Here is a 54,398-nt window from a genome sequence, read left to right on the forward strand (position 1 = left end):
CCTTACGCCAATGGTCGCGGATCCGGCTGCAACGGTAACCGTCAATGGTGCGACGGTTGTCTCCGGTTCTGCCTCAGGCGCCATCGCGCTTGCTGTCGGTACCAATACGATCACGACGGTGGCGACGGCTCAGGACGGCACCACGGCCAAGACCTATACGGTCACGGTTACCCGTGCTCTTCCTACCGTTGTCATTACCCTATCTCCTGCAGCTGGCGCCATACCAGACGGCTCGGTGGATGCGGGCTACAGCCAAACTGTCAGCGCTTCCGGCGGGACAGGCCCCTACGCGTACAGCGTGACGGCCGGTGCACTTCCGGCCGGTCTGGCTATCGCCGGTTCCACAGGTGCAATCGCCGGCAGACCGACTGCGAGCGGTGACTTCAACTTTATCGTCACGGCGGTTGACGCGAACGGCGCAACGGGTTCTGCCGCCTATACCTTGAAGGTAAAGTCATCCAGCGTGAGATTTGTGTTTACGCCTCCGGGCGGCACGTTGACCAAGGCTATGGCCGGAGAAGATTATAGCCAGTTGATTACGGCAAAAGGCGGCGTCGCACCTCTGTTGTACAGAATTGTCTCCGGCACGCTGCCGAAAGGGATGGTGCTGAACATTTCGACGGGTGAACTCCGTGGTCCACTCGGCGCAGACGCTGGTTCCGGCGACTATGATTTCACCATTCAGGTATCCGACCGCAACGGCGCGACCGGAACGGCGACCTTCCTGTTGCAAGTCACACCTCGGGTGGTAACGGTTCCAAACCTGACCATCGAAGTGCCGGCTGGATCTGCGCCGGGCAATGTCTATCTCAATCGCGGCGCGACCGGCGGGCCGTTCACCGGTGCGGAAGCAGTGTCCGTTGACCCCCCCAGTGCGGGCAGCGCAACTATTATCCGCGGAGAGCTGGCACAGGCTGGAGCTTCCGGTGCGCCAGCCGGCTGGTATCTGAAGTTCGTGCCCGATCCGGCCTATTCTGGAGACGTGCGCGTTGGATACCGTCTCATCGGAGCGCTTGGGCCCTCAAACATCGGCATTGTCACCTACAGGCTGGCATATGACGCCGACAAGGTCGTCGACGAGATCAACACGCTTGTGCACGATTTTGTAAGGACCCGGCAGAACATGATTTCGTCGTCGATCAGTGTTCCGGGCCTCTTGGAGCGCCGGCAGATGATGGAGGCAACCGATCCCGTCACTGCGCGCATGATGCCGTCGCAAGAAGGAATGACTGCGAGCTTCTCGACCAGCCTCAATCAAATCGAGGCCGCTCGGGACGCGGCCGACGGCGTTAGCGGGGCAATGGCGCCGCCATTCAATATCTGGATCGATGGGGTTTTCCTCGCGCACAATCGGGATGAAAATGACCGCCGCTGGGGCAGCTTCGCCATGATCAATGCGGGGGCGGACTATCTGATAACAGAAAAGGCACTCGTCGGTCTGTCGTTCCACTACGACAGGATGACCGATCCGACGGATGCGGATGCAGAACTAACGGGCAATGGCTGGCTGGCCGGTCCCTACGCCTCGTTCGAAGTTGCCCGGAATATCTTCTGGAACGCCAGCCTACGATACGGCGGTTCGTCCAACGATATCGACACGCGGTACTGGGATGGAACATTCGATACCACTCGCTGGATGGCCGATACTTCGATCGAGGGCCAGTGGAACATCGACGAGAATACGACCTTCACGCCCAATCTGCGCATTGTCTATTTCTCGGAAAGCGTGGATGACTACGCCGTCAAGAACGACGCCGGCGCGGCAATCGATATCGACGGGTTTGATGAGGAGCAGTTCCGTGTCAGCCTCGGTGCCGAGGTCGCCCGGTCCTTTACGCTGGAAAACGGCGCGGCGCTCACCCCGAAGTTAGGCGTGACGGCTGGCTTCTCCGGTCTCGACGGAACCGGAGCCTTCGGATCGGTGACCGCCGGTCTGTCCTTGCAGACAACAAACCTCTGGATGCTGGACCTAAGCCTGCTCCTCAATATCGCCGACGGCGGCGAAACATCAGCGGGTGCGGGCGTCAAAGCGGCCAAACAGTTTTGATAAAACCTTTGTGAGATCGGGCAGCAGCGCGGTTGCGCCGCTGTCCGATCTTCAGTGTGTCGAGTCCTAAAACCGTTGTCGACTTTCTGGCCGTGATCAAGGTTTGATGCGATTGGATGTCAGTTTCACCTCGCCAATATCGAGGCTGCGGTGTTGTTGTCCCCGCAGCGCCGAGAATGCGGATAGCTCGATCTTTGGCCATGTCTTTTGGGCGGCCGTGGCGGTTTCGGCCGACGCTGCATGCCGCTCCCTGAAAGTGGCGACAAGGGTCTGCAAGGCCTTTCTCGAGCGTGCATCGGTCAAGCTCGAATGCAAGACGATCTCCGAGGACGGAAGGTCCGGAAGACCGAACCGCTTGCTGACCTCGACCGTATCGGAGGGCGCCAGGCGGCAGGAGAAGGGGGCAACGGCGAGCCCCGCCGAAACGGCCGCGTTGACCGCAGTCGACACGCCGACGAAGACCTCCACCCAAGGGATGCCAACCGCATCAAGCGCACGGGTTGCGATATCCCGTACGCCGCACAATGGCGCAAGCGCTGCCAACCGTAACGGTTCGCCCGGCACACGTTGAAAGCCGGGCGCTGCAAACCAGCCGAAATGCTCCGGTCCGAGGGTTTCACCGTCGCGCCGGTCTTCGTCGCGCCTTATGATCACGGCGTCGAGTTCACCGCGGTCGAAGGCCTCGAGCAGGTTTCGCGATGTTTCCAGCCGCACCTCAATGCACAGTCCCGGATCGTGGGCGTAGAGGCGCGCCAGCAATGTGGGAACTTCCGGCCCGGCGACATGAGCAGCGATGCCAAGGCCGAACCGGCGCCGCGTTGACGAAAGCCCTGCAATGGCCCGATCATGGGCGGCGAGGAATTCGCGAGCGCCCTCGATGAAGACGGCGCCCTGTGCCGAAAGGCGGACCTGCCGTGGCGTACGCTCGAGCAGCCTGACGCCGAGCCGCTCTTCGAGCCGCTTCAACTTGACGCTGATTGCGCCCTGCGTGCTGCCGAGGAATTCCGCCGCCCGGGTAAAACTCTGAAAATCGGCAATCGCCACAAAGGCCTGAACAGCGTCCACATCCAGCGTCGTCATTTGGAACCATCCGATTTTGTTATCTCTGAAATATATAAGCATCCAATTCAGTTATGATCAAGGTCCGGTTATGGTGCCGCGAACCCACGCGAGATCAACTTCGACGGGTACCGTGGAAGACCGGCAACGGAAATCCGCGATGTCCGCCATGGCATCGAAAGTCTACGAAAATGAACCAACCGATAACCCGCCGCAGCGCGCTGGCATTGGCAGCCGTCTGCCTTTCCTCGCTGATGTTCGGTCTTGAGATTTCAAGCATCCCGGCAATCCTGCCGACGCTGGAGAAGGTGCTCGGCGCAGATTTCAAACAGCTGCAATGGATCATGAACGCCTACACCATTGCGGTAACGGCTGTCCTGATGGCGGCCGGCACGTTGGCTGATCGCTACGGCCGCAAGCGCATATTCGTCGCCGGTATCGTCGCATTCGGCATCGCATCGCTAATCTGCGGACTGACAGAGGACGTATCGGTATTGATCGCCGCCCGCTTCATTCAAGGCATGGCCGGCGGGGTAATGCTCATCTGCCAGATCGCCGTCCTTTCGCACCAATTCCAGTCCGGCCGTCAGCGCGGGATCGCGTTCAGCTGGTGGGGTATCATCTTTGGCATCGGCCTTGGTTTTGGCCCGATCGTCGGTGGCGCGATCGTGTCGCTGATGAGCTGGGAGTGGGTATTTCTTGTCCATGTCGTGCTTGCCGGCGTGACGATGGCGCTGGCGCTCGCCGGCGTCGAGGAATCGCGCGATCCGGATGCCGAAAGCCTCGATATCACCGGCATGGTGACCTTGTCTGCCGCCGTCTTCTGCATCTCCTACTTCATCACCCAAGGGCCTGAACTGGGCTTTTCCAGCCCGGCCGCTTTGTCGATCCTCGGAATTGCCGTCATAAGCTTGCTCGCCTTCGTCATCGCTGAAAAAATCAGTACTCGGCCGATGTTCGATTTTTCGGTGTTCCGCGTCCGCGATTTTTCGGGAGCGCTGTTCGGGTCGGTGGGCATGAACATCAGCTTCTGGCCGTTCATGATCTATCTGCCTATCTTGTTTCAGGCCGGCCTTGGTTATGACGGCGTAACCGCAAGCATTGCTCTGCTCGCCTACACGCTTCCCCCCCTCATCGTCCCGCCCCTTGCCGAGCGCCTGATGCTTCACTTTCGCCCAGGCATCGTCATCCCGGCCGGATTGTTCACGATCGGTCTCGGCTTCCTGTTGATGAAAGCCGGCAGTAGTGTTGAAAACGTCAGTTGGCTGACGATGCTGCCGGGATGCCTGTTGGCCGGCATCGGCCTCGGTTTCACCAATACCACCGTCACCAATGTCGCGACCGGCGCCGTTGCCGCCGAGCGCGCCGGCATGGCCTCGGGCATCGACACTAGTGCACGGATGATTTCGCTGGCGATCAACATCGCGCTGATGGGCCTGATTCTGGTCGAAGGCGTGCGGTCATCGCTGGGCACCGTGCTTTCCGGCCAAATGGCCGGCATGGAGCAGCGCATGCTCGCCGAGAAAATCTCGGCCGGCAGCATGCTGTCATCCAACTATGGTTTGTCTCACACCGCTGTCCAGACGGCGCTGCGGAATGGGTTTGGCTGGGTCATGATCTACGGCGCAGCAGGCGTCTGGCTGTCTGCCACCGCAAGCCTGCTCATCTTCGGAGTCCGGCCCAGGACGAAAGCCGCGCTTGCATGCTCGACGGCGAAGCCGTCATGACGCGCGGCTCTGCCCTTGAAGTCATGGCGTTGCATCGGGCCGAGACAGGCTGTCGGTTACGCCCCATCGTCGTATTGTTGTCGTAAGAATCGACAGTGCCGCGCTCCAACAGCATTTCTTCCAACATCCGCAGGCTTAAAGGAACCCGAAATACAGCCACACCGCGCGGGCGATGATCTGCGGTGGAAACCGGTGGTTCTTGGAACTGATCGGCGGCGGGGTCATCTCAGACGCATTATCCAACAACCTTTAAGCCCAGGACAACATGACATCGCCGCCGAAGTGGCTATTGCTCAGAACAGCGCCACGACCTTGTCCGCAATGGCGTGTCCGAGCTTGATGTTGGTGTCAGCGGAAAAATGGATGCCGTCTACACCGTCGGTCGTGACATGATCACCGGCAGCCAAGAACTCGACTTTGGTGAAGTCGGCGAGCGCTTTGTAGAGGCCGGAGAGCTGTTTCGACTTCTCGTACCCGCCGCCGAACATGCCTTCGAACCAGGGATCGGGCATCGGCGCGAGCGGCGGCGGGGCGACGACCAGCACCCTCGGCGCCGGATAGGGTGTGCCGACGCCGCCGGCCGAGGTCAGCACCTGTCCGACCAGCTTTCCCATGCCGTTGGCGATCTCATAGGGCGTGCGGTGGAAATAGGATTTCGTATCGTTCGTGCCGAGCATGATGATGACGAGATCAAGCGGCAGGTGGCTGGCGAGCGCGGAAGGCAGGTAAGCGCTGCCGTTCAGCCGCGGATCGTTCGGATCGTCGAGGCTGGTGGTGCGGGCGCTGAGGCCCTCTTCGATGATGTGGTAGCCGTCTCCCAGCTGTGCAGCCATGGCGCCGGTCCAGCGCTGTTCGTAGGGATAGCGCAGGGTGGGGGCGGATTCCTTCACGGGAATCCAGCCCCAAGTCAAAGAATCTCCAAAGCACAGGATTGAGCGCTTTTCGGCCATTTGGTCCTCCTTGAATGGCTGTTGATGTCACTTGCCGGCGCGAAGGCCGTAAAAGATGGCCGCAAACAGGATGATCAGGCCCTGGGCGACGAGTTTTCCCGCATCGCCCACGCCGAACATCGTCATCACGACGAAGAGGAAGGCGAAGCAGAGCACGCCGAAGAACGGCCCCCAGACTCCACCCTCGCCCCGCCCGAAAACCACGCCGCCGAGAATGGTCGCGGCGACCGACAGGATCGGCAGGTCGAGCCCGACGCGCACGCTGCCGACCGCGATGGAGGCCGTCTGGACGAGGGCTGCGATGGCCGCCATCAGCCCGGCCAACGTGTGGGCGAGGATGACCGTGCGCTCCACCGGCACGCCGGAAAAATGCGCGGCCGGTATGCTTTCCCCGACGGCGGCGACGCAGCGGCCGAAGACAGTCTGCGACAGGAGCAGCGCCATCAGCGCGGTGAGTGCAATCCAGAACAGAACCGGGCTCGGCAGGCCGATGAAGCGGGTGTTGAACAGTTCGGCAAAAATCTTCGGCACGTCGCCCGGCGGCTTGCCGCTCGACAAATATTGCACGAAGCCGACGAGCACGATGGAGAGCGCCAGCGTGACGATGACGGCGGAAACCCGGCGCTTGGCGACCATCATGCCGTTGAACAGGCCGATGGCAAGGCCGATCGCGAGCGCCAGCACGACATAGAAGCCGAGCGAGGCGCCGGGAAAAATGCCGGACGAGATGCAGTAATTGATGAGCAGGATGACGCCGCCGCCCGAAAGGTCGATCGACTTCACCCGCATGACCAGGAGCTGCCCGAGCACGAGAATACCGAGCGGCACGACCTGGCGGACGAAGACGCCGAGCACATTGGCGTTCAGCATCTGCGGGCGGGCGATGAAGAGGATCACCAGCAGCACGACGAGCAGATAATAGGACGGCGGAACCTTGGAAACGCGCCGGAACAGGGTCGAGTTGACGAGAGCCGACATGATCAGAGTCCGATCTTCTTGCGCGACTGGAGGGCAACGACCGCCATGAGCAGAACGCCCTTGATCGCCGTCTGCACGAAAGGCGTGACATTGAGCAGGTTCATGCCGTTCGACAGCAAGGCGAGAACCGCGACCCCAATGACCGTGCCATGCAGGCTGCCGACCCCGCCGGACAGCTGCGTGCCGCCGATGGCAACCGCAGTGATCGCATCGAGCTCCATCAGCAGGCCGACATTCGGATCGCCGGAGACGATGCGTCCGGCAAGGAACAGGCCGGCAAGGGCGGCAAACAGCGAGCAGATCACATAGGCGAGCAAGATGTTGCGGTTGGCGGGAATGCCGAAGTTGCGTGCCGCATCATTCGAGCCCGAGGCGACACCGCCGCCAATGGCAAAGAGATGCAGGCCGTAACGCGAGCCGTAGAGCAGCTTCCAGGCGACGAGGAGCGTGACGACACCCCAGAAGAGCGGTAGCGGCAGGCCGAAAATCGAGCCCTCCACCAGCCAACGCACGCTGTCCGGCACGGTGCCGCCGGAAACCGGGCGCAACACGCGGGTAATGCCGAGCACGACATATTGCATGGAGAGCGTCGCGACGATCGGATGCACGTTGAGCCGGGTGATGCAGTAGCCGTTGGTGGCGCCGATCAGGCCGGCGAACAGGAAGACACCGGGAATGGTGAGATAGCCCGGCAAATCCAGCGCGAGGATGGCCGTCGTGAAGCTGACGACCGAGCCGATCGAGAGATCGAGCCCGCCGACGAGTACGACGAACATTTGCCCGACCGCCGTGATCAGCAACGGCATGCCCTGCGCGACGAGATTGGTAAGGTTGCTCCATTGGCCGAACTGGCTCGTCGTGATGGCAAGCCACAGCGCCATGGCAATCGCAATGATGAAGGGCAAAAGCCACAGGCCCTGCCGGCTGCCGCGGCCGGTGATCAGTTTCCCAAGGGTGGAAGAAGGGGATGTCATCAGGTTTTTCCGTTCGTCATGCGCTCAGCGCCGCATCGAGAATGCCGTGCTCAGTTGCCTCAGCAGCGCGCATTTCCGATACGATCGTGTTGCCGTGGATCACGTAGAGGCGGTCGCAGAGGCCGATCAGCTCGACCGTCTCGCGCGACAGGACGAGCACCGCACCGCCCGCTTTCGCGAAGTCCCGCAGGATCCGGTAGATTTCCGCCTTGGCGCCGACATCGACGCCGCGCGTCGGCTCCTCGATGAGGAGCAGGTCGGCATCGGTGGCGAGATAGCGCCCCAGCAGCACCTTCTGCTGGTTGCCACCGGAGAGCGCGCCGACCGTGTCGGACGGCCCCGACGCCTTGACGTTCAGCCGCCGCATCGTTTCCGCAATCACGGAACTGTAACGCTTTGCCGCCTTCAAAGCCGGGCGGCCACCATGCAAGGCCGCAACAATGTTCTGGCCGACGGAGTGATCGAGAAACAGGCCCTCATCCTTGCGGTCTTCCGGCACGAAGGCCCCGCCGAGCGCCTGCCAGCGCCGCACGCCGCTCTCCTTGGGCACGGGAAGCCGGATGGTGTTTCCACGGCGTGACACCGTTCCTTCGACCGGCGCAAACTGCCCGACCAGCGCCCGCAACGCTTTCTGCTGCCCCTGCCCTTCAAGCCCGGCAAAGCCGACGATCTCGCCCTTCTTCACCATGAAGGAGAAAGGCTTTGCATCCGCCTGAAGCCTGAGGTCGGAGACAGCGAGCGCAGCGGCGCCCTTTCCTTCGCCGCGCTCGGGGAAAAGATCCTCCAGTTCGCGGCCAACCATCATCGCAATCAGTGAGGCCGGCGTCATCTCGGAGAGCGGTCGTGTGCCGACCAGCTGGCCGTCCTTCAGCACCGTCACCACGTCGCAGATGGCAAAAATCTCATCCATGCGGTGAGAGATGTAGACGATGGCCTTACCGGCTTCGCGCAGCGTCCGGATATGCCGGTTGAGCACATCAACGTCGGCCGCATTGAGCGCTGCGGTCGGCTCGTCGAGAATGAAGATGTCGGCATCCGCGTCGATACCATGGGCGATCTCGACGAACTGCCGCTCGGCGATGGACAGTTCGGAGACCAGCGTGTCTGGGTCGAGCGCAAGGCCAAGACGCGCCAGCGCGCCCTTCGTCTCCTCGCGCATGCGTCGCCGGTCGATGCCGCCAAGCCGCCCCAGGGGCTCGCGGCCGAGAAACATGTTTTCCGCAATCGTCATGTTGGGAAGCAGCGACAGTTCCTGGAAGACCGTGGATATGCCGGCCTCCAGCGCCGCGCGCGGATTGGCGAAGCTGACGGTGCGACCCGCACGGCGGATCTCGCCGCTATCCGGCTGATGCACGCCGGCCAGGATCTTCATCAGCGTCGATTTGCCGGCGCCGTTTTCGCCCATCAGGGCGTGCACGGTTCCGGGTGCCAGCGCCAGCGAGACGTCTCGAAGCGCGGCGCTACCGCCGAACGCCTTCGATATTCCGGCCATTTCAATAGGATGCGACATGGATTTCCTCTGTCCGGGTGACGGAAGGCCGGCGCATGCCCGCCTCCCGGCGTGGTCCGCCTTACTGCTTGGCGTAGAACTCTTTGAGCTGCTCTTCGGAGAGTTCCGATGGCCACCAGACATTCGCCGACAGGTCGTCGCGGTAGTATTTCTTGACCTTTTCGAGGTCCCAGCCCGGCGGGTTGTAGTCGTAGTGCTTGTGCAGCGCCTTGCCCTCCAGAAGGGCGACCGCAGCGCGGATGCCGGCAGCGCCCTGGGCGGGGCTGTATTCCGACGAGATCGACTTGAAGCCATCGGCGATCCATTGGCCGAAGAAGCCGTTATTGCCTTCGCCCGAGATCGGCGGGATCGGCGCGCCGAACTGTTTGAAGACGTCGACGCAGGCGCGCGTCATATCCGCACCTGACGACCAGATGCCGGCGACATTGGGATCGTTGAGATAAAGCGTCTCGCAAACCTTCTTGGCCTTGTCGTACTGCCAGTCGCCATGTTCCTCGGCGGCGATCTTGATCTCAGTGCCTTCGAGCGACTGCTTCAGGCCGTTGTAGCGGTTAGTATCTTCCGGATGACCGGCGAGGCCGCGCAGCACCCAGATATTACCCTTGCCGCCAAGCTCCTTGACGAGGAAGTCACCCATCACCTTGCCGAAATGCTCGGCGCCGCCCTGGATTTCCGTCGTATAGGCCTCGGATTCAATGCGGCCGGTGTGCAGCACGACCGGGATGCCCGCTGCAATAGCCTTCTCGATGCTGGCATTGGCCGAAGTCGAGGTGACCGGCTGGACGATGATCGCATCGACCTTCTGGGCGATCAGGTCCTCGATATCGGCGACCTGTTTCTTCTGGTCGAAGCCGGCATCGAGCAACACGAACTTCGTGATGCGCTTGTCGCGGTCGGCGGCGGCCTGCGCCTCATGTGCCACCTGCACTGTCCAGGTGTTGGCATTGACGCCGAAACTGCTCATGCCGATGATCCAGGGCGCGTCCTTCTTGTATTTGCCCTCTTCCACCGTCGGATTGTTGTCCGCACGGGTCGTGACACCGTCGAGCAGGGGCACCTCCTGCGCAAAGCTGTTCGTTGCGAAGACCACGCCGGCCAAAAGAACCGACAGGCCGATTTTCCTGATGATGCTGCTCATACTTCTCCTCCAAAGCAGGCGTCTAACGAGGGGGAAGGCCCGCCGAAAGGCATGCGGCATCGCCAGCCCGCGACACATGTCCGGTGCTCGTGCACAGCCTTTGAAACGACCCGAAACTTTCCTCCGAGCGTCACAAAAGCACTGGCGCTTTCGCCTGTCAATAGTTATTCAGACTGAATGAATAATAGGCCATCCTTGCAAATCGCCCTTGCGGATGCGAAGTCTGAACCCGAAAAGCGGGCACGCAGCCCGGTGGAGGAGACAGTGACGCGGACCGTTCTATGCTTTGGGGATTCCAACACGCACGGCCAAATTCCGGGCGGGGGACCGCTTGAGCGCTACGCCCGCGGGCAGCGCTGGGGCGGCGTGCTGGAAAGCCTGCTCGGCCCCGGCTGGCAGGTGATCGAAGAAGGTCTGAGCGGCCGCACGACCGTGCATGACGACCCGATTGAGGGCGTGCTGAAAAACGGCCGCACCTATCTGCGTCCCTGCCTGCAAAGCCACACGCCGCTTGACCTGATCATCATCATGCTCGGCACCAATGACCTGAAGCGGCGCTTCAACATGCCGCCCTCGGAGGTCGCCATGGGCATCGGCTGCCTCGTGCACGATATCCGTGAACTTTCGCCGGGACCGGCCGGCCACGACCCGGAAATCATGATCGTCGCCCCGCCGCCGATGCTCGACGACCTGCGCGAATGGGAATCGATCTTCTCCGGCGCGCAGGAGAAATCCCGCAAGCTGGGGCTGGAATTCGAGATCATGGCGGATTCGCTGGAGGCGCATTTCTTCGACGCCGGCACGGTCTGCCAATGCTCGCCGGCCGATGGTTTCCATATCGACGAGAAAGCGCATCGCCAGCTCGGAGAAGCGCTGGCACAGGAAGTTCTGGCGATCGGGTGGGCCGATGCATAAGCCCTGCCCCCTGATCATCGCCCTTTCCGGGAAGGAGCGCGCCCTTGCCTGATATGCGTTTCGCGCCGCCCAACCCGCTTCGCATCGCCGATCGTGCCAGCGGTCTCAATTCGCTGAGCGTGCGCAGCCACAATGAGCGCCTGGTCCTCTCGCTGCTCCTGCAGAGCGAGGCGACGACACGCCTCGAAATCGGCGAGAAGACCGGCCTTTCGGCACAGACGATTTCCGTCATCGTGCGCTCGCTTGAACAGGAAGGCCTCGTCGTGCGCGGCGAGGCGCAAAAGGGCCGCGTCGGCCCACCCACCACACCGCTGATGCTGAATTCCGAAGGCGCCTATTCCGTCGGCGTCAGTGTTGGCTACCGCAATACCCATATCGTCGTCGTCGACTTCGTCGGCAATGTTCAGCACCAGCGCGTGATGCCGCACAAGACGGCCGATACCTTCGATGCCCCGGAGGCGCTGGCGCTTGAAATCCACCAGGCCATCGCCGGCCTTTCCGAAAGCCGGCAGGGCCGCATCGCCGGTGTTGGCCTTGCCCTGCCGACCCCGCCGATACGCTCCGGCCCGGACCATGACGTGCTGCACCGCTATCTGGAGACCGAGCTTCGCCTTCCCGTCTTCGTACAGAACGACATCACGGCGGCGGCGGGTGGCGAGAGCCTGTTTGGCACGGCGCGGCAATTGCAGGACTTCCTGTTCTTCTATCTCGGCGCCCGCCTGCATGGCCGCCTCGTGCTCAACCACCAAATCTACAATGGAAATTCACCGCTGAGCTACGACGTCGGCGTATTGGCGCTGGAGCGTGCCTTGCCAGCCGGCGACCCGAGTGCAGCGAGGCTCTGGGAACAACATCCGGCGTGGCCGCCGATGGGATCGGCACTGGCCGATTGGCAGCAGGCCTGCGCAGAAAGCCTCATCAAATCGACGCAGGCGCTGTTGCAATTTATCGAGCTCAAAACCGTCCTGCTGTCGTCCTTCGTTCCGCCCGAGATCTGTACCGCGTTGTGCAAGCTCGTCCAGCAGGAGATTCCGTTCGTCAATGCGGTTGTCGGCCGAACGTCCGTCGCACCAAAGGCCGTCGGTGCGGCCAGCCTGCCGTTCAGTTCCCGATTCATGGTGAATTGATTGTAAATTTAGCTCTCGAGTGGAATTGAACGATGCGCACATGCCTCGTGGCGGCAAGGTTGGAATGTCCGTATGTGCAAAGCTGGAATGTCACACTCCCCGGGCCTGAAAGATGCGTGGGAGTTTGCAGATGGGATTGATAGCGATAAGCGAGCGCGATCTGCAGCGGATCGAGTTTTTATCGAAAGTGATTGCCGACCGCATGAAGCTGGTGCCGGCGGCGCGTGCGCAGCAATCGCATCCTGATCTGGATGTCACGAAGGGAAATTGCTACGATAACTGCATTTCCCGCAATCGGTGGCTTATACAATCCCACCCGCACGCGACGCTTCACTACACAAGCCCCACACAGTTCGAGAGACGGACCGTCTAATCTAATTTGCCTTTCCACTTTTCCAAAGCAAGTCCAGCCGGCACACCAAAGCCCGGGAGATCTTGATTGCTTTGGTTCGCTGGTGCGATCTGACTTTTGAGGATGCCACCTTAGTAGTGATAGTGCGTTTTATTGGGATATCTCCTGGGAAACCGCACCGCCTGTCGACGTGTAAATAGGATCGATAATGGGTTGCGAATCCCCATCCTTTTCCCAATACGAGGGACAGAATGCGGTTAGCCCCTAAACTCCGGCTTCCCGTTCTTGTTTGGCAGCCTCATTTGCCTGGTCAGTGGAGTGATGCCGGTCCGATCATCCGGATCTACCAACGGCTACCGGGTGTTTTATCTTCTCCTGATCGGCTTGAACAGCAATGCGGCCCCCTCCCCTTCTAACGCAGTCGGCCGCGCTGAATTTCCGCCATAAGAGCCCTCTGACGCGTTTTCTTTTGCGGATGCGGTTCCTCATCGTCGGCAGTTGTGTATCGAGTCTGATGGCCTTCCTTTTGCACCATAAAACATGCTTGCAAAGGATAGTTTTCTCACGCATTTATATGTGTACAAAAACCTCTGGAACACTTGAAAGAAACCGATGGCGGCAACCGCAAATCTTGGCCCCCCTCCCCCGCCGCAAAGGTTAATTGGATATGCCCGGCTTTCGCCGGACAATCAGTTCAATGACACGCAGATCGACGAGTTGCGAGCGGCCGGCTGCGACCGCATCTATCAAGAACAAGGATCCGGCGCTCCAGGCGCAAGGCCCGTGCTTGCGAAGCTTCTCAAAGATCTCGCTGACGGCGATGTCCTTCTCGTCGTTAGCTTGGACCGTCTCGCCCACTCGGTCAGCCATTTGCTTGGCGTGCTCGAAGATCTGGAGAATCGCAGAGTGTATTTCCGCTCGCTGCACGATCCCATCGACACGACGACCCCACACGGGGGGCTTTCCTTGCGGGTGCTCGCTGCTGTGGTCCGGCTCGAACGGACACTGATTGTGGAACGAACCCAGTCCGGCATGAAAATTGCCAAGGCCCAAGGCAGGCTCGCGGGCAACCCCGGACTTCGCGAACGCCGCCCGGAGGCAATCCAGGCCGTTTCGGTCGCGCGCCGGCGGGCCTACCTCGATGAACTGATTTCGTCGGCACAGACATGGTTGCCGACCGTGCGGCAACTGCGTCCACGGCACAGTTGGGACGATGTCGTCGGCATTCTCAATCGTCGGGGCCAAGACTGGACAGTCGAGCGCTTGCGGCGCGCGGTCCACCGCATGGTAGACGAAAACCTTGCAGAGGCTGAGTTGCTGAGCCGGTCGCCGCGTCGGCCCCCTGAACATGATCTGATGCGGTTGGTTGCCGGCATCGCGATTGCCGATCCCAGTCGGTCGCTGCGTGATATTGGGGCTGAATTGGATCGGATGCAGGAGAGGCCGCCGCGTGGCGGCCGCAAATGGCAAGCATCTACCGTCAGGGCATTGCTGGACGAAGCCCGCCGCTTCGGTCTCATTCGCGATCGGGGGCCCGGCCCATAAGACGATCACCCCCGGTCTCGCGAACGTCTCCTTGTGACGAAAATCCTCCTTCACGTCGGCCTTGTCATGATCAGCTCGATCAACGGACGGCTTGCCATGCACGGAAAAAAATGCGCTTCACAACAGCCGGTCCGCTCCTGCGAAGTTCGGCGAGCGGCCAAACGGTAAGCCAAAGTGCGGTTCGCACAATGAACAGTTTTCCGTCCGGCGCCAGTTTCGTCCCGTGGCGAGGGCGGCAAACGCCCCTTCTCTGCTCTCCGGCATTAACGTCCGCACCGCAATTGCGGTGCTGAAAATCAGGTCCAATTGATCTGGGTCCCGATCGTCTTGATCGCGTCGAATCCCCTTTCCGAGGAGCGCGTCACTTCCGAAATGGAAGATCGTTACGACGACCGCCGGCTGTTTCTGTTCGTCATTCATGAAGAATCAATATCTGGTGAACGAGCACAACCGAGGCCTCGATACTGCAATACCTAACACTGTCCCTGAAGTCCGGCAGACAGGACAGCTACCGTCTCCTTGCCCGTAATGTTCAGGCACAACCAGTCGAATAGCATGCGTACCAATCGGATCGCGTCCAACGCCTATCCTGTGCGATCATCCGGCTGATCGCAGCCGACCGGCACTCGCTGATGACGGCGCTCAGGCCATTTTACTGAAGAACCATGACCCGGCTCGCACCTGTAAAGATAACCTGCATTTCGACTAAATGAGCGAAGCCGCCAATCGCAGTACTCTGCTTTAAGTCGCCATGCAGCAGGCGCCTGCCTGTCACCCAGCTCGGCAGGCCACAACATGTGGCGAAGACAAAAATGGCTGATCAACGCAGTTGACGATACGAGTTCAACTGGCTCGAGCGAGGGTAGTGAAGCGGCCGGAACCTCCCCTTCCGCGCTTTCCGGGCTGCGATACAGCGCAATCTTCATCAAGCTCTGTCCTCCACCAGCTCTCGACGCGTTGCTGCATCTCGCAACACGATCTCGCTTTCCAACAGGCCCGAGCAATGCATTCTGGCGGTATGGTTTTCGATGCTTCCCAGATTATCATGCCGTCGATCGCCTGTCCTGCAGACTGCCGTACCACAACCAGATTCTGGTCGCTGAGCCAATATTTGTGCTCCTTCAGGAGCTAGTCAGTCAAACTAGCGAACGAACGCAGCGGCAACATCGCAAAGTGTATCGTAGCTGACCGCGGTCACTTGGTTGCCCAAAGATGATGACCGAGTGGAAGGAATTGTCAGTTTGGTTCGAACAGCCACCGCTAAATCTTACTGAATTATCGCCCCTTCATTCTCTTGTGCTCACTCGCCCTTATGGATCGGAGTTACCACGATTTCTGTTCATCTGTTGACCAGCGACGGACGTTAGCGAACCTCATGCTAGGAACAACGTTGCTGCAGCACTTTCGCGCCAACCCAACCGTTTGGGTCTCTCGACCTGACCGCCTTGAGGATGTCTCTCTGAGTTCTACCCCGATAGAAATCCAGCCCCCGACCTCAGGATCTCGTTGAGGGCTCTACGGAGATTGCGCCCCACTGGCTTCCGCCGTCTCCTTCGCGAACACCTTGTCGATCAGCATGCCACGGCATTTATTGGCTGTCAGCTGGCTCGTGGAACTCCCTAGCTCATCCACATGCTGAAGATGAGCAAACACCATGCCGTGCGTTGCGATACAGGTGCCAAAGCGGGTGGAATTTCTGGCAGATGTATCCAGTCCACTGTCATGGTGGTCGTTCGAGAGAATTTTGCGACGATACGATGAAAGTGCGCACAAGCCGATCTTACCTAGGTCTCGATACAAGCGCCACGTCGGTTCTGGCGTAGGCGTTGTCTGTCTGAATTGGATCAGTACCTTTTTTATGACCAAGCTTCTCACAGCGTTTTGGTACCTCTTGGTCAAGACGGTGCGAGACTAAGAACAAAGCAACCGCTGAAACTGCTAAACAACTCTGTCACGCTCGTAACCACGACTGCCAATATGGAGCGATGTTTGTGCCTGTTCGTCATGTTAAAGGGTTAGATAGCCTGCGCGAAGGCAAGCGTGATTACCCCCGGAACAAAACCCTGACAGCTGTCAGGGTTTTGGCACCTGACAGAAACTCATTGGACCAACTATCCCACCCTGCAATTGCTCTCTCCATTAACCCGTAACCGCGCCATAAGCGCTGGACCGAGTGAAAATTCTCGACGTCTTGCCCGCGAGGTGAGATCGCGAAGGTATCCGCCAGCCGAATTTATATGGGCGGCTCGCTCAAGAATGCAGGCCAAAGCTACCGCGGCGTTTTCCGGCCCCATCACCTCGCAGGCATCTTGATAGGCGGACGGATCAACTCTGAGCATGGAGCGGACAACAACCGCCGCCGCCATCAAGTCACGCCAGCTGTCGATGCCGCCCCCGGGACCGTAAAGGGCTATCTCAGGGCAAGCTCTCAAAACAAACCCCAACGAGAATGCAGGAATGTTCCGATTCTGCGACCGGATGGGCTCATTCGGTTTTTCTTCAGATCTTTTTCCTAAGCGAGGTTCAGATTCATTATGAGATTCTGTATTTGAATTCTGTATGTGGCGCTCATTCTGAGCATCACAGGTGCTTATAATGTGGTCTTTTCGTTGCATTTCCAGCAAGTTAAGTACTTCGTGCTGGAGCAGGCTCATCTCGGCCAAAATTGACGTCACGTCGCTGAGTGTTGGAGAACGCGGAATTATGGCAACCAAGTCGATGTAGGCGCCTTCAATTGTCTGCCAGTTGCCGGGTGCACCTTCCTCGATTGCGGCTGTGATAAGCTTCCGGACATCCCGTCGACAAATTGTCAGGCTCTCCTTGGCTCGGCGAAAGGCAGCGCGATTGGCTGCCACTTGCTGCGCAAGGCCTGCCAATTCTTCAGCGCGGAGAAGGAGAGGTGAAATATCGAAGCCAAATGCGGCTTCGATATCGCCCGCTCGATCCTTTCTGGCGAAGCGCTTGCCATTGGCACTATCCTTCCGCACGATCAGACCCGCCTCCACGAGAGCGGCGAGATGCCTTCGAAGAGTTGCGCCGGCAATGCCATGGGCCCTGACGGTCAGTTGAACGTTCGACGGGAAGACAACGAGTTTGGCATCCTGGCGGAGTTCCTTGTCCGGATAGAAGCTTAACAGCGCGTCAAGCACTGCCAGGCTGCGATCCTGTAGACCAAGCAATTCCCTGGCTTCGGAGATGTCCCGAAAGATTTTCCATTTATCAGCCGACTTACCCGGCTTGATCTCGGTCAGGGCGACTTGACTCCTAACCAAGGCAAGCGACATCGGCCGCCGCCCAAAGGGCGTCGTCACACGACTAATCTGCATTTCCTTCACCTTTTATTCGGCAAAAGAAGTCCGCTCACCAAAAAACGGTGCCAAAACTCTTGACTGCGATTCGAGGAAATGCGATTCTCTAGTTGTCACACAGAGAGAGAGGCTTCCAAGACGGCAACGTTTAGGGGGCCTTTTTCTTTTGCAGCGTTTCCTTTCTTTAACTCCGAAATCCTGACAGCTGTCAGAGTTATCCTTGCTCTCGCAGACGGGCAAAGCGCTCGCTGAGCGCTGGGAGTTCCGCCTCAATAAACTTCAAAAATTCGATCCCGACTGAACCTTCGGCGGAAATTCGAACCTCTTTCGAGGAGACCAATAGTGCACCGAGCCGTGTGCCTGCCTTATCCGTGATCGGGCTGGGTTCGCGGCGAGCGCCGGACGCTGGCTTGATGACGTTCAGCACGCGCTGGAACCTCTGATCGGAAGTCTCGGCCTCGCCATCCTTCTTTGCCAACACCGCCCGCATGGCCTCAAGCGTTCCCGAGCCGCCGGCAACCGTCTTGGCAAGTTCAAGCCAGCGCGGCCGTCCTATTTTCGGTGCGCGACCGATGGCCTCGATAATATCTGCCGGAACAATTCTGTAGACATTCCGCATACGAGCGAGTTCGGCATCTTCGATGGAGAGCGCAGCGTAGATGTGACGTGCCTTAATTCCGGCATCATCCATTCGCGACGCAAATAGGGCGCGCTCAATCCAGGTCAGGTCTTGGCGGCCTGCGTTTTCGATACCCTGGGCGAGGACGAGATCGAGGTCGGAAATTTCGACCTCGATAGCTTGAACTGGCTTGTTGAGCTGTTTGGCTGCGAGCCAACGCCGATGCCCGTAGACAATCTGGTAGCGGCCGGGCGATGATGGGTGTTTTCGGACCTGAACTGGAACCTTCTGCCCCTCGGTCTCTATCGACCGCTTGAACACTTCAAAGCTCGCTCCATCATCATCCGGCAGTCTGTCCGGATAAGGGGAGGGGTCGATAAGCGATGGATCCAACTCGCGAACCGTACCGCCACCTGCCTCAACGAGAGCCTTCAAACGATCCCGCTCTGATCTGATATCGTCGATCGCACGGTGAGCTGCACCGATGACACCGGCTCCGACACGATTGCTGGGCGAGGGGGCAGGGGCCGCTGGCTGCTGGTCGTCTGTCAGCTCGTTCTCCAGTGCGGCAGACAGCAGCCCGAAATTGGCGACGATCGACTTGCGAGGAGATTTGCTCATGTCCGCCCCCAGCTGTCGTTGATGAGCCGAACAATTGAGTCATTCACGGCATCCACCGCTTCGCGAGCACGCTTGTGCGTATCGCGCCCGATATGTCCCATCTCAAGCTCGTATATCGACCTTTTTGCCAAGCCAGCGGCCTCAACGGCTGTACTTTCGATGGCCGTCGGCAACAACACGTCTGCACCGAATAAATGCCGGAGCATCGCGACCACTTGCGATTGGGGTGCGTCATTTGGGTTGTGACGTGTGACGAGGTAACGGATGAAGTCCTGGTCTAACTGGGCACCGTTCTCATTCAGAACGCTAATCAGGTCGCCCATCATGAGAAGGAACTGGCTCATCGACGCCACGTCCAGCATGGCTGGATGGACGGTGATGATCATGCTGGTGGCGGCGTAAATCGCGCTCAAGGTCAGAAAGCCGAGCGACGGCGGAGTGTCAAGAATTACAACGTCGTAGTCAGCCTCGACTTCCGACAGGGCAAGTTTCAGCCTCTCGAAGAAAATTGCGCCAGGGTTGGATTTGTTCGCCAGCATCCGCGGCGTTTCGTGCTCATACTCCATGACTTCTAGATTGCCAGGGATGAGGTCGATGCCATCGAAATATGTCTTGCGAATAATATCGCGGATTGGACGGCGCTCGGCTTCGTCGTAGCGCAGAGCGGCATAGATCGTTTCATTCGATCCAACATCGATCTCCGGCTGGGCGCCGAACAATGCCGACAGGGATGCCTGCGGGTCCAGGTCCAATGCGAGGACGCGGTAGCCATGAAGAGCGAGATAGTGCGCAAGGTGAACACATGTCGTCGTTTTCGCGCTCCCGCCCTTGAAGTTGGCTATCGCAAGCACTTGAAGGTGCTCGCCGGCCTGACGGCGAGGGAGGAATCGCAACGCATCCAAGGGCTTCTGCTTGGCAAATAGCTCGCGCAATTCATTGATCTGAGGTAGCGTGTAGACGCGATGGTTATTCTCTAGCCGGCTGGGAACCGGCCCGCGCCCTTCAGTGGACATGAGCTTCAGGGTTGAATCAGGTATTGACGTCAATTTCGACACTTCGTTGGTCAAAAATGGACGGAGCGCCTTTTCCGATTTTGGCGGATACATGCGAGTTCTGAGTTGCTGCAGTTGCCCGGACAGAAGCCCTGCATGGCGCGTGATTTTGCTGCCAGCATCTTCCTTCGAACCGACACTTGATTCCACTCGATTTGCTATCGCCATCTGTTCCTCTTGTCGGTCTTTCGTCGGTTTGCCGGTTGGTTCCCGCCAAGATAGAACACGATTCTGCAAATCCGTCCAGACGTTTAAGGTTAACAGACGGTTAACGGGAGTAGGGCGCTTTGCACAAGCAAACCGATTTTCTTGTTACCTGCGCAGGAGTTAACCGGACCCACCAGCACCCGGATCTCGGTTGGTTTGCCGTAATTGCTGGTATCTGTCGGCGCGCGAATGCCGGTTGAGTCTCGATAGGCTCGACCTGGCGCACTTGGGACAGGTGGTATGTTCATGTCAGGCCACGCCGCCGTACGTTATCCCGTATTTTGATAACATTTCAGCGAGTTGGCTTCAGTGTCTCTGCTGCATCACGAAGGTGCATCGTCATCATTCCGCACCGTTTTAAATGTGGTTAGGGGAGGGGTGAACGAAGCACCGCCCATTGGTTCACAAGGAGGAAGTCAGGCCCGACCAGGCGGCTTTGGAGCAGTCCTGAGAGATTTTCGATGCGCCACGGTTCTTCTGTTTCAGAACAGCCGCCGGAATCAGAATGGATGACCTTCAGTTCGCGTATTCGACAGATAGCGGCATGCGTAGCCCCGGCACCGGCCATTGTGATTACCACGGCCAAAACTGCTTTTGCGACCACGGAACCTGATCCGACGGCCGGAAAAGGCCGAATTTTCTGGGGTAACGGTGGCTATCTCGCTTGCGGGGTGGATGGAAATTCACTGGAATAAGGACCGCTGGAAAGAGGTGATTAACCTTTATTTTCTATTGAAAAGGGTGTGCCCATTGCGCGTGAATTTTGAGTGAGCAGGTCCCTATGCGTCTTTCCCGAACCAATTTTTCGAACGGCTTCGATAACACAGGAGATCAGCCCGCAGACCCGGAAAATCGTCTGGGAAAAGCGGAGCCCCAGCGCCGGATCTACGGCGCTCCCGTCGATGTGAAAAGCGACGAAGGTCCATTTGAGCCCGATACGGACGCGATGGCTGAGATCGAAGGGCGGGGGGATGCACCCGTTTGGCAGAGTGCCTTTGTGCTTGGACCGAATGTGCGTTTTACCCGAACACCGGAGAGTGTCTATTCGAAACGGCCCGCGAGTGATGCAAGCAAGGAACCGGAAGGCATTCGCCCGGTTGAACAGGCGGTTTCCGAAGCGGTGGAGACTGTCACTGTAATCGCAGAACAATTGCCGGTCATCGAGCCCGTCGCTGAGGAAGCGACGGTTGTATCCGGCGTTCAATTGCTTTCACTTCGTCTGAGGCAGGAGCTTGAGACATCGCTGACCGAACCAGCGGCGGCCGAATATACAGGCCTTGCCGATATCGACTTGGCATGCTTTCCGGCGGAACAGGAGCCGGTGGCTCTAGATGTTCCGGAAACGGCGATCAGACATGCCAGTTCCTTCCAGCACGTCTCCGACGAAGTGTTTTGGAACACCCTGGATATGGAAGCTGATATTACGGCTCTGGCGCCACTCGTGCATTGGCAGCCCCCGGAGGTTCATTCTCCGGCCGGTTCGGTAACTGCGCTCTACCGCGAGATCGGGATCAGGGCGTCCGAGCGCCGCGTGGTTGCGCCAGTCACTAACCGTCCTGCACCCCTTGTGACCCCCGCGCCAATCATCGAAGAAATCCGACCGGTTGTGGCCGAGGCCGCAAGTCCTGCCGAAGCTGTACGTGTCGCAAAGCCGCCGGTGGCGGTTTCCAGGCCGATCCGGGCCGTCCGTCCCGATACGTTCGTAACTATCCCGGAAATGACGGCAGAACCCGGTGCAGCTGAATATGTCTTCCCCCCGATAGACCTCCTGCAGGAGCCGTCCGTCCAGGAAACGGCCGTTATCACCCAGGAAGCGCTGGAGCAGAGTGCTGGCCTGCTCGAAAGTGTGCTTGAGGATTTTGGCGTCCGCGGCGAGATCATCGATGTTCGCCCAGGCCCCGTCGTTACACTTTACGAATTCGAACCGGCGCCAGGCGTGAAATCGTCGCGCGTCATCGGCCTTGCCGACGACATCGCCCGGTCGATGTCGGCGCTCTCGGCCCGCGTGGCCGTCGTACCCGGCCGCAATGTCATCGGTATCGAACTGCCGAACCCGGTGCGCGAAACGGTGTATTTCCGCGAGTTGATCGAGTCTGAAAACTACGAGGAAACACGCTTCAAGCTGGCGCTTTGCCTCGGCAAGACCATCGGCGGCGAACCGGTGATCGCGGAACTCGCCAAGATGCCGCATCTGCTGGTCGCGGGCACGACGGGTTCTGGCAAATCGGTGGCGATCAACACGATGATCCTGTCCTTGCTCTACCGGCTGAAGCCGGAGGAATGCCGGCTGATCATGGTCGATCCGAAGATGCTGGAACTGTCGGTCTATGACGGCATACCGCATCTCCTGACACCTGTGGTCACCGACCCGAAAAAGGCGGTGATGGCACTGAAATGGGCCGTGCGCGAAATGGAAGACCGTTACCGCAAGATGTCGCGCCTTGGCGTGCGCAATATCGACGGCTACAACGCGCGTGCTGCAATGGCCCGCTCAAAGGGCGAAACAATCCTATGTAGTGTCCAGACGGGCTTTGACCGCTCGACCGGCGAGCCGATCTTCGAACAGGAGGAAATGGATCTCGCCCCGATGCCCTATATCGTGGTCATCGTTGATGAGATGGCTGACTTGATGATGGTCGCCGGCAAGGAGATCGAGGGCGCGATCCAGCGCCTGGCGCAGATGGCCCGTGCCGCGGGTATCCACCTGATCATGGCAACGCAGCGCCCGTCGGTTGACGTCATCACCGGCACGATCAAGGCAAACTTCCCGACCCGGATTTCCTTCCAGGTCACTTCGAAGATCGACAGCCGCACCATTTTGGGCGAGCAGGGGGCCGAGCATCTGCTGGGGCAGGGCGACATGCTGCACATGGTGGGCGGCGGCCGGATCGCCCGCGTTCACGGACCGTTTGTCTCCGACGAGGAAGTCGAAAAGGTCGTCGCGCATCTGAAGACGCAAGGCCGTCCGGAATATCTGGGCACCGTGACAGAGGATGCGGAGGAAATGGACGCGACAGCCGAAGAGGACGCTGCGGTGTTCGACAAGGGGGCAATGGCAGAAGAGGATGGCAACGACCTCTACGACAAGGCGGTCAAGGTCGTGCTACGCGACAAGAAGTGCTCCACGTCCTACATCCAGCGTCGCCTGCAGATAGGCTACAACAGAGCAGCCTCCCTGGTCGAACGGATGGAGCGGGAAGGACTGGTGGGATCGGCAAATCATGTCGGCAAACGGTCGATCTTGTCGGCAGGCCGCGAAGTCGCCGAAATGCCAACCGGTGACGAGGAATAAGCGGGATGGCGCTCTGCAGTGTACCAAGCAGGGCGCTTCTTGTGGTATGAATGTGTCGAGTTGAGTTGGTTGAAAGGCACGGTCCAGCGGCCGTGCAGTTGCTGGCGCATTGTGTTTAGAGCGCCAAAAGGAGATCAACTCAGATGCAGTTAGCGGGCCGGAAAATCCGAGTTGTGGCTGGACAATACCGTGATCAATAACGATATTATCGATCTTTTTTACAAGAAAACAACCGGTGCGGATTTCTATCATATTGGCGACATAAAACGCACATAGCGGATCGCCATGAACATCATGGCGTTGGTTCGCCCGGGTCAGTCGCGAATGCGTGATCACAATGCGCAGCCAAGCCCTAGCAATAGAAAGTTATCTCAGCCTCTGCCGCACACCGCCAAGCCAGGTTGAGGCAACCGGTATCCCGGCGATCTGGTTGGTGGCAACTTCCATTGGATCGGCATCAGTGCCTACGCAGCCGCTTTTCAAACCCATGCGTGTGTTGCTGTATCCAACGATAGATCGTGGAATGATCGGCTGGTATGCCAAGTTCATCGATCGTGTCCCAGCGCGTGGTGTAGCTGGATTTCATAGCCATCGGTGATTTCCGGTAGGGTCGGGTTGCTTAGATCCAACCTGAAGGACACCACCGATGACCGACGACATGATGAACCTGCGCTCACTCGTTGAGAAGAGCGCCGACGCCGATTTGCTACGCGAGATGATCGGCTTTGCTGCCGAGAAGCTGATGGCGCTGGAAGTCGGGGCGAAGACCGGCGCGGGCTACGGCGAGAAGAATGGCTTTCGACTTGCCCAGCGCAACGGCTATCGCGACCGGGACTGGGAGACGCGGGCTGGCACAGTCGAGCTTCGCATTCCCAAGCTTCGCACAGGCAGCTATTTCCCGAGCTTTCTGGAGCCGCGCCGCATGGCCGAGAAGGCCCTGACTGCTGTGATCCAGGAGGCTTTTATCCAGGGCGTTTCGACCCGATCCGTCGATGACCTCGTCAAGGCGATGGGCATGAGCGGCATCTCCAAGAGCCAGGTGTCCCGGCTCTGCGAGGAGATCGACGACAAGGTCAAAGCCTTCCTCGACCGCCCCATCGAGGGCGAATGGCCCTATTTGTGGATCGATGCCACCTATCTGAAGGTTCGTCGCGGCGGGCGCATCGTCTCTGTTGCCGTCATCATCGCGGTGGGCGTCAACACCGACGGCCGACGCGAAGTGCTCGGCATGGAAATCGGGACATCCGAGGCAGAAGCGATCTGGACGGAATTCCTGCGCAAGCTGACAAGAAGAGGCCTGCGCGGCGTCAAGCTCGCCGTCTCCGATGCGCATGAGGGCATCAAGGCCGCAGTGTCGAAGGTGCTTTCCGCCACCTGGCAGAGGTGCAGGGTCCACTTCATGCGCAATGCGCTTGCCCATGCCGGAAAGAGCGGACGACGCGTCGTGTCCGCCTTCATTGCCACGGCATTTGCTCAGGACACGCCAGAAGCGGCAAGCGCTCAATGGCGCAATGTCGCCGGCCAGATCAGGCCGAAGGTGCCGAAGCTTGCAACCCTCATGGACAGCGCCGAGCAGGACGTGCTCGCCTATATGACCTTTCCCAAGGCCCACTGGACCAAGCTGCACTCGACCAACCCGATCGAGCGATTGAACGGCGAGATCAAGCGGCGGACAGAGGTCGTCGGCATCTTTCCCAACGATGAAGCCATCGTGCGCCTGGTCGGCGCGCTGCTGCTCGAACAGAACGATGAATGGGCTGTCCAGCGATCCCGCTACATGACACTTGAGACAATCGCCACGATGAGCGATGATCCCCTCATCAGCCTGCCAGCCGCAAGCTGACACTCATCCGGCCCTCTGGGATGAGCCGTGGTCGTCTAAGCTACACCACGTCATGGGACACGATCAGTTCATCTATCAACTGGTCAAGGTCACGCAGGATGTGACGGCATAGCGGAATGGACCGCGCGAACTGAAGAACCTGCAGCGATATCTCGCGTAACAAAAGCACGTCAACGTGATAGGGATCGGCTTACGCGGGAAACATCGGGGCCAGCGGTCACCACACGTCGCGTAAAAAGGCCGGAGACAAGACTGCGCCCGATCCGCAAAGCTTCCATACCGGCCGAAGTCACATTGCCAAACTGGCGCCATCCAGGCATGACGTCACTCGGGCCACCGTTCCATTTATCGTCCGGCGGATTCGTGGAGGCTGCGAAACCTTGCCGCGGCCTCTGTCCTGTTGTGAACTCCCAACTTCCGAATGATGTGGTGCAGGTGGATTTTGACGGTATGCTCGGACAGTCCACACTCGGCAGCAATCAACTTGTTTTGGAGACCGTGAGAAACCATTCCGAGTATCTGCGATTCGCGGGTGGTTAGTTCTGCCATATTGGCAGTTTGGCTCTGGGCAACGCCATCTTTTGCATAAGGGGCATTCTGGCCGCGGAATTTTGCCTGAAGGATCAATCCGGGAGGCAGGTACTCCCCGCCACACAGCAGCAAGCGTACGATTGACAACCAGACATCGAGCCGGAGGTCCATTGGTAGCACACTGCGAATGAGCGAAGAGGCAAGCACATCGCTCAGGGACGTGACCAAGACTTTATCATAGGGCTCTATAACGGCGGCCAATGCGTGAGGATGCATGCGCAGGAGTTCCGCTGAGGCTGCTTCGGCTTTTCTCATCAAGGTTACATCGACCAGGATGAGTCCGACGGGATGAGCAAAGGCTGCACATGCACTTTCGACAGTATCAGTCTGTTCGACCCGTACCCACGGGAACTCACGCTCAATCGCGTTGATAAGGGATTTTGAGACGCTCCCGCTGTTCGTCAGGATCAAAATGACGCGTTGTGGCTCAAGATGCCTTCTGGCTCCTGCGGCGTCATGCTCATTCCCGTCCAACAGCATCATATCTTTACCCATCACTCTCAGTTCGCCTGCGCTGGTAATGGCTACAGAGCGAACGGAATCCACGCGTCGGGGCACACTATCTTACGTCGCCAACATCCGCGACGGCCCAAAAGGGTTGAGACTGGACCGGCGATGTTCAATGCGCCCGGAGAGATTGCGGCATGACCCTTATCCAAATGGACGAAGTGGGTAGCATACCCAGTCTCCCAGCGGTGGTAAGCACTTGTGTTCGTCCTTTACCTCTCGTCTACCGCCGTCCGCCTTTGGATCGGTCTAGATCAATCGATATAAATGCCATCATACCCACTGCGCGCCGTGCATTGCGTTCTCAACCATATTGATGAAGCAAAGCCGCCGCTCTTCCCCCTTCTCAATCTCTGTCCAATCGGCACACTGAAACCAGTTCGCTGCATCCCGTCCTGGGACAGTTTGGTGTTTTTAGCTTGGAGAATACATTGATTGTATCTTTCTGGCGGTACGGTGGCTTCCTTCGAACGATGTTCGCTATGGCCACTTTGAGTGTTCTCGGCGGTGCGTTTTCCCCCGTTCTGGCGGACAGTGATCAATTGCCGCCGCAAACAAAAATTCGCTTAACGGTCGTCCAGTGGCTGCCCACAAAGGGCAGTTATGAAAAGTGGGATGCGCTTGGTGGCGATTTCCTGATTTCGCAGGAAAAGACGGTGTCGCTTCCGATCATCGGCACGATGTCAGTCGGACATCTCGATGGCGCCGGTCTTGCTGCGGAAATTGCCAAGCAGCTAAAGACGAAAATCGGGTTGGTGCAGACCCCCGAGGCGACCGTCGAGATTCTCGAACAGCCGCCGATCTATGTGGTTGGTGACGTCAACAAGCCCGGCGAATACAAATTTCATCCAGGGCTGACGGTTCTGCAATCCTTAGCGATGAGCGGCGGGGAATTGAGGTCATCAAACGCGTCGCAGGCGGGCGCAGACAAGACGGGTTATGTCGGTCAACTGCAGGAGATCGGCAACACAATCTTGCGCAGCAAGGTCAAGATTGCCCGGCTGCAGGCTGAAATTTCAGGCGCCAAGGAAATGCGCCTTGCGCCAGAAATGCAGGACAGCCATGGGGTCGCCTCGGCAATTTTCGAGCAGGAAAAGATTATTTTCGCCGCTCGCATGAATGACATGGATCGCCAATCAAAGTCCTACACTGAACTGCGCGATCTATTGACGTTGGAAATAGCCACGATCGGAAAGAAGATCGACAGTACGGATGAGGATATCGCTTCGGTCGAAAAAGAACTGACCAATGTCAAAAGCATGGTCGAGCGGGGCATTGCTCTTCCGACGCGTCAGTCGGACCTTGAACGCACATTGCGCAGCTACCATGGAAATCGGCTGGATCTATCGACCGCCATCATGCGGGCTCGCCAAAACATCGCCGAAACAACACGCAACCTGGATGGCCTTTACGACAAGCAGCGTACGGAAGTCGCTGTTGAACTCCAATCGGAACAGGCCAGCCTCGACCAGCAAAACCTGAAGCGTGAAACAACGCAGAAGCTATTGCTGGAGGCGCTGTCGGGGGACGCAACTTCTCAAGCCGGCGCCGGCGCGGTGATGCTGGCGTTCAGCATCATGCGGCAGGAAGGCTCTGGCGTCCGGGAAATTCTAGCCTCGGATTCAACCGTCCTTCTGCCGGGTGATGTCGTGCGGGTTCTTCGCAAAATGTCTCCAGCGCCTGCTGATGCAACGGCTCGGACGGCTGAGCAGAACGCGCAATCCGAACAGGCCAGTCAATGAGGAACCGGGCACTTTGCCTGGCGACCGACACGCTGCGTGGACCAGACCAATCGGGGCAACGAGACAAAGAGAGCAAGGCATAAAGATGAAGGGGATCATACTTGCCGGTGGTAGCGGCACACGTCTCTACCCTCTGACAATCGCGGTATCGAAGCAGATGCTGCCAATCTACGACAAACCGATGATTTTCTATCCCTTGAGCGTTTTGATGCTTGCCGGAATCCGCGAGATTCTCATCATTTCCACACCGCGCGATTTGCCCTGCTTTCGAGAGCTGTTTGGTGATGGTTCCGATTTCGGCCTGAATCTTTCCTACGCCGAACAGACCCATCCGAACGGGCTGGCCGAGGCCTTCATCATTGGCCGCGACTTTATCGGCAAGGACAACGTCGCGATGATCCTCGGCGACAACATTTTCTTCGGACACGGGCTTCCGGACATTTGCCGGCAGGCGACTGCACGGCAAAAAGGTGCCTCCGTCTTTGCCTACCACGTCGAAGATCCGGAACGCTACGGCGTGGTCAGCTTCGACAGGGCAACAGGCAGGGCCATGACGATTGAGGAGAAGCCTACCAAACCAAAATCCAATTGGGCTGTGACCGGGCTGTACTTCTATGACAACGATGTCATCGAAATTGCCTCCTCCATCAAGCCCTCTGAGCGGGGTGAGCTTGAGATTACCGCCGTCAACAACATCTACCTTGAAAGGGGCGATCTGCATGTCTGCCAGCTCGGCCGCGGCTATGCCTGGCTGGATACCGGCACCTACGACAGTTTGCAGGATGCCTCCTCGTTCGTCCGTACTGTCGAGCGCCGGCAAGGTATTCAGATCGCCTGCCCGGAGGAAATTGCTTTGGATATGGGGTGGCTCCAGCCACAGGACGTGATGCGGCGTGCGTGTCTCCTCGGGAAAACAGCTTATGCCACCTATCTTCGCCAGTGTGTGGAGGATTACGCGGCATGAGCTTCCAGATTAAATCCCTCGGGCTCGATGGCGTGATGGAGATCCTTCCGCCGAAATTCGAAGACGATCGGGGCTTCTTTTCCGAGACGTGGAACGCAGAACTTCTTTGTGAGCACGGTGTGAAACTCGGTTTTGTTCAGGACAACCACTCCCGCTCCATCGCAACGGGGGTGCTACGTGGCCTGCATTACCAGCTGCCGCCATATGCGCAAGACAAGCTGGTCCGTGTGATAAAAGGCTCCATCTTCGACGTGGCCGTTGATATCCGGCGCGGTTCTCCCAGCTTCGCGCATTGGACCGCTCTGCGGATTTCTGCCGCCAAATGGAACCAGGTGCTCGTCCCGAGGGGTTTTGCCCACGGTTTTCTGACGCTCGAGCCGGATACCGAGGTGGTCTACAAGGTCACCAATCCTTACTCGGCCAGCCATAGCCGCTCCATACGCTTTGATGATCCCGACATCGGCATCATCTGGCCGATGAACGCCTCCACGTTTCAGCTTTCCGAGAATGACCGGCTGGCGCCGTCCCTGGAGACAGCGGAAGTCTTCGATATGCACGGGGAGGGCGGGCAATGAAAACTCTCGTGACAGGAGGTGCCGGTTTTATCGGATCGGCACTTTGCCGGCATCTGGTTTCCGCCGGCGAGAATGTCCTCAACGTCGATAAACTTACCTATGCCGGCAATTTAGCCTCGCTCCGATCCATCGAGAGTTGCGCCAACTATCGCTTTGTCAACGCCGATATCGGTGACGAAGTGGTGTTGGGCGAGTTGATGAGGTGGGAAAGGATCGACCGCGTCATCCATCTGGCAGCCGAAACCCATGTGGACCGGTCGATCGATGGGCCGGGCCAGTTCATCGAAACCAACATTGTCGGCACGTTCCGGCTGCTCCAGACGACGTTGAAATACTGGCGCCAGCTATCTGGTGCGGTAAGGCAACAATTCCGCTTCCATCACGTGTCCACCGACGAGGTCTTCGGTGACCTTCCGTTCGACGGCAGCACCTTCAACGAGCAAACCCCTTATGCGCCGTCATCGCCCTATTCCGCGTCGAAAGCGGCATCGGATCATCTGGTTCGCGCATGGCACCAGACATTTGGCCTGCCGATCGTGATGTCCAATTGCTCGAACAACTACGGCCCATACCATTTTCCGGAAAAACTGATCCCCCTCGTGATCTTGAACGCCCTCGACGAAAAGCCGTTGCCCATCTATGGCGCTGGCACGAACGTCCGTGATTGGCTCTATGTCGAGGATCATGCGCGCGCGCTCGCGCTGATCGCAAGCGAGGGCACGATCGGCGAAAGTTACAACATCGGTGGAAGCTGTGAGCGCAGCAATCTCGCGGTGGTGCAGGCAATTTGCGACATTCTAGACCGCACCAAGCCTCGCGGCCGCCAAAGAAGCTACCGCGATCTTATCTGTTTCGTGGATGACAGGCCCGGCCATGATCGCCGTTACGCGATGAACACAGCGAAAATAGAAAGTCATCTGGGCTGGAAACCACAGGAGACTTTTGAAACCGGACTGGCCAAAACAATTGCCTGGTATCTCGAGAATGATTGGTGGTGGAAGCCTATTCGCGAAGGCACCTATGCTGGCGCCCGCCTCGGTCGATTGGCAGCCGTGCAATGAAAATCCTGGTGACCGGTTTGAAGGGGCAGGTTGTCACCAGCCTTGTCGAGGCTGCCGCGGCCAGGGATGACATAGAGTTGATCACCGTTGGCCGGCCGGATTTCGACCTCACAGATCCTTCGTCGGTCAGGCAGGCAATACTCGCAGCGAAACCTGAAATGGTTGTGTCGGCCGCCGCTTACACAGCGGTCGATCGAGCCGAAGATGAACGCAACCTTGCGTACGCAATCAACGTGACAGGCGCCGCAGCTGTCGCGGAGGCGGCTGCCGCGTTGCGTGTGCCGATCATTCATCTGTCCACCGACTACGTTTTTTCCGGAACGGATCCCTATCCTTACCTGGAGGATGACGAGGCCGAACCGAAGACCGTGTACGGCTATACCAAGCTGCGCAGCGAGCGCGCTGTGGCAAGCGTCAATCCTCGCCACATAATCCTGCGGACAAGCTGGGTCTACAGTCCGTTCGGCACCAATTTTGTGCGAACCATGCTGCGCATCGCCACCGAACGGGAGAGTATTGGCGTTGTTTCCGATCAGTGGGGCAATCCGACATCAGCTCTGGACCTGGCGGAGGCGATCCTTCTCATCGCGACGTATCCGGACAGACATTATACCGGCATCTATCACTTCACAGGGACGGGTGAGATAAATTGGTCAGGTTTTGCCCGGCATGTTTTCGAGGTGAGCCGGGTCCATGGCGGTCCTTTCGCAGACGTGGAAGACATTCTGTCTTCCGCTTACCGCACCCGGGCCAAACGCCCAGCGAACTCATGCCTTTCAACTGACAAGTTCGAAAGAGCTTTCGGCCAGCGAGCGCCAAGCTGGCAATCGAGCGTAGAAACGGTTGTCCGGTGCATTATCGACAGGGACTACCCCCGTTTCTCTTCGCCGGTGCACGGCAAGCATAAGGCTTGAAATCCCATGAATGCACGCGAAACCCCGTCCGAGGGCCAAACTTACACGCAGATTCTCAAGTCGACAGCCTTGATGGGCGGGTCGTCATTGATAACCGTGGGATTTTCCATCATCCGCAACAAGGCGATGGCCCTGATCCTTGGACCTGAAGGTGTGGGGTTGATGGCTATCTACAGCTCGATCGCCGACATCGCCCAGGCCGTTGCAGGCTTGGGGGTTCAGTCGAGTGGCGTGCGTCAAATTGCCGAGGCGGTTGGGACGGGGGATGCTGAAAAGATAGCAGGAACAGCATTCATTCTTCAGCGAATATCCATTGTGCTGGGTATTGCCGGTACGGTCCTGCTTGCTGCCCTCGCATTTCCGGCTGCGCGCCTCACGTTTGGAGATCATCAGCACGCCACCAGCGTTGCGTTCCTCTCACTTGCGATTTTCTTCCGGCTTGCTTCGGCGGGGCAGACCGCAATGATTCAAGGAATGCGGGAAATCTCAATTCTTGCCCGCATCAACCTCTTGGGGGCATTCTGGTCAACAGTGGTCACCATTCCCCTTATCTACTATTTTGGCTTTGAAGGGGTTGTACCGTCTCTCATCGCCTCCGCCGCGCTGACACTGCTTATTTCCTGGTGGTACAGCAGGAAGATATCGCAAGGTGCAACCAATCTGTCTGCCCGGCAGTTCAGGCAGGAACTGGGGGGGCTTTTGAAACTTGGCCTTGTCTTCATGGCCAGCGGCTTGCTCACTCTTGCGACCGCGTATGTCGTGCGTATCATCGTCCTGCAGCACGGCGGCATTGTCGCGGCCGGGCTGTATCAGGCTGCTTGGGCGCTCGGCAGCCTTTATGCGGGCTTCATCCTTCAGGCGATGGGTACTGATTTCTATCCGCGTCTGACAGCGGTTGCCGGCGATCATGCTGCATGTAACCGCCTCGTCAACGAGCAGGCGCGAGTCAGCATCCTGCTGGCCTTCCCCGGGGTTCTCGCAACGTTGACGTTTGCGCCTATCGTCATGCAGTTGTTCTATTCCCCTGAATTTTATGGCGCTGCAGATCTCCTGCGCTGGATTTGCCTGGGGATGCTGCTTCGCATCATTGCATGGCCCATGGGCTACATCGTGCTGGCGAAAGGCGAACAGGGTGTCTTTCTCTGGACGGAAGTTGCCGCAACGGTGGTACATATTGGTCTGGCTTGGTTGCTGGTGTCGGAATTCGGCCTGATTGGCTCGGCGGCCGCATTTTTTGGGCTTTACCTCTGGCACAGTCTGCTCATTTACTTTTTCGCACGCAAACTCACGGGATTCCGCTGGTCCCCCGCCAATCTCAAAATCGGACTGATCTTCATCGTCGCGTCGGCACTGATTTTTAGCGCAACGCTTGTCCTGCCGTTCTGGCACGCCACTGCGCTGGGCTCTGTCGCCGTGGTGTTGAGCGGGCTGTATTCGCTGAAAATGCTGATAGGTCTATTGCCGCCGGAATTGCTTCCGCTGCCGATCAGAAGGTGGGTTCTCCGAACGACTTGAGAGATGGCCCGAGCCGGGGGGAGCCGCCGAACACACCATCCAGCGCAGAGCGCCCCTTGACGAGATGGGCTCGCAAGAGGCGCGCGGTTTTTCAATTAGAAGATTTGATGTGAGGAGGAGATCAAGCGGTCGCCCTTTGCGGTGCCACGCACAGCTTGCGAAGCGCGTCCGCCACGAACAAAACGTCTTCGTCGGTTAGCTGCGCAAACAGCGGTAGAATGATCGCTCCTTCTTGCGCTGCCACGCTTCTCGGAAGCTGGCTTACGGCGACCCGATGCGTGGTCCTGTCCGCATAGGCGTCTTCGCGATGAATGTTCATGATGCCGCGCCGGGTTGAAATTCCCTTGTCCAGCAGCACCTGCATGGTTTCCCTTTGGTCGAGCCAAGGCGGAAGCATGACGCAATAGCTCTGCCAGTTGCTGCGTGCCCAGGAGGGCTCGATGGGTGTTTCAAGCCAGGTAATATCGCGAAGCACCTGTCGATAGAGCTCGGCGAGATGACGCCGTCGCGATATCAGTTCTGGCAGCCGGGTCAATTGTACCCGGCCCATCGCGGCCTGAAGATCGGTCATGCGGTAGTTGTAGCCGAGCTCCGGATATCCCTCATAGATCACCCGGCGCGAGCCGTGGCGGACTGTATCGGGCACGCTCATGCCGTGTTGCCGCCACAGACGAAACTTGCGGTCATATTCAGGATTCGCGGTTGTCAGCATGCCCCCGTCGCCGGTCGTGACGACCTTTCGGGGGTGAAACGAAAAACAGGCAATATCGCCGCGCGGCCGGCCGATTTTTTCCCACTGACCGTTCCAGAGTATTTCGCTCCCGGTCGCGCAAGCCGCATCCTCGATGACCGGAATATCATTGCTCCGGCCGATCTCGACGATTGCTGCGAGATTGCAGGGCATGCCGAGTTGGTGCACACACAAGATCGCTTTCGTTCGAGGTGTGATTTCCGCCTGGATCAGCTCCGGATCAATATTGAATCCGCTGGTTTCGATGTCGATGAAAACGGGAACTCCGCCCAGATACCGGATGGCATTTGCGGTTGCGATGAACGTATGGCTGACAGTTATGACCTCATCACCCGGGCCGATCCCAACAGCCTTCAACGCAAGGTGCAGAGCCGTCGTGCAGTTTGAAACCGCACAGGCATGTTCGGTTTGAACGTAAGCCGCAAACTCACTCTCGAATGCAGCAACCTCCGGACCTTGTGTAACCCAGCCGGACAAGACGACACGGCGGACTGCCTCTACCTCCAATTCATCGAGGAGGGGCTTGGCGACGGGAATCTGCGGGAGCGCCTGGCTCATGCGGCCTGCCCCCCGATTTCCAGCGCTCTTTCCTTGCGCCACCAGTCGACGAGGCCGCGAAGTCCATCATCCAGTGGAATCTCGGCCTTGAAGTTCAAGAGACGTTCGGCCTTGCTGGTATCGGCGAGCCGGCGCGGCACGGCGTTCACCTTCCGCGCCGCTTGATGTTGCGGTTCCATCGATGCGTTCATCACGCCGGTCAACAGTTTCGCGAGTTCCAGAAGACTGGTTTCCGTACCACTCGCGACGTTGAAGACCTCGTCGGTTACATCAGACTGTGCCGCAAGCATGTTTGCGCGAGCAATATCGTGGATGTGGACGAAATCCATCGTCTGGCTGCCATCCCCGTTGATGAGCGGGGGCAGTCCCGCCGATATCCGCTCCATCCACCGGATCAGCACCTCGGTATAGGCGCCGTAGACATCCATGCGCGGACCGTAGACGTTGAAATAACGCAACGCGACATAGTTCAGGCCGTACATTTCGGCAAAGCTGCGCAGCAGCCCTTCGTTAAACGCCTTTGCGGCACCGTAGATCGTCCGGTTGTTGTAGGGGTGGTGTTCCTCGGTTGTCGGAAAACTGTCCGCAAGCCCTAGAACGGACGCCGAGGAGGCGGCAATCACTTTTTCCACCTTGGCCTTAACCGCCGCTTCAAGAACATTGAATGTTCCCCCTGCCAGAACGTCAAAGGCAAGACGCGGTTCTTCGGCGCACTGCGTGATCCGGATTGCTGCCTGGTGGAAGACGATATCGACACCATCGAAATGTTTTTCCAGCAACGCGCGATCGCGGATATCGCCTTCGATGATTGTCAATGGAAAGGCCGCCGAAGCCTGCGCGAGGTTTTCGCGCCGTCCGCGGACGAAATTGTCCAGGATCAGGATTTCGCGCGGTTGTTCGAGAGCAACGAGATCAGCAATGTGTGATCCAACGAGACCGGCACCGCCAGTGATGAGTATCCGCTTGTCTTTCATGATCTGCCCCCAACGTTCAGGATGTGGCTACCGTCGTGTCGCTGTTGCTTCGCCAGCGCAGGAATTTTGCCGGAACACCGGCGACAACCGAGAATGGTGCGACATCTGAAACGACAACCGCTCCCGCGCCGACGATCGCGCCCTTGCCGATCGTGACACCGGGAAGGATCGTCGCATTGGTTCCAATATCGGCCCATGCGCCGACGCGAACCGGTTTGATTTCGAGGTCCGTGCGGATGATCGGTACGTCGATTGGAACCGCAGTATGGCTGGAGCCAAGCAGCTTGGCGCCTGGCCCCCAGCCGACGCATTCCTCGATCACAAGGTCGCGCGCATCGAGAAACGCCTGCGGACCGATCCAGACATTGTCGCCGATCACGCATGTTCCATCATACCGGCCCTGAACATAGGCCTGCGCTCCAATGAACACGCCGTTGCCGACCTCGAACGTTTCGGGATGCTTGAAGCCGGCACCGCTTCCAATATTCAGGCCGCCACCGCACCGGCGCGTGGCTGCCTGCCAGATCGCCTTGCGCATCAAGGCATCGACATACCCATCCCCGGCTGAAAAGCGGCCATAGAGCTCGACAAGGCCAGCGGCACCATATGAGCGCTTGAGTTCGGCGGCGAGTTCACGCTGGAAATCCGGGTCCTTATGGATTTCGCGACGGCCGTGGACCGCTTGAACGATCCGGGCAACCGAGGTGATGTCAGCTGACATAGGCGTCTTGCTCCACCGCGGCGACCACCTGTTCGACCTGCCTTGCCGTCATTTCAGGATAGATCGGTAATGACAGAACCGTGCGTGCAGCAGCCTCCGAGACCGGGAAGTCACCTTGCCGGTATCCGAGGTCTTCGTGCGCCTTTTGAAGATGAACCGGAATGGGATAATGCAGACCGGACTGGATACCCTCGGCTTCCAAAGCGCGATGGAGGCCGTCCCGATCCCGGCAGCGGACGGCATAGATATGATAGACGTGCCGACGATACGCCACTTCGACGGGTGTTTCCACGGTGTCCAGATTGGAGAGCATCGAAGAATAGCGTGCGGCATGCGTCCGGCGCGCCGCGGTCCAGGCGTCGAGATGCCGAAGCTTTACCCGCAGGATCGCACCTTGGATGCCGTCCATGCGGTAGTTGAACCCTTTCACCAGATGGTGATAGCGCCGTTCCTGGCCCCAATCCCGCAGCATGCGCATGGTCTTGGCGTGGGCATCATTGTTGGTGACAATAATGCCGCCTTCGCCGCAGGCGCCGAGGTTCTTGCCGGGGTAGAAGCTGAAACAACCGGAAGCGCCGATACTACCTGCGCGGCGGCCTTTGTATTCCGCACCGTGTGCCTGGCAGGCATCCTCGATAACGGCGATACCGTGGCGGGCGGCAATTGCCATGATGGCGTCCATATCGGCCATCTGGCCGTACAGATGAACAGGGACGATTGCCTTTGTGCGCGGCGTGATCGCCGCTTCAAGTTTGGCGGGATCCATGGTCAGCGTGACAGGTTCGACATCGACGAACACCGGTAATGCGCCGGCATAGCAGATCGCCGATACGGTCGCGACGAAGGTAAATGGAACGGTAATGACCTCATCGCCGGGGCCGACATCTGCGGAGAGCAGGGCCAGGTGGAGTGCACTTGTGCCGGTGTTGACGGCTACGGCGTGTTTCGCGTCGCAGTAAGCCGCGAACTCCTCTTCAAATTGAGCAACCTCCGGACCGAGCACATATTGTGCCGAAGCCAGTACGCCGAGGACCGCAGCGTCGATCTCGTCCTTGATCGAGGCGTATTGTGCTTTGAGATCAAGGGACGGGATCATGCGATCAGCCTCGCTTGTTCCAGCTCGACCACGCGGCCGCGCTGCGCAAGAGACTGGGTTGCCGCTTCAAGAATGCGCACGACACGCAGACCGGCATTGCCATCGACGATCGGCTGCAGGTTTTCTTCCACGCAATCGACGAACTGTTTGAGTTCACGGCCCAACGCCTCGGTCATGTCCAGCTGCGGCGCATACATATCACCTGTGCGATAGCCGACCAGCATCTGGTACACCTTCTCGCCATTGCGCTGCGGGTTGCCATTGAGGGTAATGCCCTTGTCGTAAATCTTGATCTTCTCGCTGGGCTCGAGGTCGTCGTAGACGATCATCTTGTTGCTACCGCCGATCAGTGTCCGGCGCACCTTGACGGGTGCGAGCCAGTTGACGTGGATATGGGCGATCAGCTTGCTTTCGAAAAACAGGTTGAGATAGGCGATATTCTCCGGTTCGCCGGCGACATGGCTCATCCCGGTTGCCGAAACGGCGACCGGCTTTTCCTGCAGCACATAGTCCATGATGGAGAGATCGTGGACGGCCAGGTCCCAGATGACACTGACATCGTGCTGAAACAGGCCGAGATTAACCCGGACCGAGTCATAGTAATACATGTCTCCAAGGCCGTTTTCGACGACTTCGCGCATCTTGCGGACGGCGCCCGTATGAACGAACGTATGATCGACGGCGAGGACAAGTCGGCGGCGCGCAGCTTCATCGACCATCCGGCGCGCCTCATCCACCGTCGAGGCCATCGGCTTTTCGACGAAGACGTGCTTGCCCGCCATCATTGCTTTCATGGCAAGCTTGAAATGCGTCGAAACCGGCGTGGCGATAGCGATCGCATGGACGCGGGGATCGCGCAGAACCTCTTCGAAGTCGCTGGTGATTTCCACGGCCGGATAGCGCGCCTTAACGGTCGTCAGCCGCTCCGGCATAAGATCACAAACATACAGAAGGCGCGCATTGGGTACCTCCGCTATGTTTCTGACAAGATTGGGGCCCCAATAGCCGTAGCCGATCACCGCTATGCCGATCATTATACTCTCCTGGATAAAGGGATTTTGGCCGGTGCGCCCTGGACGCGACCGATAACGTTTGCTGGAACACCTGCGACGATGGCCCAGTCTGGAACATCTTTTGTCACCACGGCGCCCGCGCCGATGACCGCACCGATGCCGATCGTCACCCCCGGCAGGATTGTCGCATTGCTGCCAATCGCCGCCTTACTTTTGACCAGTGTGGGAACAACTTCCCATTCGCCGTCAGTCACCAGCTCGCCATCGGAATTGACGGCACGCGGGTAGAGATCGTTGGTGAACATGACACCATGGCCGATAAAGACGCCGTCTTCGATCTGCACACCTTCGCAGATGAAGGAGTGGCTGGAGATTTTGCAATTCCGGCCGATGACGGCGTTTTTTTGGATTTCGACGAATGTACCGATGCGCGAGCCTGCCCCCACTTTGCATCCGTACAGATTGACCAGATCAGGGTGGTGAACAATCACCCCTTCATCCAAAATGACACTCGATGCGATCATGCCGCGAAGACCCCAAGCCGCCAACTATGCTGAATTCAAACGCGTTGGATGCGGCGGTTTCTGCCGCTAAACCATCGGTTATTGCCCCGTTGCTTTTGAATTCTTCCGCATTCAGAAGAGTTCCTTTCGACCGGAGAGTAAAGGGAACAAAATGCGGTAATCCGCACTTCGAAAGGCGTAGCCGGGCAGGGGGTGTTGATGCTTCCTGTTGCGGGGATTGCACCTATCGGCTCCAGCCATGGATGCTTCCATCAAAAGGGGGCTTGCAGGGCATCCCTCCCGTGCACCTATGGCAAGCTGAGTGTGTTAGCCTGGCCTGCATTCTGGGCAAAGGCGTTCGGCTTGATGGACCAGAGGTAAGAGCAAGCGATGCGCCCGGTGCCGCGATATATCAGGGCGCCTTACTTTGCTTGAAACGTGCCATTGCGTTGCGGGTTTTTGGCATGGACGGAGAGCGTCCGGTCAACACAGCCTGAGCCAAGTTTTGGACTATGCGATGGGTCGTTGAGGCCGCCGTTTGAACAATTTTCCAACCGCGATAGTGCCGATCAGGTGCATATGGCGGGGATAGTCTCCGAGCGCGGCAGTCAGAAATTTCACGGCGCTCCGCGTTTTTCCCGCGGTATAAAAATAGCGGGCGACATCGATCAGCATCAAGGATCTTTGTTCCTTGCGCCCGCACAGCACCTGCCTGTTCTTCTTCAGGATGCGGAGCAAACCGATGATTTCCCGGCGGCGATTTATCGAAATGCTGTCGTGCGAAATGAACCCGAGCACGACCGGTTCTATGTCTTCATAGATTGACGTGTGCTGGGCCAGCCTGATGGCAAAGTCCCAATCTTCATTGGCCCGGGCGCAGACATCGAACCATTCCGCATCCGGAAAGCAGTCCTTCCGAAACAGAGCATTTTGCAAGCTGATCCGATTTTGTGTGAGGAGGCGTCCGAGTTGGTCGTCGTCAAGCGACAGGCGCCCTTCGGGAGGAGGGTCGTAAGCCACCCGGCCGGATCCGTAATTTCGCTGATTGTCGCGCCCATAGACAATTTTCGCGCCGATAACGACACCGACGTGGCCGGGAATCTTGGAAAACAGCGCGAACTGCTTCTGCAATTTGCCGGGTAACCATAGGTCGTCGCTGTCCTGGAACGCGATATATTCGCCTTTTGCGTGACAAAGTCCGGTGTTTCGTGCAGCGGCGGCACCGCCGTTTCGAGCGCGTCTTACATAGCGTATACGGTGATCGCTGAAGCTGCGCACGACACTTTCGACGTCCTCCGTCGATGCATCGTCGACGACAATCAGCTCCAAATCCTGATGGGATTGGGTGATGACGCTGTTGATCGCTGCAGCGAGGCAGTTGCTCCTGTTATACGTGGGCAGAATAACCGATATCGTCATCAACTAATTTCCACATATTCAAACGACAGAGGCATCGTAGAGGCATCGTAAATGTGTTGCGTCAGCACGCTTGGCCTCGAGGCGACCTCTATGCAATGACCGCGGTTCAAGTCCCATGACGAGCGCGACCCAGCTGTTCCGGCGTAAGGGACCGCCCTGACCAGCGCAATCTAGCTTTATTCATAAGCAGGTCGCCAAGAGGGGAGGCGACGGGATGCAGCGTGGCCGACGCTCCGTCATTTGGGGGAGCCTGCGATCGCCCGATAGGTGATTTTCAGCTGTCGACTGAAACGGCAGGCCGCATAAGAGGTAGCTGTTTCGGCAAAAACCCCGCCCCCTCTCGACCAAAATCCAGGTTCTTATCGCGCAAGGACTTTGACAGACTGCAACCTCATTCAAACGGGTTCCGGCGTCACGGAGTGAAGTTGTGTTTAATCTCCTGCAGATTGCAGTTTCCAGCACGGCGTGCCGCGCCTCCAAGGTAAGCCGGAAATCCGGCCATGGCTTGAGGCAACCGTCTCGGCTTGGGTTTACCCTTTCAAATCGGGTTCCTCAGTAATGCACACGAAGCGTGTCGCAAGACGGCGGGCGGAGTTTCCCGAGCAGCCACGGCAGCCTGGCTCCGACGCTCGGCCTGTCTCTGCGCGCAGCGCGGATCGTGCGGTCGTTGTTCGCGCGCTTGCAGGGTCTGAGAGAATTGCCGAGTCAGCGAGCCAAAATGCCTTGTCTTGGCCGGCCGTTCTATTTTTGGTCAGCTTGATCATTCCCTGGATCATCGAGCTCGGCTCGTTGCGCCTGTCAGTTTCCCGCCTCATCCTGATTGCTGCGATCATCCCGTGTCTGGTCATGTGGATGAACGGTAAGGCCGGGCGGATCAGGGCGCCTGATATTCTGGTGATTTTGTTCTGCCTCTGGTGCTCGCTCAGTCTTGCCGCAGTCCATGACCTTGCCACTTCAGTCCAGTCTGGCGGGATGATGGCGATTGAAACGATGGGAGCTTATTTTCTTGCTCGCGTGTGTGTTAGAAACGAGAGGCAGTTTTACGGAATGGTTAAGGCCATCTTCTTGTTAATATTGCTTCTTCTCCCCTTTTCAATCTATGAATCGGTAACAGGTTCGAATATAGCGCTCAATTCGTTTAGGGCTGTTTTACCCACTCAGATCGATTATGCGATGGCGCCGCGATGGGGCCTGCGCCGTGTGCAGTCGGTCTTCGATCATCCGATTTTATACGGGGTATTCTGCACATTCGTTTTTGCCCTCGTGCACAAGGTTTTGGGGCGGAACCTTTCACTGATACGGCGATGGGGTCGATCGGCGTTGGTGTTCGTGGCCACTCTTTTGTCGATGTCGTCCGGCCCATTGAGCGCACTGGTGATGCAGGCCCTTTTGATGTCCTGGGGATGGATTCTGCGGGACTTCCGTTATCGATGGCATGTTCTCGCGGGGGGCTTTGCTGCGCTTTACCTGGGGATCTCCCTGCTCTCAAACCAATCCTTTTTTGAGTTTTACGTTCACTATTTTGCCTTCAGCCAAGATACGGGATGGGATCGTATTCGCATCTGGCACTACGGATGGCTTTCGATCTTTAATCATCCAATATTCGGCATAGGCTTTCACGAGTACCAGCGGCCGGAATGGATGGAGCCAAGCATCGATATGTTCTGGCTGATCAATTTCGTGCGCTTCGGATATCCCGGTGGCATCCTGATGTTCCTGGCTTTCGCATGGGTCTTTTTCAGCACTGCCTTAAAAGAAGGGCTGACCGCGCAGCAAAATGACTACCGGACGGCTTACCTGATTTCCATGATTGGCATCTTTACGGTGGGGTGGACGGTCCATTTCTGGAACGCCCCCTATCTGCTGATCATGTTTTATCTGGGAAGCGCATCCTGGATGCAGGATATTAGAGGCGGCGAAGGCCAGCGCATACAAGCCGGCTCAAAGCGTACGGGCCGAATGCGAACACCGTGATGAGATTTTGGATCAAACCTCGGTGGCATGCAATTTCCTGGTTGCTCGCGGCGGCTGTGGTACAGAGCGCGCCTTCAGCGTCGAGTCAGCCAGCGATCCTGACACAGCCATCTGCTGTTGCGATGACGAAGGACGCTTACCCTGATGAAACGAATACTGGTATCCCTGCCAACACCCCCCTCAATAGAGCGGCCACTTTAACTCTGAACGTCCCCGGAGTGACAGTCAGTGGCCTGGATTTTGCCGGAACTGTCTCGATAACCGCACCGAACGTCACCCTTCGCAATTGCAGGATAAGGGCAAACGGCTGGGCTGTGCTGGACATCCGTGCAGATGGCGTGACCGTTGAGAATTGCGAGATCGATGGTCAAGCCGCGCCTGGTATCCGGGGTATCAGCATTTCCGGCAGTAACGTCACGATACGCCACTGCAACATCCATCATACGGAAGACGGCATATACCTCACAGGCTCATCAAAAATAGGTATCGAAAACAACTATATCCATGACCTGCAATCCCAGTGGGACGGTCCTCATTTTGATGGAATTGCCACGGATGGCGGGATCGCTGATGTTCTCATCCAGGGGAATACCATCGTCAATCCGCACCCGCAGACGTCGGCGATCATGCTTAGCAATTATTTCGGGCCGATCGCGCGCGTGCGCGTTGAAGGAAATCGCCTCGTCGGCGGCGGATATACGGTCTATTCGGACGGTCAATTCGGCGGAGGCGAAATACGAAATGTCTTATTCGTCAATAACAGAATGGGAAAAGGTTATTATGGGTACGCATCTATGCACAATAATTCTCCGGATTGGTCCGGAAATTTTGACGATAAACTTGGAACAATATTGAACCAATAACAATTGGCACGCATTGGGGGCCCAGACGACATGAAGGACCTAACGATTAGCCGCTTCAGAACTGCTCGCGGGCGCATTCTAAGACGTCAGATCGAGAGACTTGCCGATCACCTGGGGAGGCCTGTCGCCATTCTGGACGTTGGCGGGCGGCCGGACTATTGGGAAAACGTTGGACATGAGCGTATTAGCGAAATCCGGCTTTTGAACATAGATGAGAACGAGATCGACCGGCACGGATTGTCGAATCTCTTTACCAGTGAGATCGGCGATGCCCGTGACTTGAAAGGGTATGCCGATAAGTCGGTTGACCTGGTTCATTCCAACTCGGTGATCGAGCATGTCGGTGCGTGGCCCGACATGAGCGCGATGGCATCGGAAATGCAACGTGTAGGGCTTTCCGGATGGATACAGACGCCAGCCTGGGAGTTTCCCATCGAGCCGCATTTCCGGCTTCCTTTCCTGCACTGGTTTGCTCCACCCATCCGCCGTGCCGCTCTTAAATTGTCGAGGGACTATGGCGCTTCGGACATCGCCGTGCGGCGTTACCACACGGATCGGATTAACCTCCTGTCCTACAGCGAAGTCAGAGCCCTGTTTCCCAAGGGCGATATATATGTCGAGAGATTTATCTTCTCGAAAAGCTATTCCGCTCGATGGGGACCGGTGGGCGAATGAAGGCGCCGTTCTCACGCGCAGGAGTATAGGCTGTCGGGTCGCCACGTTTACCGTGGCGATGAAGGGCAAGTTGTCGGGCTGGCGCGGTGGACGATTTTGCAAGCGTAGCGCCGTCAGCTGGTGCGCTTAATTGTCCACGGAAAAGGCAAACCCGGAACCTGATTTGAATCTGCTGGGCGCATCTCCTGAAACAGTAATAATACAAATTTAATATTTAAAATACTTCAGCGTTATTCGCATCATTGTGATTTCATTGAATATGCTGGGTCTCTCCAGTCTCGGCGAGTTTGCAAAATCCCCCCTTCAGTCTTTGGCCGGCGAGCTTGTGCTGGCAAAACCCGTAGAAAGGTATTGGCCATTTTCGCGAACGGCCCCCTTCTTCATTCCTTCTGGAATGGATTCCTTTCTGCCAGGGAAAACAAATAATTTAAGGAATCATTCAAATACTAGGCAACGCCGGTAATTTGTGTAATATAAGGAACTGCGAATAGATATTTTGATTTTTTAGAAATGTATCACAGGTTGAAGTCATAGTAAGAATCTGGGGCTGGCGCGTGCGTTTTTTAACGACCTTGGCAAAAGACAAGGGCTGTTGCATGTGCGTTTTGGGAGTAAATACGTATGAGCTCACTATTAATGACAAATGGCAAGGACATATCGAGTAACCTTTTTCATTCTCTAGCAGTTGATCCTCCTCATACTGAAAATGATAAAAAAACCGGTGAGTTGCCACGGGGCCGCTCGCTTTTAATTATTGACGATCGCGCACTTGACCGGCAATGCCTTGCTTACTGCATCTCTGCCCATAAGATGGATATGGATGTTCTCGCTTTCGGTTCGGTGAACGAATGGGAGCGCAAGCGGCATGACTACCCGCCACTGGCTGCCGTCCTGCTGAATGTAGGCGGGAAAAAAATTGGTGATACTGGGGTGTCCGAGGAAATCACCAGGCTGTCTTCAGCCTTTGAAGCGCCCATCATTGTTCTCGCTGATGCTGATGACCTCCCGCAAATAATGAAGGCGTTGGAATGCGGAGCAAAGGGTTATATTCCATCTTCCGTCAGTATCGACGTCTGTATTGAAGCGATCGCTCTTTCAATGGCAGGCGGTATCTTCGTGCCGGCCAGCAGCGTATTTGCAATGCGACAGGCAATTGAGACCGGAAGTCCGGCTGCGCGTCCGTTGACAGGCATGTTCACGGAACGGCAGGCCGAAGTCGTTGAGGCACTACGGCGTGGCAAGGCCAACAAGATCATCGCCTACGAACTCAATTTGCGGGAAAGCACCGTCAAGGTGCACATCCGCAACATCATGAAGAAGGTCAAGGCGACCAACAGGACCGAAGTCGCTTACAAGATCAAAGATCTCTTCCCGCTTTCTTCTGTTTCCGCCAACGAAGGACGGAATGAGACGATGAAGGGAAGTGAGCACTAACATCCAAAAATTCTGATCCCGGCTGGTCTTCATGTATGTTGGGAAGAAGATCATTTGGATTTGGTCCGTTCGTTAAATAATCAGTGTCAAATAATCAGCAAAGCACCAGGTCGTCTTGGTGCTTTGCTTTTTAGTGCGGGCCTTTTTTCAAAGACCCGTCCCTTTGAGGACAACCATTGGCGTCAGGAACAGAATCCACAAATCAGCACTGAAGGACATCATGGCCGAATAGCGGGTGTCATGCATCGCGCGCTCGACGAAGGTGCACGCATTGCGCTCACTGATTTGCCATAGGCCAGTCAAGCCGGGGCGCATGTTGAAGTAGGCCGTTCCGGGATAATGTTGCCGCTGTTCGGGAAGCATTGGACGCGGGCCAACCAGACTCATATCTCCAGCAAGGATATTCAGCAGTTGCGGGAGTTCATCAATTGAATATTTGCGCAGATACTTTCCCAGCCACGTAATGCGGGGATCGTTCTCAAGCTTCTGCTTGGTTTCCCATTCCGCCTTCGCGGAGGGGTCGGTATCCAGATATTCTTGCAGCCTCTTGTCCGCATCGACGGCCATCGTCCGAAGCTTCCACAGATTGAAGATCTTCCCGCCCTTTCCAACGCGTGGTTGCGAGAAGAAGGCCTTTCCGCCGTTCACCTGGATCAGCAGGGCAAAAACTCCGACGATCACCAAAGCGAATGGCACTGCCAGCAACGTCGCAGTGACGTCAAAAAAACGTTTGGCTGTAAGGTAGAGCGACCGGGGTTTGGTTTTTCGGTTGTATGTCGGGCTATGTGCAACAAGCCGTAATGGATATCTTAGATTGCTTTCCGACATAACGCCTCCAAAATGGCTTCTTTTTGAAAAGAACCGCACAAGGGGCGTGCAAAATTTAGTATAACATTGAATTTGGAGGAATATGTATTTCCTCTTTTTCGTGTTTATTGCCCCAATAGCCGTTATTAATCAGATATTAACCATTGGTGGAAAAATCTCAATAAATCTAATCTAAACAATTCGATGTATGTCTGGTTGTCGTGAGAAATGTCCGGATTTTAAATTCAGGGATTATCCGCTCATCCGAGAGGTTGCGGCCGGGTGGATGACAGGAAAAGGCACGGCGACCTCACCGGCGCAGGGTGCTTTGGAACGGCGCGCAAGGTGCATTCGACCAAGTTCTGTCAGCTTGAACGCGTGCCGTGTGAGGGTTGGAAGGGGACGTGAGCGTGCCTGTTGCAGGCCGATTTCCTGGAAGCATGCAACGTGGAGATAGCTCAAGATCCTTCGCGGTTCCAGTTTTCGACAAAGCGGCCTGCATCGCCATGAAACACTAGGCCGAACATCCGGCGACCTCTATGAACCCGAATACGGGTTAAGCATGCGAGCGCGAGCATGCGATTTCGGATGCCAGATACGCGATCCGTCGTGAGGATTTTGAAGGTCTCGGCCAACGGTGAGCCGACAACAAGGATGCCATCGACAAGCCAGCGCAGCATCGCCCCTCGGTCTCCGGCAACTTTGCGGAATTCGTGTGCCACGTGCCGGTCCCATCGACGCGCCAGATCGGCAAACGACTTGCACGAGGGGGTAAGAACTCTTGCCTCGGGCAGAAAGATAATGCGGTGGCCTCTCGCCGTTGCCCGTTGTCCCCAGTCGGTATCCTCCATCGTCGAGATCCCGCCGAAAGGGCCTACTGACTGAAAAACCTTCTTTCTGACCGCCATGTTGCCTGTTGCGGCAAATCCGTATTGTTCGACGTAAGCGCGTGCGCGGTAGCTATAGATACTTTCATAGGATTCAATCGCGCTCGGATATCGGGGGTCCGTAACCAAAATTCCGATATCGCCGCCGAGAAGAGCGACGTCGGGCTTGTTCGCCATCAGGCTGACGATCTCCTTTACCCAGCCGGGCTGAGCGACGCAGTCACAGTCGATAAAAGCCAGTAGGTCCGCGCGCGCGAGATCGGCGCCACGATTGCGCGCCGGTCCTGGGCCGGGAACAGTCTCACGCTCTAAACGGAGATCTGGAATACCGGCACATGCCGCCGTAGGCATTTCCGCCGAGCCGTTGTCCACCACAATGATCTCGAACGGAATGCCATCTGCGCGTTGTGCATCCAAAGAAACAAGGCACTGGCGCAGATCGTCCGGTTCGTTGAGGTGAGGCACAATCACGCTGAGCTGCAAAGGAGGTAGCATAATAGGGGTTTCCTACTGGATTCAGGCCAGGCTTTGATTTCGACAGCGATGCACCCCCGGCCACGGCAACACCTGCCAATTTCCACTACGGCCGATCGTCAATGTGCTCCTCACAGGATGAACGGAATGACCGAGCGTAGGAAGACGGTCTGGTCTTCGCCTTGAGGCGCATCAAGATTAGTCTCACCATGCACTTTAGGAGGACCCGGTCCTGCGCCAGAAAACCGGATAAGCCTTTCGGTGGGCGGCCGGGCATAAGCGGAGTTTCCGCTTACCTCCTGTCACATGCCGGCAAAGCCTCGAATGCGCCGGGTTGCCTGGAGTGAGGCGTTCCGACGCTGATTGGCAGCCACGCAGACTGAGAGGCGATCTACAGGATAGGTAGATCAGGTACGTCCAAAAGTACTAATTTAGCAGGCGGTGCTCTGCCACTCACCCTACATTGACCATCTGTTCCGCGATTTCGAACCACTGAACAATGAACATGGCCACAGTACTGGTCTGGCTCAGAAGTTGGGTGTCTGCGTAATGGGTAATATAGACTTAAAATTCTACTTCTCGATCCTGCTGCGAAGGCTGCCTTATCTCATGGCGATTGTGATCGCGGCCTTGGTGTCGGCTATCGCGGCGACGCGTTTCATTTCACCGGTCTACAGTTCGAGTGCCAAAATCCTGTCCGAGGCGCCACAGATTCCGGCTGAACTTGCACGTTCAACCGTTCCGCTCGGCGCAGTTGAACAACTGCAGATACTCCAGCAGCAAATCACCACCAGAGACGATTTGCTTGCGCTGGCAACCAGGCTGGCAGTCTACGACAGTGCGGAGAACAAGCCTCTCGAGGACGATATCGTCAGAGATATGCGGTCCCGGATAAAGTTTGAGCAGCTGCAGTTTGACACACCGGGCCGCGATCAGGGAGCAACTGTTTTCAGTGTGTCCTTCCTGGCCGGCAAGCCTGATATGGCGGCCAAAGTGGCCAACGAACTGGCTGCAATGATTCTGAACAGAAATCAGCGCCAACGGACGGATCGTGCCGGAAGCACGTTGCAATTCTTCAACCAGACCGTCGCAAGGCTATCCTCCGATTTGAACAAGCTCGAAACGGATATCCTCAAATTCAAGACCGAAAACAAAGACACCCTTCCGGAAAGTCTCGATTTTCGCCGTACACAGCAGGGTAGCCTACAGGCAAGGTTGATTTCGCTTGAACGCGAAGAACCCGATCTTCGCATGAAACGAGGCAACCTAGTCGCGACATATACCAATGCCGGGCAGTTTGTCGGAGCGGTTCCGCTCACGCCGGAACAACAAATTCTTGCGGATCTCAATCGGTCGCTCGCGGAGCAGCTCGCAATCTTTTCGGAGACAAGCCCTAATATACAGGCTTTGCGCGCGAGGATCGCGGCGCTGCAGAATAACCTGTTGTCCGGGCCTTCGCAGGGGAAAAACAGCGAAAATTCGCCTCCTGCCAGACAGGCCGCTCCCTTTGGTCTCGATCTGCAGCTGGCGGATATCGATAATCGTCTCCAGGCCGTGGACGCAGAAAAGACCTCCGTCATCCGTGGCATCGAAGATCTGACCCGCTCGATTGCTGGCACCGCCGCCAGCGAAACCGCCCTGAATTCAATGGAGCGAAACCGCCAGAATATTCAAATGCAATACAATGCCGCCATCGCCAGGCGCGCAGAGGCCCTGACCGGCGAGCAAATAGAAATGCGTGCAGACGGCGGCCGGTTTTCACTTCTTGAATCGGCGACGCCGCCCGTCAGGGCAATCAGCCCCCAACGCACCCGCATTGTTGCTCTCGGCGGCCTGGGGGGAATTGGGCTTGGGCTGGCCATCGTCGTGTTGCTCGAACTGCTCAATAAAACAATCCGCCGGCCGGCTGAACTTGCGCAATTGCTGCAGTCGCAACCGCTCGCCACGATTCCCAGCATTAGAACCTCGGGCAAGATGCGTTCCCCAAGTCACAAGCGCCGGATAGCGGCGCTGCTTGCAGCAGGCCTGATGCCGCTTTCGTTCATTGGGGTCACTGAAAGCTCAGTGTGGCGGCGGCTCCCCAGCCACGGCACCGTCGAAGCGCAGAGAGAATGGGATGCCGCCCTTTCGAGAGCGGAAACCTTCGTCAGAGGCAGAGTTTAAATCATGGATCAAAATAGAGCATCCCTACAAGACAGTCTCAGATTGCAAAGTGGTGATCAACTGGCGGAGCAGGCAATGCAGGCATGCACGCGGCTGGGATTTGAAATCGCATGGGCAAGTCTCGAGGAGCTGGATCCAGCACCGAGTACGACTTTTCGAAGCCGGATCGTCACGATAGATCGGTCCGATCCGGCCCATGCTCCCTTCGACATGATGCGCACAAGGGTTCTGCAAAGCCTGCGTCAAAACAACTGGACGTCGATTGCGATCACCTCGCCGACAGCGTCCTGCGGGAAATCGCTGGTTGCGCTCAATCTGGCATTTAGCCTCGCACACCAACAGGACTGCCGAACGCTGCTGGTCGATCTCAATCTGAAGCGGCCGCAAATCGGCAAGATGCTCGATGTTGATGGCCAGACCTCCATGGAAGACTTCTTGAAGGGCGATGCGCAGATCCACGATGTCTTCCGGCGCTACGGCGATAACCTGGCCGTAGGTACCAACCATCAACCGGTGCAGTTTTCTGCGGAATTGCTGCAGAGTTTGGAGGCTGCAAGGATATTGCAGGACTTGCGCGTGCGCATGGGGCCAGACGTTATTTTATACGACTTGCCCCCAATGCTCTCTAGCGACGACGTGACAGCATTCCTGCCGAATGTGGACTGCGCAATTCTGGTTGCGGCAGCAGAACACAGCACGTTTACCGAGGTCGATCGTTGCGAGCGGTATCTGTCCGAGCGGACGAACATGCTCGGGGTTGTTTTGAACAAGTGCCGATATTGCACCGATTGATGACGAAATCCGAATAGGGGTGAGAGTGTCTCTTGTTCTTACCCGCCAAAGTGATTGCCAACGCTGGATCAAAGGAAATTGGCATGCGCAAAATACTCGTCGTCTATGGCACTCGACCGGAAGCGATCAAGATGGCTCCATTGGTCCATGCACTCGCTTCCTCGCGCCATTGCACGCCCATCGTCGCAGTGACCGGTCAGCACCGTGAAATGCTTGATCAGGTCAATCGGCTGTTCGAAATTCAACCCGACCATGACCTCAACATCATCACGCAGGCGCAAACGCTTGAGAGTGTCACCGCTCGCGTTCTTGCCGGCGTTTCCAATGTCATTGAAATCGAAGCGCCCGACGCGCTTGTGGTCCAGGGTGACACGACAACCTGTTTTGCCGCCGCGTTGGCCGCCTTCTATCGAAAAATTCCCCTGATCCACCTGGAGGCTGGACTGAGAACGGGCGAGCGCGACAACCCCTTTCCAGAGGAAATCAACCGCCGCTTGACCACTCAGCTCGCAGCACTGCATCTGGCGCCCACCCATACCTCGAAGGTTAACCTCCTTAACGATGGCGTCACAGCCGACGATATTGTCGTCACGGGCAATACTGTCATTGATGCTCTGCTACATGTGTCCGGGCGTAACACTCAGACCGAAAATCAGGATCTCCAGCGGATCACGGGCCGGAGGAGCGTTCTGGTCACGGCGCATCGGCGCGAATCCTGGGGCGAGCCGATGGCGCAAACCGCTCGCGCCATCGCGCGGCTAGCACAAAAATTTCCGGAGATTTCCTTTCTGCTTCCTGCTCATCTCAACCCGGCAGTGCGCAGCGTTCTGCTTCCCCCGCTGCAGGGGCTGGAGAATGTTCAGATTACGCAGCCGCTCGATTATGGTGACTTCGTCAAGGCCATGCGCGATTGTTCTATCGTATTGACGGATAGCGGTGGTGTGCAGGAAGAAGCCCCCACCTTTGGTAAGCCGGTTCTCGTCATGCGCGAAACCACTGAGCGGCCTGAAGCCGTTGCCGCCGGCACAGTGCGGCTGGTTGGAACGAATGAGGACCGTATCGTTAGTGAAGTGACCGAATTGCTGACGAACCGGCGGGCCTATCAGGAGATGGCGCGCGCCGTGAATCCCTATGGAGACGGGCAGGCCGCAATGCGGTCAGTCCAAGCGATCGAGCATTTCTTCGCGCTGGGAGAAAGACCGGATGAGTTCGATGCTGGACCGGGTGCCCCTCAAGCGCCAGCCGTTGCACGGACGATGAGCGGTTTTGCTGCTTAATATCAGCCTCTTTTGATAAGCATGTGGTAATGTAGTGGATGCTGGCCCAGCGTTCGTCGCAAGTCAGCCCGCTACGGATAGCTACCGGCCCTGCTGGAGAGCCGCTGGACAACACTGTTCTGCCCATCGCTGACCAGCCGGTTAAGGCTGGTCTCTCTTGTGTACGCCTTAAAGATATCTGCTCCGAAAATCTCCGTTCAAGAATGCCGGCAAATGTTTGAGTAAGTATCAAATGGAAAGCCCACGCCATGAGCGAAAACGACATGTCAAAATGGGAGGTCGACGCCGATAACAAGCTGAAGGCCTATACCCTCTTGGAATGGGGTGTAGCCGTTGGCGAACCGTATCATGTCATGTTGCGGATTGGATATGCTGTTTCCAAGTGGGAATGGGACACCTACAAGGATACCGACCGCTCGCCGCATCAGTTTCAGACGGCAATGTCTCCGACTGCGGCCAAGGAGCTTGGAGCGCTTCTCATCCTCTACGCAGAGGAGGTGGAAAATCAGGTTCCTTCAAAGGGCGAACAAAACTGACAGTGCCGATACAAGGCAAACGGCGTTCGCGCAGCCAGGCTCCCGCCTGCGCTCATCATTCGTTGATGGGCCGTCAAACCGTTGTTCAAATAGGTAGTTTTTGAAGTGGCCCTCCAGAGCGGCTGGTTTGCCTCTTCTTGCCATTCCATTCTCGGGGGAAGCACTCCACAGACAGCATAATCGGGAAGTACAACCTACTCCAAAGAGACAGGCCGCCTTCACCCCTTGCAGCGATGGCTGCTTTGGCAAGGAGAGAATATGCTGGATGCTTATCTGTTCATCAGGGGCAATTTATCGGGTTTAACCGAAAAGGAGATGACAATGTCGTCAAGCAAAGAGAAACAGACGCAAATCAATGGTGCGCGGCGGAATTTTCTCGGTTTGGCCGCAGCGACTGGGGCGAAAGTTGCGGCACTGAGTGCCTTGGCAGCAACAACCATACTGCCGGCCTCGATTGCCCAGGCGATGGGGACGCCGTGGTGGAAAAAAGGCGGCGACGGAGGCGGAAATCCCATGTGCTTTCTGTGCGGCACGTCGATCATGACTCCGAGAGGTGAAGCCAGCATCGAGAGCCTTCAAGTCGGTGATTTGGTGAAAACCGCGCGTGGCAAGGACATGGCAGTCAAATGGATCGGCCGTCACCTTTACAAGCGAAACGGTACGTCCTGGCAAGCGAGCGTCGTCCCGATCCGCATTGCGCGGCACGCGATTGACGAGCAGACACCACGCCGGGATCTCTATGTCTCTCCGGGACACGCTCTCTTGATTGATGGTGTGCTCATCAGAGCAAAGGATCTTGTCAACGGCATCTCCATTGCACCCGCGCTTCCGGATGATCGGGAGATGATTGAGTATTACCATATCGTGCTTGATACCCACGAGGCGATCCTGGCGGAGGGAGTCGCTGCCGAAACCTTCCTTCTCAAGGCCAACAATCACGAAGCGTTCACCAACTTCGGTGAATTCAAGCGCCTCCATCCTGCCGGTGAGACGACAGTCATGACGCCGTTCGCACCAATCGTGGCGCTTGATTCAGGCCGGGAACACCTGAAGGCGTTGTTGCCGATGCGGATGCGGCGCCTCTTGCATCTGCGTGAAACAGCGCGCAACGCTCGCCAAAGGTTCGCGGTTCGCGCTGAGCAACTGATCAGCTGAAATCTGAAATATAGGTCGCATCCAGAGGCGGTTTTGGGCCGCCTCTGTTTTGGTTTAAATGGGGATGAGGCCGCTTTAGCGGCCTCACTGCGTTACAGCACGAAATATCCCTTGGCGAGCGAGACGGCATCATCCAGGTGAATGGCGAAATCGGCCTTCCCGTCACCGTTGACATCACCGTAGACATAGGTGTCGGAGGCAGCCTTGACGTAACGCAGTTCTCCGGCCTTGCCGGTGAACGCCGCGGTGCCGACGTAGGCGAAGGCTTGATTGCCGGATGCTGCGGTGTTCGCATCGATCGCCGACAGATCGATCCGGTCACCGCCGGTGCCCGAGAAGTCGAAGATCGTGTCGCGGCCACTCACCGCCACNTGATTGCCGGATGCTGCGGTGTTCGCATCGATCGCCGACAGATCGATCCGGTCACCGCCGGTGCCCGAGAAGTCGAAGATCGTGTCGCGGCCACTCACCGCCACGGTCGTGTCGGCCAGCGCCTTGAAGGTAAAGGTATCGGCGCCAGCGCCTCCCGTCAGATCATCGGCCCCAGCTCCGCCATACAGCACATCATTGCCTGCTCCGCCGTCGAGGGTGTCATTGCCCGCACCGCCACTGAGCAGGTTGGCGCCAGCATTGCCGTAAAGCTTGTCGGCGTAGTTCGACCCGGTCAGCTGTTCGATCGACACATAGGTGTCGCCCTTGGCATCGCCCGTGTTGATGGCAGCATTGGCAAGACTGGCGGTCACGCCAGCCGTCGCGCTCGCATAGGACGCCGTATCGGTTCCTGCTCCGCCATCAAGCTTATCGGCGCCTGCACCACCGTCCAGGATATCATTGCCCGCCCCGCCGGTAAGCACATTGGCGCTACCATTGCCGTAGAGCTTGTCGGCAAAGCTTGAACCGGTCAGCTGCTCGATCGACACAAAGGTGTCACCCTTGGCATCGCCAGTGTTGATGGCGGGGTTGACGAGGCTGACGGTCACGCCAGTCTTCGCGCTCGCATAGGACGCCGTATCGGTTCCTGCTCCGCCATCAAGCTTATCGGCGCCTGCACCACCATCCAGGATATCATTGCCCGCCCCGCCCTTGAGCGTGTCGTTGCCAGCAAGGGCGCTGATGGTGTCATTGCCGGCAAGGCCGTCAATCGAGTCGATCCCTGCCGTGCCGGTGAGAACGTCATCCCCGCTTGTCGCGCC

General features: G+C 57.6%; 44 protein-coding genes and 3 pseudogenes. 23 read left to right on the forward strand and 24 right to left on the reverse strand.

The genetic code is table 11. From position 1 onward, the window contains the following. Window positions 1–2,047, forward strand: a 2,047-nt coding sequence (locus tag ASD36_RS28810; RefSeq protein WP_156393931.1) for a putative Ig domain-containing protein, incomplete at its 5' end; no start/stop codon positions are given. 246 nt (window positions 2,048–2,293) lie between these two features. Here the strand turns inward: ASD36_RS28810 and ASD36_RS28815 are convergent. Further along, window positions 2,294–3,127, reverse strand: a pseudogene (locus tag ASD36_RS28815) (LysR family transcriptional regulator); the annotation flags it as partial. Window positions 3,128–3,297: 170 nt separating this feature from the next. On the opposite strand from ASD36_RS28815, the gene ASD36_RS28820 reads away from it, so the two are divergent. Then, complete coding sequence (locus ASD36_RS28820; RefSeq protein ID WP_060511458.1) at window positions 3,298–4,833, forward strand: MFS transporter; 1,536 nt, start codon at window positions 3,298–3,300, stop codon at window positions 4,831–4,833. 97 nt (window positions 4,834–4,930) lie between these two features. Here ASD36_RS28820 and ASD36_RS31630 read toward each other — a convergent pair. From ASD36_RS31630 to ASD36_RS28845, 6 genes and pseudogenes are all read right to left on the reverse strand, one after another. Further along, window positions 4,931–5,058 (reverse strand): annotated as a pseudogene (locus ASD36_RS31630) (IS6 family transposase); the annotation flags it as partial. A gap of 68 nt (window positions 5,059–5,126) precedes the next feature. Continuing rightward, window positions 5,127–5,783, reverse strand: a complete 657-nt coding sequence (locus tag ASD36_RS28825) for an SGNH/GDSL hydrolase family protein (RefSeq protein ID WP_060504555.1) — start codon at window positions 5,781–5,783, stop codon at window positions 5,127–5,129. Between the two features lie 27 nt (window positions 5,784–5,810). Beyond that, window positions 5,811–6,761 carry an ABC transporter permease gene (locus tag ASD36_RS28830; RefSeq protein ID WP_060504556.1) on the reverse strand — a complete coding sequence of 317 codons (951 nt, stop codon included), beginning with the start codon at window positions 6,759–6,761 and terminating at the stop codon, window positions 5,811–5,813. A 2-nt stretch (window positions 6,762–6,763) separates the two neighbouring features. Next, window positions 6,764–7,735 carry an ABC transporter permease gene (locus ASD36_RS28835; RefSeq protein WP_060504557.1) on the reverse strand — a complete coding sequence of 324 codons (972 nt, stop codon included), beginning with the start codon at window positions 7,733–7,735 and terminating at the stop codon, window positions 6,764–6,766. A 16-nt stretch (window positions 7,736–7,751) separates the two neighbouring features. Beyond that, window positions 7,752–9,245: a sugar ABC transporter ATP-binding protein gene (locus ASD36_RS28840; RefSeq protein ID WP_060511456.1), complete on the reverse strand. Its 1,494-nt coding sequence runs from the start codon at window positions 9,243–9,245 to the stop codon at window positions 7,752–7,754. Between the two features lie 61 nt (window positions 9,246–9,306). Next, the gene (locus tag ASD36_RS28845; RefSeq protein ID WP_060504559.1) at window positions 9,307–10,383 is read right to left on the reverse strand and encodes an ABC transporter substrate-binding protein; all 1,077 of its coding nucleotides are present in this window, start codon (window positions 10,381–10,383) and stop codon (window positions 9,307–9,309) included. A gap of 264 nt (window positions 10,384–10,647) precedes the next feature. On the opposite strand from ASD36_RS28845, the gene ASD36_RS28850 reads away from it, so the two are divergent. The 4 genes from ASD36_RS28850 (at window position 10,648) to ASD36_RS28865 (ending at window position 14,322) form a co-directional block, all read left to right on the forward strand. Then, window positions 10,648–11,298 (forward strand): SGNH/GDSL hydrolase family protein, encoded by a 651-nt coding sequence (locus tag ASD36_RS28850; protein ID WP_060511470.1) that lies wholly within the window; start codon window positions 10,648–10,650, stop codon window positions 11,296–11,298. A gap of 53 nt (window positions 11,299–11,351) precedes the next feature. Continuing rightward, window positions 11,352–12,425: an ROK family transcriptional regulator gene (locus ASD36_RS28855; protein WP_060511453.1), complete on the forward strand. Its 1,074-nt coding sequence runs from the start codon at window positions 11,352–11,354 to the stop codon at window positions 12,423–12,425. Window positions 12,426–12,555: 130 nt separating this feature from the next. Next, the gene (locus ASD36_RS28860; RefSeq protein WP_156393932.1) at window positions 12,556–12,798 is read left to right on the forward strand and encodes a hypothetical protein; all 243 of its coding nucleotides are present in this window, start codon (window positions 12,556–12,558) and stop codon (window positions 12,796–12,798) included. Between the two features lie 591 nt (window positions 12,799–13,389). Then, on the forward strand, window positions 13,390–14,322 hold the full coding sequence (locus tag ASD36_RS28865) for a recombinase family protein (RefSeq protein WP_060511449.1): 933 nt from the start codon (window positions 13,390–13,392) through the stop codon (window positions 14,320–14,322). A 117-nt stretch (window positions 14,323–14,439) separates the two neighbouring features. Here ASD36_RS28865 and ASD36_RS28870 read toward each other — a convergent pair whose 3' ends face one another. The 4 genes from ASD36_RS28870 to repA form a co-directional block, all read right to left on the reverse strand. Next, window positions 14,440–14,742: a hypothetical protein gene (locus ASD36_RS28870; RefSeq protein WP_060511447.1), complete on the reverse strand. Its 303-nt coding sequence runs from the start codon at window positions 14,740–14,742 to the stop codon at window positions 14,440–14,442. Window positions 14,743–16,433: 1,691 nt separating this feature from the next. Then, window positions 16,434–17,648, reverse strand: coding sequence for a plasmid replication protein RepC (gene repC, locus ASD36_RS28875; protein WP_060511445.1), 1,215 nt, complete (start codon window positions 17,646–17,648; stop codon window positions 16,434–16,436). 196 nt (window positions 17,649–17,844) lie between these two features. After that, window positions 17,845–18,870: a plasmid partitioning protein RepB gene (gene repB, locus ASD36_RS28880; protein WP_060511443.1), complete on the reverse strand. Its 1,026-nt coding sequence runs from the start codon at window positions 18,868–18,870 to the stop codon at window positions 17,845–17,847. Continuing rightward, on the reverse strand, window positions 18,867–20,090 hold the full coding sequence (repA, locus tag ASD36_RS28885; RefSeq protein ID WP_060511441.1) for a plasmid partitioning protein RepA: 1,224 nt from the start codon (window positions 20,088–20,090) through the stop codon (window positions 18,867–18,869). The genes repB and repA overlap by 4 nt, the downstream gene beginning before the upstream one ends. Window positions 20,091–20,910: 820 nt before the next feature. On the opposite strand from repA, the gene ASD36_RS28890 reads away from it, so the two are divergent. Then, window positions 20,911–23,421 (forward strand): DNA translocase FtsK, encoded by a 2,511-nt coding sequence (locus tag ASD36_RS28890; RefSeq protein WP_082562865.1) that lies wholly within the window; start codon window positions 20,911–20,913, stop codon window positions 23,419–23,421. Between the two features lie 457 nt (window positions 23,422–23,878). Here ASD36_RS28890 and ASD36_RS31740 read toward each other — a convergent pair whose 3' ends face one another. Further along, a complete protein-coding gene (locus tag ASD36_RS31740; protein WP_277996012.1) occupies window positions 23,879–24,013 on the reverse strand; it encodes a hypothetical protein in 135 nt (44 codons plus the stop codon). A gap of 54 nt (window positions 24,014–24,067) precedes the next feature. Between ASD36_RS31740 and ASD36_RS28895 the strand changes: the two genes are divergently transcribed. After that, a complete protein-coding gene (locus ASD36_RS28895) occupies window positions 24,068–25,264 on the forward strand; it encodes an IS256 family transposase (protein ID WP_060511439.1) in 1,197 nt (398 codons plus the stop codon). A 345-nt stretch (window positions 25,265–25,609) separates the two neighbouring features. On the opposite strand, the gene ASD36_RS28900 is transcribed toward ASD36_RS28895, so the two are convergent. Next, a complete protein-coding gene (locus ASD36_RS28900; protein ID WP_082562871.1) occupies window positions 25,610–26,335 on the reverse strand; it encodes a response regulator transcription factor in 726 nt (241 codons plus the stop codon). A gap of 509 nt (window positions 26,336–26,844) precedes the next feature. On the opposite strand from ASD36_RS28900, the gene ASD36_RS28905 reads away from it, so the two are divergent. The 6 genes from ASD36_RS28905 (at window position 26,845) to ASD36_RS28930 (ending at window position 33,133) form a co-directional block, all read left to right on the forward strand. Beyond that, window positions 26,845–28,104, forward strand: coding sequence for an exopolysaccharide biosynthesis protein (locus tag ASD36_RS28905; protein WP_244489886.1), 1,260 nt, complete (start codon window positions 26,845–26,847; stop codon window positions 28,102–28,104). An 85-nt stretch (window positions 28,105–28,189) separates the two neighbouring features. After that, window positions 28,190–29,068, forward strand: coding sequence for a glucose-1-phosphate thymidylyltransferase RfbA (rfbA, locus tag ASD36_RS28910; protein ID WP_060511437.1), 879 nt, complete (start codon window positions 28,190–28,192; stop codon window positions 29,066–29,068). Further along, window positions 29,065–29,643, forward strand: a complete 579-nt coding sequence (rfbC, locus tag ASD36_RS28915; protein ID WP_060511435.1) for a dTDP-4-dehydrorhamnose 3,5-epimerase — start codon at window positions 29,065–29,067, stop codon at window positions 29,641–29,643. The genes rfbA and rfbC overlap by 4 nt, the downstream gene beginning before the upstream one ends. Further along, entirely contained in the window at window positions 29,640–30,704 is a 1,065-nt protein-coding gene (rfbB, locus tag ASD36_RS28920; protein WP_060511433.1) for a dTDP-glucose 4,6-dehydratase, read from the forward strand. The genes rfbC and rfbB overlap by 4 nt, the downstream gene beginning before the upstream one ends. After that, window positions 30,701–31,618: a dTDP-4-dehydrorhamnose reductase gene (gene rfbD / locus ASD36_RS28925; RefSeq protein ID WP_060511431.1), complete on the forward strand. Its 918-nt coding sequence runs from the start codon at window positions 30,701–30,703 to the stop codon at window positions 31,616–31,618. The genes rfbB and rfbD overlap by 4 nt, the downstream gene beginning before the upstream one ends. Before the next feature lie 6 nt (window positions 31,619–31,624). Continuing rightward, window positions 31,625–33,133, forward strand: coding sequence for an O-antigen translocase (locus ASD36_RS28930; RefSeq protein WP_060511429.1), 1,509 nt, complete (start codon window positions 31,625–31,627; stop codon window positions 33,131–33,133). A gap of 121 nt (window positions 33,134–33,254) precedes the next feature. Here the strand turns inward: ASD36_RS28930 and ASD36_RS28935 are convergent, their stop codons facing one another. The 7 genes from ASD36_RS28935 to ASD36_RS28965 form a co-directional block, all read right to left on the reverse strand. Next, on the reverse strand, window positions 33,255–34,442 hold the full coding sequence (locus tag ASD36_RS28935) for a DegT/DnrJ/EryC1/StrS family aminotransferase (RefSeq protein WP_060511427.1): 1,188 nt from the start codon (window positions 34,440–34,442) through the stop codon (window positions 33,255–33,257). Then, on the reverse strand, window positions 34,439–35,416 hold the full coding sequence (locus tag ASD36_RS28940) for an NAD-dependent epimerase/dehydratase family protein (RefSeq protein WP_060511425.1): 978 nt from the start codon (window positions 35,414–35,416) through the stop codon (window positions 34,439–34,441). The genes ASD36_RS28935 and ASD36_RS28940 overlap by 4 nt, the downstream gene beginning before the upstream one ends. Window positions 35,417–35,432: 16 nt before the next feature. Then, entirely contained in the window at window positions 35,433–36,137 is a 705-nt protein-coding gene (locus ASD36_RS28945) for an acyltransferase (RefSeq protein ID WP_060511423.1), read from the reverse strand. After that, window positions 36,127–37,233 (reverse strand): DegT/DnrJ/EryC1/StrS family aminotransferase, encoded by a 1,107-nt coding sequence (locus ASD36_RS28950; RefSeq protein ID WP_060511421.1) that lies wholly within the window; start codon window positions 37,231–37,233, stop codon window positions 36,127–36,129. The genes ASD36_RS28945 and ASD36_RS28950 overlap by 11 nt, the downstream gene beginning before the upstream one ends. After that, window positions 37,230–38,267, reverse strand: a complete 1,038-nt coding sequence (locus ASD36_RS28955; protein WP_060511419.1) for a Gfo/Idh/MocA family oxidoreductase — start codon at window positions 38,265–38,267, stop codon at window positions 37,230–37,232. The genes ASD36_RS28950 and ASD36_RS28955 overlap by 4 nt, the downstream gene beginning before the upstream one ends. Continuing rightward, on the reverse strand, window positions 38,267–38,770 hold the full coding sequence (locus tag ASD36_RS28960) for an acyltransferase (RefSeq protein WP_060511417.1): 504 nt from the start codon (window positions 38,768–38,770) through the stop codon (window positions 38,267–38,269). Before ASD36_RS28960 ends, ASD36_RS28955 begins: the two co-directional genes overlap by 1 nt. A gap of 489 nt (window positions 38,771–39,259) precedes the next feature. Further along, window positions 39,260–40,168, reverse strand: a complete 909-nt coding sequence (locus tag ASD36_RS28965) for a glycosyltransferase family 2 protein (RefSeq protein ID WP_060511415.1) — start codon at window positions 40,166–40,168, stop codon at window positions 39,260–39,262. Between the two features lie 558 nt (window positions 40,169–40,726). Between ASD36_RS28965 and ASD36_RS28970 the strand changes: the two genes are divergently transcribed. The 4 genes from ASD36_RS28970 (at window position 40,727) to ASD36_RS28985 (ending at window position 45,114) form a co-directional block, all read left to right on the forward strand. After that, window positions 40,727–42,142, forward strand: coding sequence for an O-antigen ligase family protein (locus ASD36_RS28970; protein ID WP_060511413.1), 1,416 nt, complete (start codon window positions 40,727–40,729; stop codon window positions 42,140–42,142). Further along, on the forward strand, window positions 42,142–43,005 hold the full coding sequence (locus tag ASD36_RS28975; RefSeq protein WP_060511411.1) for a right-handed parallel beta-helix repeat-containing protein: 864 nt from the start codon (window positions 42,142–42,144) through the stop codon (window positions 43,003–43,005). The genes ASD36_RS28970 and ASD36_RS28975 overlap by 1 nt, the downstream gene beginning before the upstream one ends. A gap of 30 nt (window positions 43,006–43,035) precedes the next feature. After that, a complete protein-coding gene (locus ASD36_RS28980; RefSeq protein WP_156393933.1) occupies window positions 43,036–43,680 on the forward strand; it encodes a class I SAM-dependent methyltransferase in 645 nt (214 codons plus the stop codon). Window positions 43,681–44,301: 621 nt separating this feature from the next. Next, window positions 44,302–45,114: a response regulator transcription factor gene (locus ASD36_RS28985; RefSeq protein WP_060511407.1), complete on the forward strand. Its 813-nt coding sequence runs from the start codon at window positions 44,302–44,304 to the stop codon at window positions 45,112–45,114. Window positions 45,115–45,261: 147 nt separating this feature from the next. Here ASD36_RS28985 and ASD36_RS28990 read toward each other — a convergent pair whose 3' ends face one another. Both ASD36_RS28990 and ASD36_RS28995 read right to left on the reverse strand, forming a co-directional pair. After that, complete coding sequence (locus ASD36_RS28990; protein WP_060511405.1) at window positions 45,262–45,942, reverse strand: sugar transferase; 681 nt, start codon at window positions 45,940–45,942, stop codon at window positions 45,262–45,264. A 437-nt stretch (window positions 45,943–46,379) separates the two neighbouring features. After that, a complete protein-coding gene (locus ASD36_RS28995; RefSeq protein WP_060511403.1) occupies window positions 46,380–47,303 on the reverse strand; it encodes a glycosyltransferase family 2 protein in 924 nt (307 codons plus the stop codon). A gap of 528 nt (window positions 47,304–47,831) precedes the next feature. Here ASD36_RS28995 and ASD36_RS29000 point away from each other — a divergent pair. From ASD36_RS29000 to ASD36_RS29020, 5 genes are all read left to right on the forward strand, one after another. Beyond that, the gene (locus ASD36_RS29000) at window positions 47,832–49,445 is read left to right on the forward strand and encodes a Wzz/FepE/Etk N-terminal domain-containing protein (RefSeq protein WP_082562866.1); all 1,614 of its coding nucleotides are present in this window, start codon (window positions 47,832–47,834) and stop codon (window positions 49,443–49,445) included. A 3-nt stretch (window positions 49,446–49,448) separates the two neighbouring features. Continuing rightward, on the forward strand, window positions 49,449–50,237 hold the full coding sequence (locus ASD36_RS29005) for a CpsD/CapB family tyrosine-protein kinase (RefSeq protein ID WP_060511401.1): 789 nt from the start codon (window positions 49,449–49,451) through the stop codon (window positions 50,235–50,237). Window positions 50,238–50,320: 83 nt separating this feature from the next. Next, a complete protein-coding gene (wecB, locus tag ASD36_RS29010; protein ID WP_060511399.1) occupies window positions 50,321–51,514 on the forward strand; it encodes a UDP-N-acetylglucosamine 2-epimerase (non-hydrolyzing) in 1,194 nt (397 codons plus the stop codon). A gap of 248 nt (window positions 51,515–51,762) precedes the next feature. Continuing rightward, window positions 51,763–52,050 carry a hypothetical protein gene (locus ASD36_RS29015; RefSeq protein ID WP_060504588.1) on the forward strand — a complete coding sequence of 96 codons (288 nt, stop codon included), beginning with the start codon at window positions 51,763–51,765 and terminating at the stop codon, window positions 52,048–52,050. A gap of 258 nt (window positions 52,051–52,308) precedes the next feature. Then, a complete protein-coding gene (locus tag ASD36_RS29020) occupies window positions 52,309–53,205 on the forward strand; it encodes a Hint domain-containing protein (protein WP_244489887.1) in 897 nt (298 codons plus the stop codon). A gap of 92 nt (window positions 53,206–53,297) precedes the next feature. Here the strand turns inward: ASD36_RS29020 and ASD36_RS31635 are convergent. Then, window positions 53,298–53,576: M10 family metallopeptidase C-terminal domain-containing protein (locus ASD36_RS31635; protein WP_244489888.1), on the reverse strand; the 279-nt coding region annotated here is incomplete at its 5' end. A 1-nt stretch (window position 53,577) separates the two neighbouring features. Further along, window positions 53,578–54,398 (reverse strand): annotated as a pseudogene (locus tag ASD36_RS31640) (calcium-binding protein); the annotation flags it as partial.

This window comes from Rhizobium sp. Root1334 (assembly GCF_001426665.1).
Taxonomy (GTDB): Bacteria; Pseudomonadota; Alphaproteobacteria; order Rhizobiales; family Rhizobiaceae; genus Pararhizobium.

What these genes read in the sequence shown, in the direction of transcription:
- ASD36_RS28990 (WP_060511405.1), bottom strand. Translation starts at nt 45,942, where the DNA reads ATGTCGGAAAGCAATCTAAGATATCCATTACGGCTTGTTGCACATAGC.
- ASD36_RS28950 (WP_060511421.1), bottom strand. Translation starts at nt 37,233, where the DNA reads ATGATCCCGTCCCTTGATCTCAAAGCACAATACGCCTCGATCAAGGAC.
- ASD36_RS28960 (WP_060511417.1), bottom strand. Translation starts at nt 38,770, where the DNA reads ATGATCGCATCGAGTGTCATTTTGGATGAAGGGGTGATTGTTCACCAC.
- ASD36_RS28945 (WP_060511423.1), bottom strand. Translation starts at nt 36,137, where the DNA reads ATGTCAGCTGACATCACCTCGGTTGCCCGGATCGTTCAAGCGGTCCAC.
- ASD36_RS28860 (WP_156393932.1), top strand. Translation starts at nt 12,556, where the DNA reads ATGGGATTGATAGCGATAAGCGAGCGCGATCTGCAGCGGATCGAGTTT.
- ASD36_RS28955 (WP_060511419.1), bottom strand. Translation starts at nt 38,267, where the DNA reads ATGATCGGCATAGCGGTGATCGGCTACGGCTATTGGGGCCCCAATCTT.
- ASD36_RS29000 (WP_082562866.1), top strand. Translation starts at nt 47,832, where the DNA reads ATGGGTAATATAGACTTAAAATTCTACTTCTCGATCCTGCTGCGAAGG.
- ASD36_RS28940 (WP_060511425.1), bottom strand. Translation starts at nt 35,416, where the DNA reads ATGAAAGACAAGCGGATACTCATCACTGGCGGTGCCGGTCTCGTTGGA.
- ASD36_RS28970 (WP_060511413.1), top strand. Translation starts at nt 40,727, where the DNA reads ATGCACACGAAGCGTGTCGCAAGACGGCGGGCGGAGTTTCCCGAGCAG.
- rfbA (WP_060511437.1), top strand. Translation starts at nt 28,190, where the DNA reads ATGAAGGGGATCATACTTGCCGGTGGTAGCGGCACACGTCTCTACCCT.
- ASD36_RS28830 (WP_060504556.1), bottom strand. Translation starts at nt 6,761, where the DNA reads ATGTCGGCTCTCGTCAACTCGACCCTGTTCCGGCGCGTTTCCAAGGTT.
- ASD36_RS28840 (WP_060511456.1), bottom strand. Translation starts at nt 9,245, where the DNA reads ATGTCGCATCCTATTGAAATGGCCGGAATATCGAAGGCGTTCGGCGGT.
- ASD36_RS28980 (WP_156393933.1), top strand. Translation starts at nt 43,036, where the DNA reads ATGAAGGACCTAACGATTAGCCGCTTCAGAACTGCTCGCGGGCGCATT.
- ASD36_RS28865 (WP_060511449.1), top strand. Translation starts at nt 13,390, where the DNA reads ATGGCGGCAACCGCAAATCTTGGCCCCCCTCCCCCGCCGCAAAGGTTA.
- ASD36_RS28890 (WP_082562865.1), top strand. Translation starts at nt 20,911, where the DNA reads ATGCGTCTTTCCCGAACCAATTTTTCGAACGGCTTCGATAACACAGGA.
- ASD36_RS28930 (WP_060511429.1), top strand. Translation starts at nt 31,625, where the DNA reads ATGAATGCACGCGAAACCCCGTCCGAGGGCCAAACTTACACGCAGATT.
- ASD36_RS29005 (WP_060511401.1), top strand. Translation starts at nt 49,449, where the DNA reads ATGGATCAAAATAGAGCATCCCTACAAGACAGTCTCAGATTGCAAAGT.
- ASD36_RS28825 (WP_060504555.1), bottom strand. Translation starts at nt 5,783, where the DNA reads ATGGCCGAAAAGCGCTCAATCCTGTGCTTTGGAGATTCTTTGACTTGG.
- wecB (WP_060511399.1), top strand. Translation starts at nt 50,321, where the DNA reads ATGCGCAAAATACTCGTCGTCTATGGCACTCGACCGGAAGCGATCAAG.
- repB (WP_060511443.1), bottom strand. Translation starts at nt 18,870, where the DNA reads ATGAGCAAATCTCCTCGCAAGTCGATCGTCGCCAATTTCGGGCTGCTG.
- ASD36_RS28975 (WP_060511411.1), top strand. Translation starts at nt 42,142, where the DNA reads ATGAGATTTTGGATCAAACCTCGGTGGCATGCAATTTCCTGGTTGCTC.
- rfbC (WP_060511435.1), top strand. Translation starts at nt 29,065, where the DNA reads ATGAGCTTCCAGATTAAATCCCTCGGGCTCGATGGCGTGATGGAGATC.
- ASD36_RS29020 (WP_244489887.1), top strand. Translation starts at nt 52,309, where the DNA reads ATGCTGGATGCTTATCTGTTCATCAGGGGCAATTTATCGGGTTTAACC.
- ASD36_RS28820 (WP_060511458.1), top strand. Translation starts at nt 3,298, where the DNA reads ATGAACCAACCGATAACCCGCCGCAGCGCGCTGGCATTGGCAGCCGTC.
- ASD36_RS29015 (WP_060504588.1), top strand. Translation starts at nt 51,763, where the DNA reads ATGAGCGAAAACGACATGTCAAAATGGGAGGTCGACGCCGATAACAAG.
- rfbD (WP_060511431.1), top strand. Translation starts at nt 30,701, where the DNA reads ATGAAAATCCTGGTGACCGGTTTGAAGGGGCAGGTTGTCACCAGCCTT.
- ASD36_RS28900 (WP_082562871.1), bottom strand. Translation starts at nt 26,335, where the DNA reads ATGCTGTTGGACGGGAATGAGCATGACGCCGCAGGAGCCAGAAGGCAT.
- repC (WP_060511445.1), bottom strand. Translation starts at nt 17,648, where the DNA reads ATGCAGATTAGTCGTGTGACGACGCCCTTTGGGCGGCGGCCGATGTCG.
- ASD36_RS31740 (WP_277996012.1), bottom strand. Translation starts at nt 24,013, where the DNA reads ATGGCTATGAAATCCAGCTACACCACGCGCTGGGACACGATCGATGAA.
- repA (WP_060511441.1), bottom strand. Translation starts at nt 20,090, where the DNA reads ATGGCGATAGCAAATCGAGTGGAATCAAGTGTCGGTTCGAAGGAAGAT.
- ASD36_RS28935 (WP_060511427.1), bottom strand. Translation starts at nt 34,442, where the DNA reads ATGAGCCAGGCGCTCCCGCAGATTCCCGTCGCCAAGCCCCTCCTCGAT.
- ASD36_RS28855 (WP_060511453.1), top strand. Translation starts at nt 11,352, where the DNA reads ATGCGTTTCGCGCCGCCCAACCCGCTTCGCATCGCCGATCGTGCCAGC.
- ASD36_RS28905 (WP_244489886.1), top strand. Translation starts at nt 26,845, where the DNA reads ATGGCCACTTTGAGTGTTCTCGGCGGTGCGTTTTCCCCCGTTCTGGCG.
- ASD36_RS28895 (WP_060511439.1), top strand. Translation starts at nt 24,068, where the DNA reads ATGACCGACGACATGATGAACCTGCGCTCACTCGTTGAGAAGAGCGCC.
- ASD36_RS28965 (WP_060511415.1), bottom strand. Translation starts at nt 40,168, where the DNA reads ATGACGATATCGGTTATTCTGCCCACGTATAACAGGAGCAACTGCCTC.
- ASD36_RS28985 (WP_060511407.1), top strand. Translation starts at nt 44,302, where the DNA reads ATGAGCTCACTATTAATGACAAATGGCAAGGACATATCGAGTAACCTT.
- ASD36_RS28870 (WP_060511447.1), bottom strand. Translation starts at nt 14,742, where the DNA reads ATGAATGACGAACAGAAACAGCCGGCGGTCGTCGTAACGATCTTCCAT.
- ASD36_RS28995 (WP_060511403.1), bottom strand. Translation starts at nt 47,303, where the DNA reads ATGCTACCTCCTTTGCAGCTCAGCGTGATTGTGCCTCACCTCAACGAA.
- rfbB (WP_060511433.1), top strand. Translation starts at nt 29,640, where the DNA reads ATGAAAACTCTCGTGACAGGAGGTGCCGGTTTTATCGGATCGGCACTT.
- ASD36_RS28845 (WP_060504559.1), bottom strand. Translation starts at nt 10,383, where the DNA reads ATGAGCAGCATCATCAGGAAAATCGGCCTGTCGGTTCTTTTGGCCGGC.
- ASD36_RS28835 (WP_060504557.1), bottom strand. Translation starts at nt 7,735, where the DNA reads ATGACATCCCCTTCTTCCACCCTTGGGAAACTGATCACCGGCCGCGGC.